Origin of the sequence: Sporosarcina jiandibaonis, from assembly GCF_013184495.1 — a bacterium.
Classification (GTDB): Bacteria; Bacillota; Bacilli; order Bacillales_A; family Planococcaceae; genus Sporosarcina; species Sporosarcina jiandibaonis.
This window is the reverse complement of sequence record NZ_JAAOIY010000001.1, coordinates 805,655-863,325: the sequence shown is the minus strand read 5'-3', so window position 1 is coordinate 863,325 and position 57,671 is coordinate 805,655. Positions and strand designations below refer to the sequence as shown.

The 57,671-nt window shown below is 41.6% G+C and carries 50 protein-coding genes (2 of these 50 running past the window's edge); 48 read left to right on the top strand and 2 right to left on the bottom strand.

Annotation, left to right across the window (positions count from 1 at the left end):
* The 47 genes from G8782_RS04505 to hfq form a co-directional block, all read left to right on the top strand.
* Window positions 1–506, top strand: partial view of a 1-deoxy-D-xylulose-5-phosphate reductoisomerase gene (locus G8782_RS04505; protein WP_172369691.1) — the final stretch only. It extends 643 nt beyond the left edge of the window; 506 of the gene's 1,149 nt are visible here — the last part of the coding sequence; its start codon lies beyond the left edge, outside the window; it ends in the stop codon at window positions 504–506.
* A 41-nt stretch (window positions 507–547) separates the two neighbouring features.
* The gene (rseP, locus tag G8782_RS04500; RefSeq protein ID WP_172369690.1) at window positions 548–1,807 is read left to right on the top strand and encodes an RIP metalloprotease RseP; all 1,260 of its coding nucleotides are present in this window, start codon (window positions 548–550) and stop codon (window positions 1,805–1,807) included.
* Window positions 1,808–1,855: 48 nt separating this feature from the next.
* On the top strand, window positions 1,856–3,562 hold the full coding sequence (locus G8782_RS04495; protein ID WP_172369689.1) for a proline--tRNA ligase: 1,707 nt from the start codon (window positions 1,856–1,858) through the stop codon (window positions 3,560–3,562).
* A gap of 69 nt (window positions 3,563–3,631) precedes the next feature.
* A complete protein-coding gene (locus G8782_RS04490; protein WP_172369688.1) occupies window positions 3,632–7,960 on the top strand; it encodes a PolC-type DNA polymerase III in 4,329 nt (1,442 codons plus the stop codon).
* Between the two features lie 243 nt (window positions 7,961–8,203).
* Window positions 8,204–8,680, top strand: coding sequence for a ribosome maturation factor RimP (gene rimP / locus G8782_RS04485; protein WP_172369687.1), 477 nt, complete (start codon window positions 8,204–8,206; stop codon window positions 8,678–8,680).
* Between the two features lie 22 nt (window positions 8,681–8,702).
* The gene (gene nusA, locus G8782_RS04480; RefSeq protein ID WP_172369686.1) at window positions 8,703–9,851 is read left to right on the top strand and encodes a transcription termination factor NusA; all 1,149 of its coding nucleotides are present in this window, start codon (window positions 8,703–8,705) and stop codon (window positions 9,849–9,851) included.
* Between the two features lie 19 nt (window positions 9,852–9,870).
* Window positions 9,871–10,149, top strand: a complete 279-nt coding sequence (rnpM, locus tag G8782_RS04475) for an RNase P modulator RnpM (protein WP_172369685.1) — start codon at window positions 9,871–9,873, stop codon at window positions 10,147–10,149.
* On the top strand, window positions 10,146–10,466 hold the full coding sequence (locus G8782_RS04470; protein ID WP_172369684.1) for a YlxQ family RNA-binding protein: 321 nt from the start codon (window positions 10,146–10,148) through the stop codon (window positions 10,464–10,466). Before rnpM ends, G8782_RS04470 begins: the two co-directional genes overlap by 4 nt.
* A gap of 4 nt (window positions 10,467–10,470) precedes the next feature.
* Window positions 10,471–12,960 carry a translation initiation factor IF-2 gene (infB, locus tag G8782_RS04465; RefSeq protein ID WP_172369683.1) on the top strand — a complete coding sequence of 830 codons (2,490 nt, stop codon included), beginning with the start codon at window positions 10,471–10,473 and terminating at the stop codon, window positions 12,958–12,960.
* Window positions 12,957–13,235 (top strand): DUF503 domain-containing protein, encoded by a 279-nt coding sequence (locus G8782_RS04460; protein WP_172369682.1) that lies wholly within the window; start codon window positions 12,957–12,959, stop codon window positions 13,233–13,235. Before infB ends, G8782_RS04460 begins: the two co-directional genes overlap by 4 nt.
* 21 nt (window positions 13,236–13,256) lie before the next feature.
* Window positions 13,257–13,607, top strand: a complete 351-nt coding sequence (rbfA, locus tag G8782_RS04455) for a 30S ribosome-binding factor RbfA (RefSeq protein ID WP_172369681.1) — start codon at window positions 13,257–13,259, stop codon at window positions 13,605–13,607.
* Between the two features lie 73 nt (window positions 13,608–13,680).
* Window positions 13,681–14,592 carry a tRNA pseudouridine(55) synthase TruB gene (gene truB, locus G8782_RS04450; protein ID WP_172369680.1) on the top strand — a complete coding sequence of 304 codons (912 nt, stop codon included), beginning with the start codon at window positions 13,681–13,683 and terminating at the stop codon, window positions 14,590–14,592.
* Between the two features lie 16 nt (window positions 14,593–14,608).
* Window positions 14,609–15,553, top strand: a complete 945-nt coding sequence (locus tag G8782_RS04445) for a bifunctional riboflavin kinase/FAD synthetase (RefSeq protein WP_246231542.1) — start codon at window positions 14,609–14,611, stop codon at window positions 15,551–15,553.
* 130 nt (window positions 15,554–15,683) lie between these two features.
* Window positions 15,684–15,953 (top strand): 30S ribosomal protein S15, encoded by a 270-nt coding sequence (gene rpsO, locus G8782_RS04440; RefSeq protein ID WP_172369679.1) that lies wholly within the window; start codon window positions 15,684–15,686, stop codon window positions 15,951–15,953.
* A 144-nt stretch (window positions 15,954–16,097) separates the two neighbouring features.
* Window positions 16,098–18,218 (top strand): polyribonucleotide nucleotidyltransferase, encoded by a 2,121-nt coding sequence (gene pnp / locus G8782_RS04435; protein WP_172369678.1) that lies wholly within the window; start codon window positions 16,098–16,100, stop codon window positions 18,216–18,218.
* A gap of 213 nt (window positions 18,219–18,431) precedes the next feature.
* A complete protein-coding gene (locus G8782_RS04430; protein ID WP_172369677.1) occupies window positions 18,432–19,682 on the top strand; it encodes a M16 family metallopeptidase in 1,251 nt (416 codons plus the stop codon).
* 58 nt (window positions 19,683–19,740) lie between these two features.
* Entirely contained in the window at window positions 19,741–20,013 is a 273-nt protein-coding gene (locus G8782_RS04425) for a YlmC/YmxH family sporulation protein (protein ID WP_172369676.1), read from the top strand.
* A complete protein-coding gene (locus G8782_RS04420; protein WP_172369675.1) occupies window positions 20,006–20,779 on the top strand; it encodes an NAD(P)-dependent oxidoreductase in 774 nt (257 codons plus the stop codon). Before G8782_RS04425 ends, G8782_RS04420 begins: the two co-directional genes overlap by 8 nt.
* A gap of 12 nt (window positions 20,780–20,791) precedes the next feature.
* On the top strand, window positions 20,792–21,382 hold the full coding sequence (locus tag G8782_RS04415; RefSeq protein WP_172369674.1) for a dipicolinate synthase subunit B: 591 nt from the start codon (window positions 20,792–20,794) through the stop codon (window positions 21,380–21,382).
* Window positions 21,383–21,462: 80 nt separating this feature from the next.
* A complete protein-coding gene (locus tag G8782_RS04410; protein WP_172369673.1) occupies window positions 21,463–22,500 on the top strand; it encodes an aspartate-semialdehyde dehydrogenase in 1,038 nt (345 codons plus the stop codon).
* 24 nt (window positions 22,501–22,524) lie between these two features.
* Complete coding sequence (dapA, locus tag G8782_RS04405) at window positions 22,525–23,415, top strand: 4-hydroxy-tetrahydrodipicolinate synthase (protein WP_172369672.1); 891 nt, start codon at window positions 22,525–22,527, stop codon at window positions 23,413–23,415.
* A 109-nt stretch (window positions 23,416–23,524) separates the two neighbouring features.
* Complete coding sequence (locus tag G8782_RS04400) at window positions 23,525–25,192, top strand: ribonuclease J (protein WP_172369671.1); 1,668 nt, start codon at window positions 23,525–23,527, stop codon at window positions 25,190–25,192.
* Window positions 25,193–25,287: 95 nt separating this feature from the next.
* A complete protein-coding gene (locus G8782_RS04395; protein ID WP_172369670.1) occupies window positions 25,288–27,612 on the top strand; it encodes a DNA translocase FtsK in 2,325 nt (774 codons plus the stop codon).
* 167 nt (window positions 27,613–27,779) lie between these two features.
* Complete coding sequence (locus G8782_RS04390; RefSeq protein ID WP_172369669.1) at window positions 27,780–28,502, top strand: GntR family transcriptional regulator; 723 nt, start codon at window positions 27,780–27,782, stop codon at window positions 28,500–28,502.
* A 53-nt stretch (window positions 28,503–28,555) separates the two neighbouring features.
* Window positions 28,556–29,632, top strand: coding sequence for a BMP family lipoprotein (locus tag G8782_RS04385; protein ID WP_172369668.1), 1,077 nt, complete (start codon window positions 28,556–28,558; stop codon window positions 29,630–29,632).
* Between the two features lie 140 nt (window positions 29,633–29,772).
* A complete protein-coding gene (locus G8782_RS04380; protein ID WP_172369667.1) occupies window positions 29,773–31,344 on the top strand; it encodes an ABC transporter ATP-binding protein in 1,572 nt (523 codons plus the stop codon).
* Complete coding sequence (locus G8782_RS04375; protein ID WP_172369666.1) at window positions 31,334–32,377, top strand: ABC transporter permease; 1,044 nt, start codon at window positions 31,334–31,336, stop codon at window positions 32,375–32,377. Before G8782_RS04380 ends, G8782_RS04375 begins: the two co-directional genes overlap by 11 nt.
* 1 nt (window position 32,378) lies before the next feature.
* The gene (locus G8782_RS04370) at window positions 32,379–33,338 is read left to right on the top strand and encodes an ABC transporter permease (protein ID WP_172369665.1); all 960 of its coding nucleotides are present in this window, start codon (window positions 32,379–32,381) and stop codon (window positions 33,336–33,338) included.
* A gap of 152 nt (window positions 33,339–33,490) precedes the next feature.
* Entirely contained in the window at window positions 33,491–34,774 is a 1,284-nt protein-coding gene (yfmF, locus tag G8782_RS04365) for an EF-P 5-aminopentanol modification-associated protein YfmF (RefSeq protein WP_172369664.1), read from the top strand.
* Entirely contained in the window at window positions 34,767–36,068 is a 1,302-nt protein-coding gene (gene yfmH / locus G8782_RS04360; protein WP_172369663.1) for an EF-P 5-aminopentanol modification-associated protein YfmH, read from the top strand. The genes yfmF and yfmH overlap by 8 nt, the downstream gene beginning before the upstream one ends.
* Window positions 36,061–36,798, top strand: a complete 738-nt coding sequence (gene ymfI, locus G8782_RS04355) for an elongation factor P 5-aminopentanone reductase (RefSeq protein ID WP_172369662.1) — start codon at window positions 36,061–36,063, stop codon at window positions 36,796–36,798. Before yfmH ends, ymfI begins: the two co-directional genes overlap by 8 nt.
* A gap of 153 nt (window positions 36,799–36,951) precedes the next feature.
* Window positions 36,952–37,773, top strand: a complete 822-nt coding sequence (locus G8782_RS04350) for a DUF3388 domain-containing protein (RefSeq protein ID WP_172369661.1) — start codon at window positions 36,952–36,954, stop codon at window positions 37,771–37,773.
* A 21-nt stretch (window positions 37,774–37,794) separates the two neighbouring features.
* Window positions 37,795–38,676 (top strand): RodZ domain-containing protein, encoded by an 882-nt coding sequence (locus G8782_RS04345; RefSeq protein WP_172369660.1) that lies wholly within the window; start codon window positions 37,795–37,797, stop codon window positions 38,674–38,676.
* Between the two features lie 49 nt (window positions 38,677–38,725).
* Window positions 38,726–39,304, top strand: coding sequence for a CDP-diacylglycerol--glycerol-3-phosphate 3-phosphatidyltransferase (gene pgsA / locus G8782_RS04340; RefSeq protein ID WP_172369659.1), 579 nt, complete (start codon window positions 38,726–38,728; stop codon window positions 39,302–39,304).
* A 14-nt stretch (window positions 39,305–39,318) separates the two neighbouring features.
* Window positions 39,319–40,557, top strand: coding sequence for a competence/damage-inducible protein A (locus G8782_RS04335; RefSeq protein WP_172369658.1), 1,239 nt, complete (start codon window positions 39,319–39,321; stop codon window positions 40,555–40,557).
* Window positions 40,558–40,750: 193 nt separating this feature from the next.
* Window positions 40,751–41,821: a recombinase RecA gene (gene recA, locus G8782_RS04330; RefSeq protein WP_172369657.1), complete on the top strand. Its 1,071-nt coding sequence runs from the start codon at window positions 40,751–40,753 to the stop codon at window positions 41,819–41,821.
* 828 nt (window positions 41,822–42,649) lie between these two features.
* Window positions 42,650–44,206: a ribonuclease Y gene (gene rny, locus G8782_RS04325; RefSeq protein ID WP_172369656.1), complete on the top strand. Its 1,557-nt coding sequence runs from the start codon at window positions 42,650–42,652 to the stop codon at window positions 44,204–44,206.
* Between the two features lie 77 nt (window positions 44,207–44,283).
* Window positions 44,284–45,081 carry a TIGR00282 family metallophosphoesterase gene (locus G8782_RS04320; RefSeq protein WP_172369655.1) on the top strand — a complete coding sequence of 266 codons (798 nt, stop codon included), beginning with the start codon at window positions 44,284–44,286 and terminating at the stop codon, window positions 45,079–45,081.
* Between the two features lie 86 nt (window positions 45,082–45,167).
* Window positions 45,168–45,455 (top strand): stage V sporulation protein S, encoded by a 288-nt coding sequence (locus G8782_RS04315; protein WP_172369654.1) that lies wholly within the window; start codon window positions 45,168–45,170, stop codon window positions 45,453–45,455.
* 189 nt (window positions 45,456–45,644) lie between these two features.
* On the top strand, window positions 45,645–47,195 hold the full coding sequence (gene miaB, locus G8782_RS04310; RefSeq protein ID WP_172369653.1) for a tRNA (N6-isopentenyl adenosine(37)-C2)-methylthiotransferase MiaB: 1,551 nt from the start codon (window positions 45,645–45,647) through the stop codon (window positions 47,193–47,195).
* Window positions 47,195–47,623 (top strand): YlbF/YmcA family competence regulator, encoded by a 429-nt coding sequence (locus G8782_RS04305; protein ID WP_172369652.1) that lies wholly within the window; start codon window positions 47,195–47,197, stop codon window positions 47,621–47,623. The genes miaB and G8782_RS04305 overlap by 1 nt, the downstream gene beginning before the upstream one ends.
* A gap of 103 nt (window positions 47,624–47,726) precedes the next feature.
* Window positions 47,727–48,293 (top strand): outer spore coat protein CotE, encoded by a 567-nt coding sequence (cotE, locus tag G8782_RS04300; protein ID WP_172370216.1) that lies wholly within the window; start codon window positions 47,727–47,729, stop codon window positions 48,291–48,293.
* Window positions 48,294–48,441: 148 nt separating this feature from the next.
* Window positions 48,442–51,000, top strand: coding sequence for a DNA mismatch repair protein MutS (mutS, locus tag G8782_RS04295; protein ID WP_172369651.1), 2,559 nt, complete (start codon window positions 48,442–48,444; stop codon window positions 50,998–51,000).
* A gap of 5 nt (window positions 51,001–51,005) precedes the next feature.
* Window positions 51,006–52,817, top strand: coding sequence for a DNA mismatch repair endonuclease MutL (gene mutL, locus G8782_RS04290; protein WP_172369650.1), 1,812 nt, complete (start codon window positions 51,006–51,008; stop codon window positions 52,815–52,817).
* Window positions 52,818–52,860: 43 nt separating this feature from the next.
* The gene (locus G8782_RS04285; protein WP_246231541.1) at window positions 52,861–53,775 is read left to right on the top strand and encodes an alpha/beta fold hydrolase; all 915 of its coding nucleotides are present in this window, start codon (window positions 52,861–52,863) and stop codon (window positions 53,773–53,775) included.
* On the top strand, window positions 53,757–54,737 hold the full coding sequence (miaA, locus tag G8782_RS04280) for a tRNA (adenosine(37)-N6)-dimethylallyltransferase MiaA (protein WP_246231540.1): 981 nt from the start codon (window positions 53,757–53,759) through the stop codon (window positions 54,735–54,737). The genes G8782_RS04285 and miaA overlap by 19 nt, the downstream gene beginning before the upstream one ends.
* A 21-nt stretch (window positions 54,738–54,758) precedes the next feature.
* Window positions 54,759–54,983, top strand: a complete 225-nt coding sequence (hfq, locus tag G8782_RS04275) for an RNA chaperone Hfq (protein WP_172369649.1) — start codon at window positions 54,759–54,761, stop codon at window positions 54,981–54,983.
* Window positions 54,984–55,001: 18 nt separating this feature from the next.
* Here hfq and G8782_RS04270 read toward each other — a convergent pair whose 3' ends face one another.
* The gene (locus G8782_RS04270; protein WP_172369648.1) at window positions 55,002–55,631 is read right to left on the bottom strand and encodes a trimeric intracellular cation channel family protein; all 630 of its coding nucleotides are present in this window, start codon (window positions 55,629–55,631) and stop codon (window positions 55,002–55,004) included.
* Between the two features lie 175 nt (window positions 55,632–55,806).
* Between G8782_RS04270 and G8782_RS04265 the strand changes: the two genes are divergently transcribed.
* Window positions 55,807–57,036, top strand: coding sequence for a methionine gamma-lyase family protein (locus tag G8782_RS04265; RefSeq protein ID WP_425505478.1), 1,230 nt, complete (start codon window positions 55,807–55,809; stop codon window positions 57,034–57,036).
* 46 nt (window positions 57,037–57,082) lie between these two features.
* Here the strand turns inward: G8782_RS04265 and lexA are convergent, their stop codons facing one another.
* Window positions 57,083–57,671 carry the 3' portion of a transcriptional repressor LexA gene (lexA, locus tag G8782_RS04260; protein ID WP_172369646.1) on the bottom strand. 32 nt of this gene lie beyond the right edge of the window, so 589 of the gene's 621 nt are visible here — the last part of the coding sequence; the start codon falls outside the window, past its right edge; the stop codon is at window positions 57,083–57,085.

Here is a 57,671-nt window from a genome sequence, read left to right as displayed (position 1 = left end):
AGGGGCTTGAGGTGATTGAAGCACATCATTTATTTGGCGTTCCTTATGAACAAATCGATGTTCTTCTCCATCGAGAAAGCATTATTCATTCTTTAGTTGAATTTGAGGATACAAGTGTAATGGCTCAACTAGGTTCAACTGATATGAGAGTTCCGATTCAATATGCGCTGACCTATCCGGACCGCATCCCGATGAAAAATGCTAAACCGCTTCGTCTCGAGGAAATTGGAAAACTGCATTTTGAGAAATTGGACCATACCCGCTATAAGGCGCTTGCACTTGCTTATGCGGCAGGCAAGGAAGGCGGCACGATGCCAGCAGCAATGAATGCCGCAAATGAAGTTGCTGTGAGTTTGTTCATGCAAGGTAGAATAGGTTTTCTGGAGATCGACAACATCGTCGAGCGCGTAATGGACTCGCATAAAACGATTTCCAAGCCAAATCTTGAAATGATATCTGAAATTGATTCGCATACGCGAAAAATAGTGTATGCTATGTTAGATTAACAACTTAATTCCGGCCAAGGGGCCAGTGAAGGTGGTTTTGTATGGAGACCGTAATTGCTTTTGTAATTGTATTTGGATCTCTCGTTTTTTTCCATGAATTAGGACATTTTTTGTTCGCGAAAAAAGCCGGGATAATGGTTCGTGAATTTGCAATTGGATTTGGACCGAAAATTATCGGCATCACCAAAGGAGAAACAATATATACAATCCGTTTACTTCCATTTGGCGGATATGTTCGCATGGCAGGTGAAGATTTCGATACAGTTGAACTTCAACCGGGATACCGTGTCGGAGTTCACATCGGCGATTCGGGCGAAGTCGAAAAAATCTACTTAAATCATAATGTAGCAAATCCAAATATTCTATTCTTGGAAACTGAGTCATCAGATTTTGATAAAGAGCTATTCATCGAAGGGTACGATGAGGACGGCGAACTTGTTCGTTATAATATATCAAGAACAGCTGTCATAATTGAAAAAGGGCAAAAAACGCTAATTGCTCCATACGACAGGCAGTTTGAATCCAAATCTGTAGGCAGTCGTACGATGACAATATTTGCTGGTCCGCTTTTCAACTTTATCCTAGCTTTTTTCATCTTTGTTGCTATCGGGCTTTTACAAGGGGTTCCTACAATGGAACCAATTATTACGGAAGTCCAAGAAACGGGTTCAGCTTATGATGCCGGGATGAAGAATGGCGATTTGATAAAAAAAGTAAATGACAAAGAAATTACTACTTGGACTGAATTCGCGGAAATTATTCAAGAAAGTCCGGGTAAAACGTTATCGTTTATCGTAGAACGTAACGATTCACTTGTGGAGTTGCAAGTAGTTCCGGACACATTAGAAGAAGCAGGACGCGAATTTGGTCAAATAGGTGTCCTTTACTCAAGCCCTATTGAAAAAAACGCATTGAAAGCAGTATCTTTCGGGGCTGACCAGACATGGTCATGGTTTAAGAAAATCCTTGAGTTGCTCGGAATGCTCGTAACTGGAAAATTTACTATCGATGCATTATCAGGCCCGGTCGGCATATATAAAGCGACTGAGGAAGTTGCAAAATACGGGGTTTATAACTTGATGAACTGGGCAGCGATTTTAAGCATCAACCTTGGAATCATGAATTTACTCCCACTGCCAGCTCTTGATGGCGGGCGTTTACTATTCTTTTTATTCGAAGCAATCCGTGGAAAACCAGTCGACAAACAAAAAGAAGGCATGGTCCATTTTGTAGGGATTATCCTATTGATGCTACTCATGCTCGTCGTTACTTGGAATGATATTCAACGCTTCTTCTTTTAATTAAATAAAAGAAGCCTTGGTTGAAAAACTTACTATGGGGTGAAATGATTGAAACAGTCTTTAACGTTTATTCCTACAATGCGTGAAACACCATCGGATGCAGAAATAAGATCTCACCAACTACTATTGCGTGCTGGTTTTATTCGTCAAACGACAAGTGGAATTTATTCTTATTTACCTTTAGGTAAAAAAGTGTTAGCGAAAATCGAAAAGATTGTTCGCGAAGAAATGGAAGCAATTGATGCAGTAGAGGTTTTAATGCCTGCTATGCAACATGCTGAACTTTGGCAGGAATCCGATAGATGGTACGATTACGGTCCAGAATTATACCGTTTGAAAGACCGTCATAACAGAGAATTTGCACTAGGGGCTACTCATGAAGAGGTTATTACAGCATTGGTCCGGGATGAATTGAAATCGTATAAGCAACTGCCTTTAACGATGTACCAAATTCAAACTAAGTTCAGAGATGAACAACGTCCTCGTTTTGGTCTGCTTCGTGGCAGGGAATTCATTATGAAAGATGCTTATTCTTTCCATTCATCTGAAGAAAGTCTCGATGAAAAATATCAAGATATGAAGCGAGCCTATACAAATATATTTACGAGACTCGGCCTTAACTTCCGTTCAGTAATTGCAGATGCGGGTGCAATTGGCGGAACAGGCACTCATGAATTTATGGCACTTTCCGATATTGGCGAAGATACAATCGCTTATAGTGACTCTTCGCAATACGCGGCAAACATTGAAATGGCGGAAGTGGCAAATGATTATATCAAGTCTGATGAACCGCTAAAAGAAATTGAAAAAATTTCAACTCCGGATAAGCGTACAATTGATGAAGTTGCTTCGTTTTTAGATGTCGAAGTAAGCAAATGTATTAAAACGCTTGTGTTTAATATAGACGGCGATCTAGTCGTTGTTCTCGGGCGCGGGGATCATGAAATTAACGATATTAAATTGAAGAACGCACTTAATGCTACTACAGTTGAATTTGCTTATGAAGGCGATATTTATGAATTGCTATCATGTGAAGTTGGTTCGATTGGACCTGTCAAGCTACCAGTCGGCGTAAAGGTAATTGCAGATAATGCGGTTGAAGCAGTTGTCAATGGCGTAACGGGAGCTAACGAAGATGGTTTCCATTTAGTGAATGTGAATCCAGAACGCGATTTTGCAGTCGATAAATATTTGGATCTTCGTTTTATCGAAGAGGGAGATCCATCGCCTGACGGCGAGGGAACAGTTAAATTCGCTAAAGGCATTGAAGTCGGGCATATATTCAAACTAGGAACGACGTATAGCGAGCCGATGAACGGCACTTACCTTGATGAAAACGGGAGAACCAAGCCGTACATTATGGGTTGCTATGGCATCGGCGTGTCCCGAATTATGGCGGCAGTCGCAGAACAATTTAATGACGAAAGCGGTTTGAAATGGCCTAAGAATCTTGCGCCATTTGATATCCATCTCGTTCCAATCAATTTGAACAATGAAGATCAAAAAGAAGTTGCGAATAACTTATACAAGCTCTTGCAGTCTTATAAGTTCGACGTGTTGTATGACGATCGCTCGGTTCGCGCAGGCGTGAAATTCACCGATTCAGATTTGATCGGTTTGCCAATTCGGATTACCATTGGTAAAAAAGCAGCTGAGGGAATTGTCGAAGTGAAATTCCGTGAATCTGGTGAATCGACAGAATGGCATGTAGAAGAAATTACTGAAAAGCTACAAGAGTTTTTCGGAGATAAATAAAACAGTAGAGGGAAGACCGTTGTCGGTGCTTCCTTCTTTTTTACTGATTAGGTAAGGGGGAAGACACTTATGGGCGAATTACTCGATCAAAAAATGAAATTACAACTTTTGCTAAAACAAATTGATATGACAGAAGATGAGTATGCTCGTCATTTTGAAAATGCATTATTACAACGCGTAAGCATTCACCGAAAATCGAAAGTCTGGCAATTCAATCTCCAATTAGATAATCCACTACCCGTTGATGTGTATACAGTTTTTTCCCAACGAATCAATCAAGCATTTTCTGCAATAGCAAAAATCAGACTTCAAATTACGAGTCATAACGCAATTCCGGACGAGCAATTACTGGCAAGCTATTGGCCATTTGTTATCGATGCGTTACAGGATATGTCGCCTCCAATTCGTGAAAGGCTAACGAGCCAGAAGCCAGCCGTAATGGGCGGAAAAATGACACTTATTTGCGTCAATGATATGGAATTACAAACGATGAGAGGGAAGTACGCGGCACTCATTGCTGATATCTATACAACGTTTGGATTTTCACAACCAATCATCGATTTTCAACTAACGGAAAACACCGATGGAGCGGAAGAAGCACACCAAGCATTCCTAAGAGAACGGCAACTTGAAGAAGAAGAAATGGGAAGAAAAGCGCTTGCCGATTTGCAAAAACGCGAACAAAGTCGTAAGGAAAACGGCGATGCACCACCGTCTGGTCCTTTCCAATTAGGCACGCCAATTAAAAATAATGAACCGATCATGGAAATACGCAATATTCAAGATGAGGAACGCAGCGTCATCATTGAGGGGTATGTATTCGATACCGAGGTTCGAGAACTTCGAAGTGGTAGATCACTTCTTACGATAAAAATTACCGATTATACAGATTCGATTATTGTAAAAATGTTTTCGCGTAATGAAGAAGACGGTTTACTTATGTCCAATTTAAAGAAAGGATCTTGGGTTCGCGCACGCGGTGGAATCCAAAACGATACATTTGTCCGAGATTTAATCATGATGGCTCAGTCAATTATGGAAGTTTCACCGATTATTCGCCTAGATAAAGCACCTGATGAACGTAAGCGAATTGAATTACATGCCCATACGACGATGAGCCAAATGGACGCGGTAGTAACGCCATCTGCACTTGTAGAACAAGCAGCTAGATGGGGGCATCCAGCCGTTGCAATTACGGATCATGCAAACGTCCAGTCCTTTCCAGATGCATACTCTGCAGGAAAAAAACACGGTATAAAAGTGTTATTCGGAATGGAAATCAATCTTGTGAATGACGGGGTTCCAATAGCTTACGGAGAAGCACATCGAAAACTGGAAGATGATACATACGTCGTTTTTGACGTGGAAACGACGGGCTTATCCGCAGTCTACAATACGATTATCGAACTTGCTGGCGTGAAGATAAAGAACGGTGAAGTGATTGATACGTTTGAACGGTTCGCCAATCCGCACCAACCGATATCAGCGTTAATAACAAATCTCACTGGTATCACTGATGAAATGGTGAAGGATGCGCCTGATGTCTCAGAAGTTGTCACCGATTTTACTGACTGGATTGGCGATTCAATCCTCGTTGCCCATAATGCATCATTTGATATGGGCTTCCTATATGAAGCATCTAAAAAAGCTGGTTTGCCAGCTGTTACGTATCCAGTAATCGACACGCTTGAACTTGCTCGTTTGCTCCATCCAGAAATGGGGAATCATCGACTGAATACCCTAGCGAAAAAATATAATATCGAACTAACTCAACATCACCGTGCGATTTACGATGCCGAAGCTACTGGACACCTATTCCTTAGACTGCTAGCAGATGCAGAAGAAAAAGGAATTATTTATTTAGATGACTTCAACAAGCATATCGGCGGAGGAGATACGTACAAACGTGCACGTCCATCGCATTGTACTCTTCTCGCAACTGATAATGAAGGTTTAAAGAACTTATTTAAACTCGTTTCCTATTCGCATATGGATTATTTTTTCCGTGTTCCGCGAATTCCGCGATCGCTGCTTGCTAAACACCGAAAAGGTTTGTTAGTCGGTTCTGGTTGTTCGAACGGGGAAGTTTTTGAAGGTCTTATGCAGAAGTCTCCTGAAGAGGTTGAAGAAATCGCAAAGTTTTACGATTATCTCGAAATTCATCCGAAAGCCGTTTATTCACACTTGATCGATATGGAATTAATACGTGATGAATGGAATATGGAAGACATTATGCGAAAGCTATTGAAACTTGGAAAAGCGGTCAATATACCTGTATGCGCAACGGGAAATGTCCATTATTTAGATGAAAATGATGCGATGTTCCGTAAAGTTCTCATTCGTTCACAGGGCGGGGCAAATCCGTTGAATCGTCATTCATTGCCCGCCGTGCATTTTAGAACGACAGATGAAATGTTAGAAGAATTTGCTTTTCTGGGCGAGCATATCGCGGAAGAAATCGTTATTGACAACCCGCGCAAAATAATGGATAGAATCGGTGATGTAAAACCGATTAAAGATGACCTATATACACCCGAAATTGAAGGCGCGGAAGATGAGGTTAAAGATTTAAGTTATTCAATGGCTCATGAACTTTATGGCGAAGATTTACCGGAGATTGTTGTAGAGCGATTGGAAAAAGAACTGACGTCAATTATCGGAAATGGTTTTTCCGTAGTTTACTTAATCTCTCATAAATTGGTGAAACGTTCACTTGATGACGGTTATTTAGTTGGTTCCCGCGGATCTGTAGGCTCATCTTTCGTTGCTACGATGATGGAAATCACGGAAGTAAATCCGCTGCCGGCTCATTATGTTTGTCCATCCTGCAAGAAAGCAGAATTCTTTACAGACGGTTCTGTCAATTCAGGGTATGATCTTCCTGATAAAAAATGCCCTGATTGCGATGTTCCCTTAAGAAAAGATGGACAAGACATCCCATTTGAAACTTTCCTCGGATTCGAGGGAGATAAAGTTCCGGATATCGACCTTAACTTTAGTGGAGATTACCAAGCGAACGCACACAACTATACTAAAGAACTGTTCGGAGAAGATTACGTATACCGAGCTGGAACGATTGGAACGGTCGCTGAACGTACAGCTTATGGCTATGTGAGAGGCTATATGAATGATAATGGACTCCATTTACGCGGTGCTGAAATTGACCGTCTCGTTATTGGATGTTCAGGCGTAAAACGAAATACCGGTCAGCATCCCGGGGGAATAATTGTTGTTCCGAACACGATGGATATACATGATTTTACACCGATTCAATTTCCAGCGAACGATTTAAATTCCGTTTGGAAAACGACGCACTTTGACTTTCATTCAATTGAAAACAACTTGTTGAAATTGGATATCCTGGGTCATGATGATCCGACGATGATAAAAATGCTCGAAGATTTATCTGGTATAGATCCTCTGTCAATTCCGCCCGATGATGAGGGCGTCATGAAATTGTTTAGCGGTACGGAATCTCTTGGCGTAACGCCTGAACAAATCGGATGTAAAACAGGCACACTTGGCGTCCCTGAATTTGGAACGCGCTTCGTCCGCCAAATGTTAGAAGAAACGAAGCCGTCAACATTTTCTGAGCTAATTCAGATTTCGGGATTATCCCACGGGACAGACGTTTGGCTAGGAAATGCACAAGAATTAATAAAAAATAAGACGTGCGAGTTATCGGATGTGATCGGTTGTCGTGATGATATTATGGTGTATTTAATGCATCAAGGACTCAAACCATCCTTGGCATTTAATATCATGGAGTCCGTGCGACGAGGACGCGGCCTTACACCGGAGTTCGAAGAGGAGATGCGCGCGCAAGGCGTGCCAGCATGGTATATTGACTCCTGTAAAAAGATTAAATATATGTTCCCGAAAGCTCACGCTGCTGCCTATGTATTAATGGCGCTTCGTATTGCATATTTTAAAGTGCATCATCCAATCCTTTATTATTCGGCATATTTTTCGGTAAGAGCCGCTGATTTTGATTTATTGACCATGACAAAAGGATCAGCTTCAATCCGGGCACAGATACAGGAAATTAATGCAAAAGGGTTAGATTCATCGCCTAAAGAGAGGAATTTATTGACGGTGCTTGAAATTACGCTTGAAATGTATGAGCGCGGTTTTTCAATTGCGAAACCTGATTTATATAAATCGGATGCATCAACATTTATCATTGACGGAGATTCTCTAATTCCGCCGTTCAATGCCATTCCATCCCTTGGGACGAACGTTGCGAATACCATAGTCGAAGCGAGAAAAGACGGCGAATTTTTATCAAAAGAGGATCTTCAACAACGAGGGCGCGTTTCAAAAACAGTTATTGATTATATGGATTCACTTGGTTGTCTGGAAGGCTTGCCTGAAGCTAACCAACTATCCTTGTTCTGACCGCATTGTTTGCAACGCTGAATTGCCTATGTTATGATGAATACAACTTTTGTAATAGTCTTGCGAAAAGAGTGGGATTTCCCGCTCTTTTCTGTTGTTCAGTAGTTTTTTACCTTCATTTAGCAATCGCTGAATAAGGTTAAAGCTCTGGATGGATGTCAAAGTTATTGATTAAGGAAGTTTATTTAAAATTTGGATGTAATCATTTCAAGCATTTTTAAATGTGATTATGGGAGTGATAAAATGAGTAATATTACGGAAATAGTCGAAGAGCTCGTTAATCCGATTGTATCTGATTTGGAACTGGAGCTTGTCGATGTAGAATTTGTGAAGGAAGGTCAAGATTGGTTCCTGCGCGTTTATGTTGACACGCCAGAAGGGGACATCGACATTGATCAATGCGCACTCGTAAGTGAACGATTAAGCGAGGAGCTTGACCGTACCGATCCAATTACACAAAACTATTTTCTGGAAGTTTCATCTCCAGGAGCTGAACGACCATTAAATAAGGACGAAGATTTCGAAAATGCAATTGGCCAGTATGTTTACATAAAAACTTACGCGCCAATTGATGGAATGAAAGAATTTGAAGGTTATTTATTGGCTTATGGTCCAGACGGGGCAGAGGTTGAAATACGTATTAAGACTAGAAAAGTAACTGTTTTAATTGATAAAACGAAAATTGCAGTTGCACGTTTGGCAATTGACTTTTCCGCATAACTGACAATAGGAGTGATGAAAAATGAGTAGTGATCTACTCGATGCATTAACAGCTCTTGAACAACAAAAAGGTATTTCAAGAGAGGTATTGCTGGAAGCGATTGAAGCGGCACTTGTAACTGCATATAAACGAAATTTTAACCAGGCTCAAAACGTTCGGGTTGATTTGAATTCCGATATCGGTTCGATGAAAGTATATGCACGAAAAGATGTCGTAGAGGAAGTTGAGGATGATCGTCTTCAAATTTCTTTAGAAGATGCGCATCTGATCAATCCGGCTTATGAAGTCGGGGATGTTTATGAAGAAGAAGTTACCCCGAAAGACTTTGGGCGAATTGCAGCGCAAACAGCAAAACAAGTTGTGACACAACGGGTTCGTGAAGCGGAGCGCGGCATGATATACGACGAGTATGTCGACCGTGAAGATGATATTGTAAATGGTATTGTTGAGCGACTCGATGCGCGTAATATTTATGTCGGTCTAGGAAAAGTGGAAGCAGTATTGCCAATTGGCGAACAAATCCAAGCTGAATCCTATAAACCGCATGACCGCATTAAGGTTTATATTACAAAAGTTGAAAAAACGTCCAGAGGCCCACAGGTCTTTGTTTCTAGAACACATCCGGGATTGCTTCGCAGATTATTCGAACTTGAAGTGCCAGAAATCTATGAAGGCATTGTCGAGATTAAAACAATTGCACGTGAAGCAGGAGACCGTTCAAAAATTTCGGTTTATACAAACCAAGAGGAAGTCGATCCGATTGGTTCGTGTGTTGGATCTAGAGGTGCTCGTGTGCAATCGATTTCTACTGAATTGAATGGCGAGAAAATAGACATAGTAGAATGGTCTGAAGATCCAGTTGTTTTTGTTGCAAATGCTTTAAATCCATCAAAAGTTCTTGATGTGCAAGTGAACGAAGAGGAGCGGTCGACTACAGTAATTGTACCGGACTATCAATTATCGCTCGCTATCGGAAAACGAGGTCAAAATGCAAGACTTGCTGCTAAATTGACAGGATGGAAAATCGATATTAAAAGTGAAGAAAGCGCGCGCGAACTTGGAATTTATCCGCGTAGTGATAAAGTGAGCGAAGTTGACGCATACTTTGAAGAAGAAGATTATGATAATAATGATGAACCAATTGATTTATATAAAGAAGACGAAGACTGAGAAGAAGGGGTGATCACACATGACGAACATGAAAAAAGTACCTTTGCGTAAATGCGCGGCGACTGGCGAGATGTTTCCAAAGAAGGAAATGATTCGAATCGTTCGCCCAAAAGAAGGGGAAGTTTCAGTCGATCTTACTGGTAAAAAATCAGGTCGAGGGACTTATGTGTCAAAATCCGAAGAAGCGGTCGAAGTTGCACGTCGCAATCGTTCAATAGAGAGCCAACTGAAGACGGCTGTGCCAGAAAAAGTGTATGAAGATCTTCTTCATGCAATTCGTCGGGAGTCTTTGAAATGAAAGACAAACAGAAAATATTCCAGTTGCTCGGTCTAGCAACGCGGGCGAGAATGATTGTAACCGGTGAAGAGCTTGCCATACGGGAAGTTCAAAACGGCAATGCACGTCTTGTCATCGTTTCGAATGATGCATCTGCAAATACAGTGAAAAAAATTACGGATAAGTGTACCTTTTTTAACGTTGAGAAGCATGTTTTTGGTAGTCGAGAAGATCTAGGACACGCAATTGGAAAAGAGTCGCGTGTCATACTTGCAATAACGGATGCTGGATTTGCTAAAAAGCTTTCCGAGCTTCTTAACGAATACAACCGGGGGTGAGCGCATGACAAAAGTACGTGTACATGAATACGCGAAACTAGTGAAAAAAACGAGTAAAGAAGTAATTGAAGAACTCGGGAAATTAAATGTGAATGTTACGAATCATATGTCTACGATAGATAAAGATGTTGTTTCAAAGCTTGATAAGTCATTTGGTGGAAATAAAGAAGTAAAAGAAACACCAAAAGCGACCAATTCAAATAATAGTGCTAAACCAAATCAAGGGTCGTCAAAACCAGGCGGACAGAATCGTCCGTCTTCGGGTGGTCAAAGTCGTCCAGCGTCAGGCGGACAAAATCGTCCAGCATCAGGCGGGCAGAATCGTCCAGCATCAGGCGGGCAGAATCGTCCAGCGTCAGGCGGGCAGAATCGTCCAGCGTCAGGCGGACAAAATCGTCCAGCATCAGGCGGGCAGAATCGTCCAGCGTCAGGCGGACAGAATCGTCCAGCATCAGGCGGGCAGAATCGTCCAGCATCAGGCGGACCGAATCGCCCAGCGTCAGGCGGGCAGAATCGTCCAGCGTCAGGCGGACCGAATCGTCCAGCATCAGGTGGACAGAACCGTCCAGCTCCAACAGGCGGGTCAACAGGTCCATCTTCACGTCCAGCGGGAGGTAGAGCACCAGGTCGCCGAGGGGGACGTCCACCTGCACGTGGTATAAACCAAGGAAGAAGAAGATTCCGTCCAGCTCCAGCACCGAAAGTGCAACAGCCGCTTCCTGAAAAGATCACATTTTATGAGTCTCTTTCAGTTGGGGAACTTGCACAGAAGCTAGGTCGCGAACCTTCTGAGATTCTTAAAAAGTTATTAATGCTTGGAGTTATGGCAACAATTAATGAAGAACTCGATAAAGATGCAATTGAGTTAATTTGTACGGATTATGGTGTTGAAGTAGAAGAAGAAATCCGTATTGATGTTACAGACCTTGATATTTATTTCGAAGAGACGGAAGGCTTTGAAGAAGAAGCATCATCTCCAGAAAATATTATCGAGCGAGCGCCAGTTGTTACAATTATGGGTCACGTAGACCATGGTAAAACAACGTTACTTGACTCCATCCGAAATACGAAAGTTACACAAGGTGAAGCAGGCGGTATTACTCAACATATCGGCGCTTACCAAATCGAAAACAACGGTAAAAAAGTGACGTTTTTAGACACGCCTGGTCACGCAGCCTTCACAACTATGCGTGCACGCGGTGCATCAATCACTGATATTACAATTCTTGTTGTAGCAGCTGATGACGGTGTAATGCCGCAAACAGTCGAAGCAATAAATCACGCGCAAGCTGCGGATGTTCCGATAATCGTTGCGGTGAACAAAATCGATAAACCAACTGCGAATCCAGAGCGTGTTATGCAAGAACTTACTGAACACGGACTTGTTTCAGAAGATTGGGGCGGCGATACAATATTCGTTCCAATTTCTGCACTGACAGGTGAAGGAATCGATACTTTGCTTGAAATGGTACTCCTTGTTGCTGAAATTGGGGAACTTAAAGCGGATCCAACAATTCGTGCGCGCGGTTCAGTCATTGAAGCTGAATTAGACCGCGGACGCGGAGCTGTTGCTACGTTGTTAGTACAAGATGGAACGCTTAAAGTCGGTGATCCGATTGTTGTAGGAAACACATATGGACGTGTTCGAGCAATGATTAATGACACAGGCCGCCGAGTTCAATCAGCAGAACCATCTACGCCGGTTGAAATTACCGGACTTAGCGATGTACCACAGGCGGGTGACCGTTTTGTCGTCTTTGAAGATGAGAAAACAGCACGTCAAATTGGTGAAGCAAGAGCCGGGGAAGCAATTCTTGAACAACGCGATGTGAAAACAAGAGTTACATTAGATAACCTATTTGATCAAATGAAACAAGGCGAAATGAAGGAACTAAAACTAATTGTTAAAGCCGACGTTCAAGGAACAGTTGAAGCAATGGCCGCTTCTCTCATGAAAATTGATGTAGAGGGCGTCAATGTGAAAATCATCCATACGGGTGCAGGCGCAATCAACGAATCTGATATCTCACTTGCAGCAGCTTCAAACGCAATCGTGATTGGATTTAACGTTCGTCCGGACGTGAATGCAAGACGTGCGGCAGAAGCTGAGGGTGTCGATATTAGACAACACCGCGTCATTTACCAAGTTATCGAAGAAATTGAATCAGCGATGAAAGGAATGCTAGATCCGGAATTCGAAGAAAAAGTAGTTGGTCAAGCGGAAGTTAGAGAAACTTTCGTCGTATCTAAAATTGGAACGATTGCCGGAAGCTATGTTACCGAAGGTAAGATTGTCCGTGACGCTGGAGTACGCGTAATTCGCGACAGTATCGTTGTTTTTGAAGGCGAACTTGAAGCTTTGAAACGTTTCAAGGACGACGTTAGAGAAGTTGCAAGAGGCTATGAGTGCGGAATTACAATTAAGAACTTTAACGATATTAAAGAAGGCGACATCATCGAAGCCTTCGTGATGGAAGAGATTAAACGGAAATGATTGTCTATGCGGAATGTACGTTTTTCATTCCGATGGCTGCCTCGTTAAAAGATAAGCGTTCTGTTTTAAAGCGAATGACGGATAGGACAAAAAATTCCTATAACGTATCGATTGCAGAAATAGACCATCAAGATCTTTGGCAGCGAACGACTTTAGCGCTTGTAGCAACTGCTTCTTCAAAAGATGCAGCGGAACGGGAAGTAAGAAGGGCTATCCGATTATTGGAATCGAATCCAGAATGGGAAATGACCCAGTTAACAGTAGATTTTTACTGATTACGAATCGGGGTGACTACCATGTCAAAACGTGTAAATCGTGTTGCGGAACAGATGAAGAAAGAACTTGGTGAAATTATTTTGCAAAGAGTAAAGGACCCAAGAATTGGCTTTGTCACCGTGACGGATGTTGAAGTAACGGGTGATTTGCAAAATGCTATAATCTTTATTTCTGTACTTGGAAATGATTCAGAAAAAGAAGCTACTTTACAAGGCCTTGATAAGGCAAAGGGCTTCATTCGCACTGAAATCGGCAAGCGAATCAGACTTCGCGTAACGCCAGAGATTGAATTTGCATTCGATGAATCCATCGCATACGGAAATAGAATCGAAACGCTTCTCACTCAAGTAAATAACGAATCAAAAGAATAACAAAATGGAGGAAGTCGGTGTCCAAATGGACTTTCCGACTTCCTTTAATTTACATAGAAAACGGGGTTTTGACATGAACGGGATTCTCCCACTATGGAAGGAAAAAGGGATGACGTCACATGATTGCGTATATAAATTGCGCAAAATATTAGGGACGAAAAAGGTCGGACATACCGGCACGCTGGATCCGAGTGTAGAAGGCGTCCTCCCTATTTGTATTGGCCAAGCGACGAAAGTGGCAGAATATATAACCGATGCGGGGAAGGAATACGTTGCTGTAATTTCGATTGGCAAAGCGACTGAAACCGAAGACGCGGACGGCGCAATTGTTACAGAAAATAATGAGTTTAAACGGTTTTCTCGATTGGAAATTGAAAATACGCTCAAAAAACTTACTGGCGAAATTGAACAAACACCACCGATGTATTCAGCAGTTAAAGTAAACGGCCATAAGTTATATGAGTACGCTCGAAAAGGCATCGAAGTGGAAAGGCCTAAGCGAATGGTTAAAATTCACGAGTTGGAACTGCTTGATGAGAAATGTGAGTTTGAAGGAACAGATGTGAGTTTTAAAATCCGCATTAATTGCGGAAAGGGAACTTATATCCGAACACTAGCTGTTCAAATCGGCGAATTATTAGGCTATCCCGCACATATGGCATCACTCGTTCGAACAGCATCCGGCACTTATCGAAAATCCGACTGTCACACGCTTAAAGAACTCGAGTTACTAAAAGAGGCTAATCAGCTTGAGACATGCATACGACCATTAGAAGACGCATTAGTTGATTTCCCAATTGTTGAAGTAGACGATGCAGATTATGCTAATATAATACATGGACAAGTGTTGCCTAAAAATCCGATACTCGATAAAGGACATCCGATTGTCTTCATGAAAAACAATAAAGCATTAGCTGTCTATAAAATTCATCCCACAAAGCCTGAATTAATGAAACCAGAAAAAATGTTTCCAAGAAATTGTTGAGAAGGAGGGAACGAATTTGAAAGTTTTTGAATTATGTTATCCTGAAAATATGACGATTGATAGCGATGAAGAATACTCCCTAGCAATCGGTTTTTTCGACGGACTACATAAAGGACACCAAACTGTTATTCATACAGCCATCGAAAAGGCGAAAGAATTGTCAATCCGCTCAGCTGTCATGACGTTTAATCCGCATCCGTCTCATGTATTGGGAGGAGGCAAGAATAAAATTGGCTACATTACCCCATTCGAAGAAAAAAGAAGACTTCTGGAAAATATGGGGGTAGATGCACTATTCGTTGTAAAGTTCGATATGCAGCTTGCTTCACTTAAGCCGAATGAATTTGTCGACTTATTTATTAAGTCCCTCGGCATTAAGCATGTTACAGCTGGATTTGATTATTCATTCGGATCGAAAGGTGCCGGTACGATGGAAGACATGAAAAAACTTTCGGCAGGCGCATATGAAACTACAATCATTGGTAAAGTAACGGACAATGCTGACAAAATTTCCTCAACCCGGATTCGAAAACTTCTATCGGAAGGAAATGTCGAGGATGCATCACTACTTTTAGGTAGAAACTTCCGGACGATTGGTGTCGTTATAGGAGGAGAAAAGAAAGGCCGCCTTTTGGGTTTTCCAACTGCAAACGTCTCTCCATCTGAAGATTCTATACTTCCTGGAAATGGTGTCTATGCAGTACGTTTTATCGTCGACGGCACATCGATGAAAGGCGTCTGCAATGTAGGGGTAAAACCGACTTTCGATAATCCTGAGATAAAAAGCCCGTTGGTTGAAGTCCATATACTCGATTATGATGGTGATTTATACGAGAAAGAAGTTGCCGTTGAATGGGTTAAACATATTCGAGAAGAGAAGAAATTTGAATCGGTTGATGCGTTAATTTCTCAAATTGAAAAAGATAAAAAGACGGCAATTGATATCCTGGATAAGGTTTAAACTTTCTTTACTTTAAAAGATATACATGGTATTATGAATAAGTACATTTAAGTACTAACCATTTCTTGGCATCACGCATCACCAACGTATGCGAGGAAATCGGGGATATTATTAATAGGAGGTGATAAGGATGGCTATTACACAAGAGCGTAAAAACGAATTGATTTCTGAATTCAAAACTCATGAAAATGATACTGGATCTGCAGATATTCAAATCGCTATCCTTACTGAAGAGATCAACAACCTGAACAAACACTTATCAACTCATAAGAAAGACCACCACTCACGTCGTGGACTTATGAAAATGATCGGTCGTCGTCGTAAACTTCTCAAGTACATGCGCGACAACGAAGTTCAGCGCTACCGTGATCTTATCACTAAACTCGGTCTACGCCGATAATAAGATGACTACATGAAAGCGGGCCTTGCCCGCTTTTTCTTTTTGCAATCAAAATTTCGCATCAAAGAGCCTAATTTGGTACACTATAAATATACATACAACGTATGCAATTCTGACTGTTGCTACATGGAGAGGGGTTCAATAATGACAGAACAAAAGAAAGTATATTCGTTTGAATGGGCAGGAAGACAATTAGTTGTTGAAACTGGCCAATATGCAAAGCAAGCAAACGGCGCCGTGCTCGTTCGTTACGGGGATTCAACAATCCTATCAACCGCAACAGCTTCAAAGGAGTCAAGGGGTCTAGATTTTTTCCCATTGACAGTGAATTATGAAGAACGTTTATACGCTGCTGGTAAAATTCCAGGAGGTTTTATTAAACGTGAAGGTCGCCCTTCTGAAAAAGCAGTTTTAACGAGCCGCCTGATCGACCGTCCAATCCGACCATTATTCGCGGATGGTTTCCGTAATGATGTACAAGTCATTTCATTGGTTTTGTCAGTCGACAATGACAGTTCACCTGAAATGGCTGCAATGATTGGATCTTCTTTAGCGTTATCCGTATCGGACATTCCATTCGAGGGACCGATTGCCGGAGTTCAAATCGGGCGTATTGACGGAGAATTCATTGTGAATCCGACATTAGACCAATTAGAAAATAGCGATTTAGATTTGATCGTTGCGGGAACGAAAGACGCGATCAACATGGTTGAAGCAGGCGCATCTGAAGTAGCGGAAGACATTATTTTAGAAGCGATCATGTTTGGCCATAACGAAATCATTAAGCTTGTCGAATTCCAAGAGAAGATAATTGCAGAAGTCGGTAAAGAAAAGATGGAAATTCCATTATTCCAATTAGACGAAGCATTAAAATCTGAAATTCAGTCGAATTATGAAGCGCGACTTACTGATGCAATTCAAACAAAAGAAAAACATGAACGCGAAGATGCGATCAACGCTGTGAAAAATGAAGTGATCGAGTCGTACACTGAAAACGAAGCAGACGAAGACACATTAAAACAAGTTAAAGCTATTTTAGGAAATATGGTTAAAGAAGAAGTGCGCAGACTTATTTCAGATGAAAAAATACGTCCAGATGGCCGTGCACCTGATGAAATTCGCCCGCTTGAATCGCATGTAGGCATTTTGCCGAGAGCACATGGTTCAGGCTTGTTCACGCGCGGTCAGACACAGACATTAAGTATTTGTACATTAGGCGCACTTGGCGAAGTTCAAATTATTGACGGTCTCGGTCTTGAAGAGTCGAAACGTTTTATGCACCATTATAACTTCCCGAATTTCAGTGTTGGAGAAACGGGCCCGATTCGCGGACCTGGTCGTCGAGAAATTGGACATGGCGCTTTAGGGGAACGTGCACTAGAAGCAGTTCTTCCAGATGAAGCGGATTTCCCGTATACAATGCGTTTAGTCGCTGAAGTTCTTGAATCTAATGGTTCATCTTCGCAAGCATCTATTTGCTCGTCTACAATGGCTATGATGGATGCTGGTGTACCATTAAAAGCGCCTGTAGCTGGAATAGCGATGGGTCTTGTGAAGAGAGATGAGAACTATTCAATTCTTTCCGATATTCAAGGAATGGAAGATGCACTAGGAGATATGGACTTTAAAGTAGCAGGAACTGAAAAAGGAATCACTGCTCTACAAATGGATATTAAAATTGAAGGATTATCCCGTCAAATCCTTGAAGAGTCATTGACACAAGCGAAAATTGGTCGTTTGCATATCCTTGAACATATGAATTCAGTAATATCAGGACCTCGTGAAGAATTGTCCGAGTATGCTCCGAAAATAGTCAAAATCCAAATCAATCCAGATAAAATCCGTGATGTCATTGGACCTGGCGGTAAAGTTATTAATAAAATTATTGAAGAAACTGAAGTTAAAATCGATACGGAACAAGACGGTACGATTTACATCTCTTCTTCAAATAGCGAAATGAATGCTAAAGCAAAAGCGATGATTGAAAATATTGTTCGAGAAGCTAAAGTCGGGGAATATTACATGGCGAAAGTTAAACGGATTGAAAAATTCGGTGCTTTCCTAGAACTATTCCCAGGGAAAGACGGCCTTCTCCATATTTCTCACATTGCAGAAGAACGCACTCGCGCGGTTGAAGACGTATTAAAATTAGGTGATGAATTATTTGTTAAAGTCATTGAAATTGATAACCAAGGTCGCGTAAACTTATCAAGAAAAGAAGTTCTTCTTGAAGAGAAAAAAGCTGCGGAAAAAGAGAATAAATAATTAGGTTTCATCGTACAATTAAGGGCCTCTCACCGAGGTCTTTTTTTGTATTTGAAATTTATTGTTAGTTGGTTTAGCGGGCGATTGGTCGTTTTCGGGTGCGTTTTAGTCGTTTGGGAGGGGCCATTAGTCGTTTCCGGGATTACTTTAGTCGTTTAAATCCGATTAATGGTCGTTTGGCTAAATTGACCGAATGAGAAGGAGGATAATTTTTTGATTTCAAAACATATATGCACGAACGGGGTACGAATTATTCATGAGAAAATGCCGTATGTCCGCTCTGTGGCGCTGGGTGTTTGTATAGAAGCGGGATCCAGGGATGAGTTGCTAGAAGAAGAAGGTGTGGCTCATTTTATTGAGCATATGTTATTTAAAGGAACACCGACACGGTCAGCGCGTACAATCGCGGAGCAATTCGATCGTATGGGGGGAGATGTGAATGCATTTACTTCTAAAGATATGACATGTTTTTATGCCACTGTGCTCGGTGATCGCGCGGAAACGGCTATTTCAATTTTGGAAGATATGATTTTTCATTCGATTTTTGACGAAACCGAAATGGAGAAAGAAAAGTCGGTTGTTCTAGAAGAAATAGCAACTGTTGAGGATACGCCAGATGACGATGTGCACGAACGGCTTTGGAGTGCAATGTATCCCGCGCATCCGATTGGAAAGCCGATACTGGGCAGTAAAGACACGATTGAGAAGTTTACTAAAGAAATGATTATGAACTTTATGAATCGAAATTATAAACCCGAGCGAATTGTTATATCGGTTGCGGGCAATTACGATGATCGTTTAATTAATACGATTGAAGAGCTTTTCGGTTCGTTTCAATCGACGAATGAAAAACAACAGGATACTAGTGCAGAGACGCCATTCTTTTATCCGGGTGTAACGATAAAAGAGAAGGATGTCGAACAATCCCATCTTTGTATTGGATTCCCGGCGTTGGCGTTAGATGATAGTCGGATGTATGACTTGATTATTTTAGACAGCATTATTGGATCCGCCATGTCATCTCGCCTCTTTCAAGAAGTTCGTGAAGAACGCGGTCTGGCTTACTCCATTTATTCGTATTACACAGCATATGAAAATGCAGGTTCATTCATCATCTACGGTGGAACATCACCCGAAAAGATGAATGAGTTGTACGAAACAATTGATGGAATCATTAAATCAGTATTGGATGGGGGTGTAACCGAAAAGGAAATCGAACAGGCAAAAGAGCATGTTATCGGCAGTTTTTTATTAAGTTTGGAAAGTACAGAGTCGCGCATGTCCCGAAATGGAAGAAATGAAATTGTTTTTCAAAGCCATAAAGGTATTGATGATGTAGTTTCAAAAATTCAAGCTGTTGATAAAGAAGATATTATGGAAGTGGCAAAAGAGATTTTATCGAAAGAACGTGCCATTTCGATCATAGCTCCGAAAGAAACAATTGACCGTATTGCATTCAATTAACAATCTTTCAGATTTTCGTTCATATACTGAATGGAGATAATAGAAAGGGGAATGAATGATGCTACTTTCAGAACTTGCCGGGAAAGAGTTAATTCAAGTCGATGAGGGTATACGTTACGGTTTATTGGCTGATACAGATCTCATTTTCAACGGGAAAACAGGAGATATTATTGGACTTGAAGTGAAGAGGAAATTCAGTCGTTTTTCATTTAAGAACCGACCTGAAGAAACGGATGAGTTTATACCATGGTCGGAAATTGTCTTAATCGGAGAACACCGTATTCTTTTTAGAAAAACAGGTCCGATTGATGAGGCCTATTTGAATGAGTAAAGAAAAATGGTTATTCATCGGAAGCGATAAACGGCTATCAGTATGTTGCAAGTTGATGGAGAAGAAAGGGTATATTTCCCGCTCGATTCCTACTGATACGTATACAGACGATTTAGAATCGACGCTCATTGAATTTCAACCAAATCATATTGTTTTCCCTATATTAGAAATGGAAGGCTCTATCCCGCTTAGACTACTAGGAGAAGGGACAAAGCTATACACAGGTGTTGTTTCGGAAGAATGGAAAACGCGTTATCAAGATGCTGATTTTTCGATTGAATCTTATTTACGAGATGAGTTATTTATATGGGAAAATGCTTGGTTAACAGCCGAGGCCTTCATTAATGTTTTTTATAATGAAATGAGTCGAACGATTTCAGGTAAACGTTTCTACGTCGCGGGTTACGGAAGAGTCGGAAAAATGGTGGCAGCCGCACTCAGCGCACTCGGCGGCAATGTGACGGTGATTGCTCGGTCAGAAGCACAGTTGGGAGATGCGAAAATGCGGGGATATAATGCCGAACAATTTTCCAATACTCTAAAGATGAGTGAAGGCTATCTCGTTAATACAATTCCAGCCCAATGGTTAACGAAGCAATTTGAAATGCCGGATTTCATTTTCGATCTTGCGTCAGCGCCCGGGTGCCTAAAGGATTCATCGGTGAATGAATACTATAGATTACTCCCTGGTTTGCCAGGGAAGTATTTTCCTTTCGATGCAGCAATTTCATTAAGTGGTGCACTCGAGAGGATTCACCGAAGATGAAAGGGGAAGTAAATGTTACAAGGAAAGCGGATAGGTCTTGGGATAACGGCTTCGCATTGCACGTATGAAGAGATTATTCCAGTTATTGACTCGCTGATTGACGCTGGTGCTACAGTTATACCTGTTATTACACATTCAGTTCTCACTGCCGCAACCAGGTTCGGCACAGGAGAGGAGTGGATTGCCAGGATTGAAACGGCGACAGGGGAAAAGGTTATTTCAACAATTGTTGGCGCCGAGCCATTTGGACCATCAACACCTGTTGATTGCATGATTATTGCACCGATGACAGGCAATTCTCTAAGTCGATTTGCCAATGCATCAACCGATTCACCAGTACTAATGGCCGCTAAAGCAACTTTACGTAACGGCAGCCCGGTTCTTATAGGTATTTCAACGAATGATGCTTTAGGATTAAATGGTGTCAACCTTATGAAACTCCTCAATATGAAAAATGTTTTTTTTATCCCTTTTGGACAGGACGATCCGATCAAAAAACCAAACTCCTTAATCTCCGACTTTTCCTTGATGGTTCCAGCAGCCGCAGCAGCGCTAAAAAACGAACAAATCCAACCTTTATTAATAATTCATGAAGAAAAATGAAGGTTCCGACACAATAAACCAAATCTTATGCTATAATCTTTCCATTACAACTGCTTTGATGCTGAAAGGGAGATTTGATTATGAGTACAGTTAATGTTGCTATCGTTGGCGCCACAGGTGCCGTTGGGACAAAAATTCTAGAAAAACTACTTGAACGTAATTTTCCTTCGAGTTCAATTAAACTGCTTGCTTCAAAAAGGTCGGCTGGAAATGTAATTGAAGTGGACGGCAAACAGTTTGCGGTTGAAGAAACTGTTCCCGAATCTTTTGATGATGTTGATATTGCATTTTTTAGTGCAGGCGGCGCTATTTCAAAAATGTTTGCCGAAGAAGCGGTAAAACGAGGCGCGGTCGTTATTGATAATACAAGTGCATTTCGAATGACGGAAACAATTCCACTTGTTGTGCCGGAAGTGAATGCAGATGTGCTACAAGAGCATAATGGAATTATCGCAAATCCGAATTGCTCAACAATCCAAATGGTGACAGCACTTGAACCGATTCGAGAAAAGTTCGGACTTAACCGAATTATCGTTTCAACTTATCAAGCAGTTTCCGGTGCTGGAGCAGAAGCGATTGACGAATTGGAAATCCAAAGCAATCAGTTTAACAATCGACAAGAAATTGATGCTAAACTTCTACCGACTGGGGCTGGAGAAAAATTTTATCCAATTTCGTTTAATGCGATTCCTCAAATCGATGCCTTCGATTCTTCAGGCTATACGTTTGAGGAACTTAAAATGATTAATGAAACAAAAAAAATCTTTAATATGAATGAGCTGCATGTATCAGCGACATGTGTTCGAATCCCGGTGGTATCGGGTCATTCTGAATCAGTTTATTTTGAAGTTGATAAAGAAGGCGTTTCTGTTGATGATATTCGTTCCGAACTAGTCAATGCGCCCGGAATTGTAGTTCAAGATGATGCGAAAACTCAACACTATCCAATGCCTTTATTTTCAGAAGGCAAGGACGATGTGTTCGTTGGGCGTCTACGCAAAGACCCAGATCATCCAGCAGGTTTTCATATGTGGGTTGTGACGGATAATCTTATTAAAGGCGCTGCATTGAATTCAGTGCAAATTGCAGAATCACTCTTGGCAACGGAGAAGAAATGAATACAATGAAAGAGGGATTTTAGTATGGAGCTTGGACGAATATCTACGGCGATGGTTACCCCGTTTTCATCAACGGGCGCCATCGATTTTGAAAAGACAGCGGCGTTGATTGAACATCTTATCGCTAACGGGACAGATTCCTTAGTCGTATGCGGAACAACAGGTGAATCGCCTGCGTTAACGGCTAAAGAAAAAGAAGAACTCCTTTCATTTACAATTGAAACGGTTAATAAGCGAATTCCAGTTATCGCTGGAACAGGTTCTAATGCAACTGCCGAGTCAATTGAAAGCACGATTACGGCAGAGCGGGTTGGCGTGGATGGCATTATGCTTGTTACCCCGTATTACAATAAGCCGGACCAGCAGGGATTGTACGCTCACTTTTCAACAATAGCCGAGAAAACAAGTCTTCCAATACTTTTGTACAATATCCCGGGACGTTCCGTTATTAATATGACTCCCGAAACGACAATTGCTTTATCGAAAGTGAAAAACATTCGTGCAGTAAAAGAAGCAAGCGGGGACCTTGAACAAATGGCGACAATAATTGCAGAAGCCGACCCTGAATTTAAGGTCTATAGTGGAGATGACAGTCTTACATTACCGCTTCTTGCGATTGGCGGGCATGGGGTTGTTTCAGTAGCGTCGCATGTGGTCGGGAATGAAATGCAAAAAATGATCACCGCATTTAATGAAGGACGTACAAAAGAAGCAGCTCGCATGCATAGAGCGCTGCTCCCATTGTTTAAAGAATTATTTACTTCGCCAAATCCGGTTCCAGTGAAATATGCATTGCAAAAAAACAATATTGACACTGGTGGCGTAAGGTTACCATTAATCGGGTATAACGAAGAAAATAAGGCCTTTGATAAAGTATGGGAAAAGTTCAAAAACAATGAACATATTTTTGTTTGATAAAAAGCCGGTCTAGGAAACCGGCTTTTTTTGTTTGTACAAGAACGTTTCGTCCCGTATAATGAATCATAGTCGATATGGACGGGAAGTAGAAATAGGAGGAACAAAATTGACAAAAATTAAAAATGAAATAATCCGAATCATTCCCCTTGGAGGGGTAGGAGAAGTTGGGAAAGCGATGTATGTCGTGGAAATCGATGAAGAACTATTTATCGTAGATTCAGGACTTATGTTCCCAGAACGAGAAATGCTTGGTATCGATATCGTCATACCTGATCTTACATACGTTGAGGAAAACAAACAACGCGTGAAAGGAATATTCCTGACGCATGGACATGAAGACGCGATTGGTTCTCTTGCGTATTTATTGCAAGTAGTACAAGCGCCGGTATACGGGTCGAAACTGACTTTAGCGTTAGCTAAAGAACATTTGAAAGAAATGCCTGCACCAGCATCCGTTCGCTTTTTTGAAGTAACTAACAAAAGCAGAATGAACTTTAATCGCACGCATGTTACATTCTTCAATACGACTCATAGTATTCCCGATTCATTGGGAATCGTATTTAACACAAGTGAGGGTGCTATTGTTCACACTGGCGAGTTTAAGTTTGACCAATCCGCAAAAGGAAATTATCGTCCCGACATCGGAAAAATGGCAACTCTTGGAGAAAATGGCGTCTTTATATTAATGTCTGATTCGTCCGAGGCAGAACGACCAGGATACACAACTAGCGAATCTGTAATTGAAAAACAATTATCGCAAACGTTTCATGCTTCTGAAGGCCGTATTTTAGTCGCTTTATATGCTTCTAACTTTATCCGAATTCAACAAGTATTGGACACAGCATTTGAAACAGGTAAAAAAGTAGCCGTAGTCGGAAAGAGTCTTGAAAGTTATTTTGAGGTTGGCGTTAATCTTGGTTATTTAACGACTGAAGACGGTGTTGTTATTCCTGTAAATGATATCGAAAAATATGAAGACGATAAAGTCGTCATTATCGTCACTGGTAATAAAGGCGAACCATTGGATGCATTGGAGAAAATCGTCAGGAAGCACCATAATGATGTTCGAATTAAAGAAACAGATACCGTTCTAATCACATTTACGCCATCACCTGGAATGGAAGTATCCATGTACGAAACGATGAATGAATTAGCCAAAAACGGTGCGACAGTACTGACGTCAAGCAAAAAAGTTCACGTTTCCGGACATGGTAGCCAAGAAGATTTAAAACTCATGTTAAACTTGATGCAACCAAAATATTTCATCCCTATCCAAGGAGAATATCGCATGCTGATGGCGCACTCGAAACTTGCGCAAGAGGTCGGTATGCAGAAGACAAGCATATTTATAGCTGATAAAGGCGATATTGTAGAATATAAAAGCGGTAAAATGCGTATGAGCGGACGCGTGCAAGCCGGTAACGTATTAATTGACGGTATCGGTGTCGGCGACGTTGGAAATATTGTCCTCAGAGACCGTAAACTATTATCGCAAGATGGTATCTTTACAGTTGTCGTGACTCTGAACCGTAAAGATAAGCGGATAGCAGCTGGTCCTGAAATCGTTTCGCGCGGATTCGTATACGTGCGCGAATCAGAGGAACTTCTTGAAGAAGCAACTAAACTAGTCACAAAAATAGTTGAGAAACATGTGACTAAAAAATCATTTGAATGGACAGGGATAAAGCAAGAGATACGCGACACGCTTAGCTCGTTCCTATTCCAGCAAACGAAAAGACGTCCAATGATCATACCAATTATTATGGAATATTAATCGAGCTAAATTAGATCCTACCGCTCCGAAGGGTTTCCTTGCCGTCTGACCGGCGGGAAATCCTTTTTTTCAAGAAAGGAGGAGACGGGAGAAAAATGTCTAGAAAACGAAAAGGAAAACGAAGCGCGAATCATCGAAAAAAGAAACAACCAGGTCTGAATCCATTATTGTACGAGGTTATTGGTCTATTGATGATTGGTTTAGCCGTTATTATCATGTTTGAATTTGGACCAGCGGGAAGAGGTCTATCTTCCGCGACAAGATTTTTATTTGGGAATTTGCATTTTGCCATTCCATTCCTGTTAATTGTACAAGCGCTTATATTTATGATTATGCGAAGAGTGGGTGGATGGAAAAATAGGATAATGGGAGGTAGCTTGTTTGTACTTGCAAGCTTACTGTTATTTAGCCATGTCCATTTATTTAAAGAACTCAATGAAAGCCGAGTGCTAATGTCGGATTCGGCATTAAAAGAAACGTGGAATGTACTGATTATTAATGACGGAATAGCAGATAGAACCGGCGCGTTAGGCGGCGGAATGCTCGGGGCTTTTCTTTTTGCGATGTTTTATTCTTTATTTGATTCTGCAGGGGCAACCGTCGCCGGCGTGTTATTAATGCTAATTGGACTCGTATTATTGACTGGAAAAGCATTAGTGCCAGTTATTGCAGAAAAATTCCCGAAAATGGTTGAGTCGATTAAAAAAACTTTCTCAGAAAAAGCTTCTCGTGACAAGAAAGAAAAGAAAACGAAAAAAGTAGAGCCTAAGAAAACAAGAACTCGTCGGACAGAAGTAAATGAAGAGACTGTAATCGCCGACCCGATCATGGAGGATATTCCTTCACAACCGATAATTTCTACTTTTACTGAACAGATAGACAAGCGAGCTAGAGATGAGGAAGCTGCTGTTCTTGAAAAAGAGGCAGTTGAGGATTCAAACGATGGCGATGTCAGTAAATTAGGCGCAATAATCGGGGAGGAAGAAAACGAATCTTATATATTACCGCCAACTACATTACTAACAGAAACCCCGTATAATGATCAATCCGGCGAATATGATTCGATTCAAGAAAATGCGCAAAAACTGGAAGATACTTTTTTAAGTTTTGGTGTGAAAGCGCGCGTTGTACAAGTCCATCTAGGGCCAGCAGTCACAAAGTATGAAGTGCTTCCAGCTACGGGTGTTAAAGTCAGCCGCATCGTTAGTTTGACGGATGATTTAGCACTAGCACTTGCAGCGAGTGACATTCGGATCGAAGCGCCGATCCCAGGGAAATCTGCTATTGGCATTGAAGTGCCGAATAGTGATGTTGCAGTCGTGAGCCTTCGAGAAGTCATTGAAGCAAAAGAAAATAATACGCCCGAATCGAAATTAATGATTTCACTTGGTCGCGATGTTACAGGACAAGCTATTCTAGCCGAATTAAACAAAATGCCGCATATGTTAATCGCCGGCGCGACCGGTAGTGGTAAAAGTGTTTGCATAAACGGGATTATTATAAGCATTCTTATGCGTACAAAACCGCATGAAGTGAAAATGATGATGATTGATCCGAAAATGGTTGAGCTTAATGTATACAATGGGGTACCGCATTTATTGGCGCCAGTCGTAACCGACCCAAGAAAAGCGGCGCAGGCATTGCAAAAAGTAGTTTCTGAAATGGAACGTCGCTATGAACTCTTCTCACATACCGGAACGCGAAATGTCGAAGGATATAATAATCATATTGACGAGTGGAATTTAGAAAACGACGAAAAGCATCCGCATATGCCTTATATTGTAGTAATTGTCGACGAGCTTGCGGATTTAATGATGGTTGCGTCAAGCGATGTAGAAGATTCCATAACGCGTCTTGCACAAATGGCACGTGCGGCTGGAATTCACTTAATCATTGCAACCCAGCGTCCTAGTGTTGATGTTATCACAGGTGTTATTAAAGCGAATATTCCTTCGCGAATCGCATTTGCGGTGTCTTCTGCAATCGACTCCAGAACGATATTAGATAGTGGCGGAGCGGAGAAGTTGTTGGGGAGAGGGGATATGCTGTTCCTGCCGGCAGGAGCGTCTAAACCTGTTCGAATCCAAGGAGCTTTTGTTTCTGACCGTGAAGTTGAGGCTGTTGTTGACTTTGTCATTGAACAACAAAAAGCCCAATATCAAGAAGAGATGATTCCAACTGAAATCGTTGACGTGGCTCCGCACGAAGAGACGGATGAGTTGTATGACGATGCAGTTCAACTTGTTACAGAATTGCAAACGGCATCAGTTTCGATGTTGCAACGTCGGTTCAGAGTGGGTTATTCGAGAGCTGCACGCATTGTAGATCAGATGGAAATGCGAGGCGTCGTCGGACCGCCGGATGGCAGCAGGCCGCGTCAAGTTCTCATTAGTAAAGATGAAGCCGATATACATTCGTGAATTGAACGTGGAATTTGTTATCAATTTGTTACTAAAGTTTGGAAACGCAATGTTTATTTGGAATCTATGTTTATTTTGTGGGACGAAAGTGATATAGTGAAATTGATTAGTAGTGATATTCAAATAGGAAAGAAAAGTCTGACCTTATAGAGGACGGTGATACATTGATGACTATTGCAAGGCAACAACACTACTTGCGAGTAATTGAGACTATGAAAGAAATGATTGAATCGGGAATTTATAATGAAAATGATCGTCTTCCTTCCGATCTTGAACTTGCTCAAAAATTTGATGTCACTCGGGCAACTCTTCGAAAAGCATTAACGGCTTTAGAAGATGAACGCGTGCTAATCCGCCGGCATGGGCTTGGTTTATTTATAAATCCAAAACCAATCTTTACATCAGGTATTGAACAGTTGGAAAGTGTATCCGCTATGATAGAGAATGCAGGAATGGAACCAGGGACGATTTTTATGGATGTTTCAAATACAGATCCTACAGATGATTGTATCTCACAATTCGATTTTGATGAAGATGAGAAACTTGTAACGATAAAACGAGTTAGAACAGCAGATGGCGACCCAGTCGTTTATTGTATTGACAATTTATTGTCCAAATATTTACCGAATGAAACAGAAGAACTTTTTAGCGTTTCTATTTTCGATGCAATCGAGCAAGCCGGTGATGTCCGAATCGATCAAGCCATAGCGCATATCGAACCGGTCGGTTATGACGAAGAAGCCTCCTCGATTTTACGCTGCGGCGTAGATGTGCCACTTCTAGTTTTAAAACAACGACATTACACTGAAGACGGGGAAATGGTTCTATATTCGAAAAACTATTTTCGCGCAGATAAATTCAGTTTTCATGTCGTACGAAAACGGGTATAAGACGTATATACGTCGTTACTAATATTAAAAAGAAATAATAGGAGGGTCTAACATTGAGAAAAAGCAAACTAGGTCTTGCACTAGCGATGATGCTTGTTATCGGTGGCTTGCTTGGCGCATGCGGAACTGATAAAGGTAAAGAGAAAGACGAAGGCGCTACTGGTTCAAGCGAAGTGAATGAAAACGCGGTATCGGTTGCAATGGTTACGGATACAGGCGGCGTTGACGACAAATCTTTCAACCAATCCGCTTGGAAAGGAATCGAAGAATACGGTAAGAAAAACGGTCTTGAAAAAGGCGATGGCGGTTATGACTATCTACAATCCAATGACGCTTCAGAATATGCATCAAACTTGAATAGACTTGTTCGTCGCGATTTTGATGTTGTATATGGTATCGGATTCCTGCTGAAAGATGCAATTGAAACAATTGCAAAGGAAAATCCAGATGCAATGTTCGGACTTGTCGATGAAGAATCAGACGTGGAAAACGTTGCAAGCATCATGTTTAAAGAACAAGAAGGCGCATTCCTTGCAGGTGCTGCGGCTGCACTTATGACAAAATCCGATAAAATTGGATTTGTTGGCGGAATGGAAATCCCCGTTATAGAACGTTTCCATGCAGGATTTGTAGCAGGAGTTGCAGCTGTTAACCCTGATATTAAAGTAGACGTGCAATACACGGGTAACTTTGACAAAGCTGAAGATGGAAAAGCAGCAGCAAACCGTATGTATACTTCTGGTGTAGATATTATTTTCCATGCTGCTGGCGGAACAGGTAATGGTGTGTTCTCAGAAGCGAAAGAGCGTAAAGCTGCAAACCCGGATGAGTATATTTGGGTAATCGGCGTTGACTCAGACCAATACGATGAAGGCCAAGTGGGCGACCATAACATCACACTTACTTCAATGCTTAAACGAGTTGACCTGTCGGTTATGAGCGTAGCGGAACTTGCTGAAAAAGATGAATTCCCAGGCGGCGAAATAACGCGCTATGGTATTGCTGAGGGAATGATTGAACTTGCCGATTCGCGCGGTGCAATTCCACAAGACATTCTTGACAAAATTGACGAATTATCAAAAAAGATCGTTGATGGAGAAATTGAAGTGCCAGAAGATCCAAAACAATAATTTTAGTGCAGTAGGAGGCCGGGTTTTTCCGGCCTTCCTAATTTTATCGCATTTAAATTAATACAAGAAAGGTTTCCTCCAGAAAATGGAATCTTTTCTTGTATTAATTTTGCAAGTTACTTATCAAGGGAGTGAATCCATTGGAATACGTCATTGAAATGCTGGATATAAGAAAAGAATTCGGTAATTTCGTTGCGAACGATAATATTACACTTCAGCTAAAAAAAGGGGAAATCCATGCACTTTTAGGTGAAAATGGCGCAGGTAAATCAACGTTGATGAACGTGCTATTTGGTCTTTATCAACCTGAAGGCGGAGAAATCCGGGTGCGCGGTGAAAAAGTTGCGATTTCCAATCCGAATATTGCCAATAATCTTGGTATTGGAATGGTGCACCAACACTTTATGCTAGTTGAAAATTTAACGGTTACAGAAAATATAATCTTAGGCAACGAACCAAAAAAAATGGGAATCATCAATATCCAAGATGCAGCAAAAAAAGTAGCGGAAATCTCCAAGTTATATGGGTTGAATGTAGACCCTTATGCGAAAATCGCAGATATTTCTGTTGGAATGCAACAACGCGTTGAAATTTTGAAAACGCTTTATCGAGGTGCTGAAATCCTTATATTTGATGAACCGACTGCCTCGCTTACACCACAGGAAATTGATGAGCTGTTTATCATTATGAAAAAGCTTATTGAAGAAAATAAGTCGATTATCTTAATCACGCACAAGCTTCAAGAGATTATGGATGTCACTGACCGTGTCACTGTTATTCGTAAAGGGCAGGGAATCGGCACAGTTATTACAAGTGAAACGAATCCCGAAGAACTCGCTACGTTAATGGTTGGGCGACAAGTCATTTTCAAAACGGAAAAAGGTCCGGCATTTCCAGCTGATGAAGTTTTACATATTGAAAATCTTGTAGTTGAGGATTACCGCGGGGTATCAAAAGTTAAAGGCTTAAATCTATCTGTTCGAAAAGGTGAAATTGTCGGGATTGCGGGAATCGATGGAAACGGTCAAAGCGAACTTATCGAGGCGATTACTGGCTTGAGAAAAGTTAAAGAAGGAAAAATATCTATTAACGGTAAAGATATAACAGGTAAACGTCCGCGGGAAATTACTGAAATAGGACTTGGTCATATTCCGCAGGATCGCCATAAGCATGGTTTAGTATTGGAGTTCTCTGTCGGTTATAACGCCGCCTTGCAATCATACTACCATGAACCCTATTCGAAAAAAGGCATTATGAATTACAAAGTTGTTTCTGAAAAAGCTAAAAAAATAATTGATACTTATGATGTGAGAACCCAAGGCGAGCATGAACCTGCACGCGCTCTCTCCGGTGGAAATCAGCAAAAACTCATTATTGGCCGCGAAGTAGAACGTGATCCGGACTTGCTAATTGCCGCACTGCCAACACGGGGACTTGATGTTGGAGCGATTGAATTTATCCATAAGAGATTAATAGAGCAACGAGATAACGGGAAGGCTGTTTTGTTAATTTCTTTTGAGCTTGATGAAGTTATGAATGTATCCGATAGAATAGCAGTTATCTATGATGGTCAAATTGTTGATACGGTGAATCCATCAGAGACAACTGAACAAGAGTTAGGGCTCTTAATGGCTGGACACCAGAAAAGTGAAATGATTGTTGTTGGTGATGAAGTTGTGCTGAAAGAAGGTGAGGATCCAAATGTCGAATAGAGTTATCAATCTATTAGTACCTGTCATATCCATAATATTGGGTCTGATTGTCGGAGCGATTGTGATGATATTCAGTGGATATGATCCAGTTACTGCGTATATCGCCTTGTGGAATGGTATTTTTGGAGATGCATATGCAATCGGTGAAACGATTAGACAAATAAGTCCTTATATTTTAGCAGGACTCGCGGTTGCATTCGCATTCCGGGCAGGCTTATTTAATATAGGAGTAGAGGGACAACTTATCGTTGGTTGGTTTGCGGCCGCTTATGTTGGATCAGCGTTTGATTTGCCGAAAATTATTCATTTGCCGTTTGCTTTAATTGCAGCCGCGCTAGCTGGAGCATTATGGGGATTAGTTCCTGGTATTTTGAAAGCTGCTTTGCGAGTTCATGAGGTTATCGTAACAATTATGATGAACTATATTGCACTTCATGTAGTCAATGCATTGATTAAAACGGTTTCGGGAAGTTATAAGACTGAAAAAATTCATGAAACTGCATCACTTCGATCAGAATTTTTATCCAACATAACGGACTATTCAACACTTCACTACGGCATATTAGTAGCACTCGCAATGGTTGGCGTCATGTGGTTTCTATTGGATAAAACTAAAACAGGCTACGAGTTGAAATCAGTCGGTTTCAACGAACATGCCTCGCAATATGCGGGCATGAACGTAAATCGAAACATTGTTCTTTCAATGGTGATTTCAGGAGCTTTTGCTGGTCTTGCTGGTTCCATGGAAGCGCTTGGCACATTTGGATATTTGGCTAATCTGGGCGGCTTTACCGGGATCGGATTTGATGGTATCGCGGTTGCATTACTAGGAGCAAATACACCGCTAGGAGTCATTTTCGGAGCATCATTATTCGGCTCATTGAAATACGGTGCAGGGAATATGCCAAATGAGGCTGGAGTTCCAACAGAGATTGTTTCCATAATTATTGCGCTTATTATTTTCTTCGTTGCTTCAGGATATATCATCCGAGTGATCCTTAATCGCGTGAATAAGAAAAAGGGGGCAAAGTGAAATGGGTTTTCTTGATATTCTTTATTTTATCGTACCAATCACGATTTCATACGCGGCGCCTCTAATTTTTACTGCGATTGGCGGCGTTTTCTCAGAACGTTCAGGTGTTGTCAACATTGGTCTTGAAGGACTGATGGTTATGGGGGCTTTTATCGGGATTTTGTTTAACTTGACGTTTGCAGGTACCTTTGGCGCTTGGACCCCGTGGCTAGCCTTACTTGCCGCGATGATTGTATCGGCGATCTTTTCAATCATGCATGCGGTCGCTTCGATTACTTTCCGAGCGGATCAGGTTGTATCGGGTGTTGCGATTAATATGTTAGGAATCGCAGTCGCTTTATTCACAGTGAAATTAATTTTCGGAAAAGGGCAGACTGACTTTATTCAACGCAGTATTCCGCGTTTCAATGTTCCGTTTTTAGAAGATATTCCATTTATCGGCCCTATGTTTTTCAAGGGAATCTATGGTTCTTCTATATTAGCTGTTCTGGTAGCATTGTTAGCTTGGTTTGTTATATATAAAATGCCTTTCGGGCTCCGCTTGCGTTCTGTTGGGGAGCATCCATTGGCTGCAGATACGATGGGGATTAACGTGACTAAAATTCGTTATATTGCAGTCATTATTTCCGGAGGGCTTGCTGGTATCGGCGGAGCGATTTATTCGCAAACGATGACGAATGACTTTGGACATGCAACGATTAACGGGCAAGGCTTCATGGCATTAGCCGCGATGATTTTTGGTAAATGGCATCCAATCGGGGCAATGGGCGCAGCATTATTTTTCGGGTTTGCACAAGCACTCGCGATAAGTGCGCCTTCAATAGAGTTTTTGAAAAATGTTCCAACGGTTTACCTGCATATCTTGCCGTATGTTCTCACAATTTTAGCGCTTGCCGGTTTTATAGGTAGAGCAACTGCTCCAAAAGCAAGCGGGCAACCGTATATTAAAGGGCAACGATAAGAAATCTGAAGCTACCTTGAAAGTCGTAAAAGACTTTAGGTAGCTTTTCAATTTTTTTGAACATTATACATCCTAGTATTTGCATGAAGTGTGCTTTGGAATGTATAGTGATGTGAGTATGACTCATATTAACAAAAAACAGAGGTGTTAGGATGTTTACTAAAAATCGATTAGAACAAGGTGTGACATTATATACCCGCAAGTCGAATCAATTCAAAACGGTAAACTTTTCCGTGAAGTGGAAGAATAATTTGGATGTAAAGACTGCAGCAACACGCGCCGTGCTTGCAAAAGTTCTAGAAGATTCTAATGGCATGTTCCGAACGCAAACCGAACTTCGCAATAAATTGGACGAGTTATATGGAACCATTATGTACACGAGTGTCGCAAAACGTGGCGATACGCATATTCTGTCATTGAACGTTGAATGCGTGAATGATGAGTACCTATCAGATGGCGGCGTCCTTGATGAAGCGATTGAATTACTTGGAACAGTTATTTTCAATCCGAATCTTGAAGGCGATAACTTCAAACCGGAAATTGTCGAGCGGGAGAAAAAATCTGTCCGGGAAAGAATACGCTCGCAATATGATAATAAGACTAGTTATGCACAACAGCGATTGCTTGAAATCCTGCGACCGAATAGCCCGATTTCAACTAGCTCAGATGGAACAGAGGAAGCAGTAGCAGCAATAACGCCTGAGACTTTACTAGCAGCTTACAAATCAATGATTGAGGAAGACACGGTTGATATTTATGTTGCAGGCGATATCGACGAGACGGAAATTGCCGAAAAGTTAAAAGCGGTTCTATCGTTTGGCGCTCGTCCAGCTCGTAAAATAGAAACGTTTAAAACGACTGAAAAGGTTAATCGGACCGAACCTGAACATGTCAGGGAAAAGCAAGACATGAAACAAGGTAAACTCCATCTGGGCTTTAGCACGCCTATTACGATTCATCACCCTGATTACACGAAAATGCAAATGATGAATGGCGTGTTTGGCGGTTTTGCTCACAGTAAATTATTTATGAATGTTCGTGAAAAAGAAAGTATGGCCTATTACGCGTCTAGTTCTTATGCATCCCATTATGGACTTGTTTCTGTCATGGCAGGGATCGACGCCGAACTAGAAGATAAGGCTGTATCGCTTATTAAGGAGCAAGTTTTAGCACTGCAAAATGGAGAGGTAACGGATCTCGAATTAGATCAAACAAAAGCATTACTTACCAACAGTATTACAAGTACATTCGATTCAGCAAGAGGGCAAATTGAAGTCTACGATCAATTTAAGGAACTTGATGAAGATTTCACTGCAGATTATCTCATTTCAAAATGGGATGCCGTTACAAAAGAAGATGTGAAGAAGATGGCAATGGACCTTCAATTGGAAGTCGTTTATTTGTTGTCGGGTAAGGAGGGTGATTCAAATGAATAAAGTGCATTTCGATAATTTGCAGGAAACCTTATATAATGAGAAGTTGGAAAATGGTCTTGATGTTTATATTTTGCCGAAAAGGGGATTTTCAAAGACATACGTAACTTTTACAACAAAATACGGTTCTATTGACCGGACATTTATCCCGCTTGGTAAAAATGAAGAAGTGACTGTTCCTGATGGGATTGCTCATTTTCTTGAACATAAACTATTTGAAAAAGAAGATGGCGACGTGTTTCAAGAATTTAGCGTTCTTGGCGGATCGGCGAATGCATTTACCTCATTTACGAGAACTTCTTATCTTTTTTCTGCAACAGATAAATTATATGAGAATACAGAAGTGCTCCTGGATTTCGTGCAAGACCCTTATTTCACGAAAGAGACGGTTGAGAAGGAAAAAGGGATTATCGGGCAAGAAATTACAATGTATGACGATCAACCCGACTGGCGTTTATACTTTGGCATGATTGAAAATATGTACCATGAACATCCAGTTAAAATTGATATTGCAGGAACTATTGAAACAATTGACGAAATCACTGCCGAACATTTATATGAATGTTACGAAACATTTTACCACCCATCTAACATGGTGTTTTTTGTTGTAGGTGCTGTGGATCCAGAAGAAATGATGAAATTCATAAAGGAAAACCAAAATAAGAAATCATTTTCCCCAGCCGAAGAAATCAAACGAAGCTTTCCGGAAGAGCCCGATTCCGTTGTCCAACCAGAACGAACACTCTCTATGGATGTAACAAAACCGAAACTAAGTTTTGGCATGAAGTGCACAAAGACGGATGTTTCAGGTGAGGAGATGTTAATTCGTGAACTTGCTTCAGAACTGGTGATGGATGTTTTATTCGGAAGATCATCCGATTTTTATGCGAATGCTTATAAGGATGATTTAATCGACGAATCCTATTCTTACAGCTTTATGATGGAAAACGGATTTGGCTTTTCGATGATTTCATCTGATTCCGAAAATCCCGAGGACCTAGAAAAAGCCATTCGAGCAACGCTGCGAGAAGCAACAACGAATTGGCCGATTACAGATGAAGATCTTGATCGTCAGAGAAAACGCAAAATTGGTCAATTTATGCGTTCTTTAAATTCAATTGAATTTATTGCAAACCAATTCACTCGATATTTATTTAATGATATGAAGTTGTTTGATGTCGTTCCGGTGCTTGAAAAATTGACGCTTGAAGATTTGAAAAATGCTTTCTCGACATTCAATGATGAAAGTGGTTTTACGGTTTATAAAGTCCTTCCAGCAGAAAAAGAAAATGCATAAAAAACAACGCTATGCGGTAATCCTCGGTGCATCCGGCGAGATTGGACGAGCAATTTGCGGTAATCTCGCAGCTCTTGGATGGTCGCTTTACCTTCATTTTAATGAAAGCGAATTGGAAACCGAAAATCTTCGAATGACATTAAGCAAGCAGTTCCCTAAGCAATCCTTTAAAGCCGTTCAATCTGATTTTTCCAGAAATGATGCTGCAAAGGTATTGGCGGAACAACTTTCAGAAGTACATGCCGTTGTGGTGGCGAATGGTCAGCCAATGTACAAACTGCTTTCTGAAACAACAACAGCGGATATGGATGCACTTTGGAAAGTTCATGTGCAAAATCCGGCTCATTTCATCGGCTTAGTATCATCGAAGCTCCGTCTTTGCAACCCCTCTTATGTTGTTTTCATCGGTTCAATTTGGGGAAACACTGGGGCGGCTGGAGAAGTGATGTATTCAGCGGTAAAAGGCGCCCAGCACGCGTTCGTCAAAGCGTATGCAAAAGAAGCAGCTTATTCTGGTTTCCGTGTCAACGCGGTTGCGCCAGGTTGGATTGAAACGCGCATGAATGATTCGATACCTGAAGATGAGCGGCAAATGATTGTCGATGAAATTCCGCTTATGAAAGTCGGGACACCAAAAAATGTTGCAGATACTGTAGAATTTCTTCTGAGCGGAAAAGCAGATTATATGACAGGCGAAATAATAAAAGTAAATGGCGGCTGGTACATTTAACTAAATAATGGGATGCATTTATTCGCGAAATTCAACTCGTTTCGTGTAATATCTACATCCTTTTACTTTTTTCCTTTTCTTACTGTCTATAATCCGGTATCATAGAACTATGTACGTTTTCAGGCGTCCTTATAACCGGAAGGGGTGTGTCGAATGGGAAAATGGTATCTCGAATATGAAATTCAAGTGAACCGCCCAGGACTGCTCGGGGATATTTCTTCATTACTAGGCATGTTGAGAGTCAATATCGTAACAATCAACAGTGTGGATGGCGGACATGAAAGAGAAGATGGCGGCATGCACAGAGGGCTTTTATTGACAACTGAAGATGACGCTCAAATTCAACGCTTTGAACAAATCGCTTCAACCATGGATACTATTAAAATCAAGAAAATTCGCGAACCAAAACTGAGTGATATTCTTGCGGTTCGACATGGCCGTTATATACTACGAGATTCTGAAGATCGGAAAACTTTCAGGTTTCTGCGAAGCGAGCTTGGAATTCTTGTTGACTTTATGGCTGAGCTATTTAAGGAAGAAGGCCATAAATTAATCGGAATTCGGGGCATGCCGCGTGTCGGTAAAACAGAATCGGTTGTTGCGGCGAGTGTTTGTGCCAATAAGAAATGGATCTTTCTTTCTTCCACAATGATCAAGCAAACAGTTCGGAACACGCTTGCAGGAGATGAATTTTCGAAAGATAATATTTTTATTTTAGATGGAATTGTCTCGCGCAAAGCATCGGACGAACGACATTTGCAGCTTGTTCGAGAAATGATGCGCATACCATCAATAAAAGTAGTCGAACATCCAGATATCTTTGTACAGCATTCTGAGTACAAAATTGAAGATTTTGACTATATTATTGAATTGCGAACTGAACATGATCAAGAAATTACATACGAAATGATGGAGAAAAACCATATGATGTCCAATAGGGGGGCAATGGGTGGTTTTGACGTCTTTAACCTTTGATAAGATAGGTAGGTGTTTGTGGTGACCGGACTAGGTGACCGTCTCAGAGAGGCGAGAATTGCGAAAGGCTACTCATTAGATGATTTACAATCAATAACAAAGATACAGAAACGGTATTTATCGGGCATCGAGAATGAAGAATTTGGATCGATGCCAGGGTCATTCTATGTCCGAGCTTTTATTAAGCAATATGCGGAAGCAGTCGGGCTAGATGCGGATGAGATGCTTCTTTTGTATCGTGACAGCTCAGGAAAACTGGAGTTAAAAGAAGAGGAACAGCAACATGCTCCTCAAACTTTATCGCGTCGAAGCAATTTAAGGAGCTCTCGACTCAATGAAGTATTGCCAAAAGTTATTGTGGCATTATTCATTATTGTAATCATTGCTGTCGTATACTTTTTAAATAAGAATAACATTGCCAATAAAACTCCAGATGTTGGAACAGAAGACTCATTAATCATTGATAAAGATAAACCAGAAGATGAAAATAAAAATGATGCAGATTCTACAGGTGATGGCAAGGATGTTGAAGAAGAACCTGAAGAGAGCGAAGAACCTGAGGACTCTGCTGTCGAACAAGAATTAACACATGAAAGTGACGCTGGAGTAGATTCATTCTACAGGCTTTCCAAGGCGGAAGAATTCAAACTTGAAATTAAAACGAGCGGTGATTCATGGATTGGCGTATTGGACCGTTCAAGAACAGAACGCATGCCACAACCACGGGGCGCTCACACTTTAGCTGCGGGTGACTCAGTGGAAATAGATGTTTCAGATACTGACTGGGTGAGAATTCGCGTTGGTCGTCCTGCCTCGACGGAAATTCTTGTAAACGGCGAGTTGCTTGAATACGCGAATGACCGTACACCACAAAATATTATTATAGAATATAAGAAAGAATAATAGTCATCTAGCCAGATGACTATTTTCTTTGAAAGGAAAGGTGTTCCATTTGAATTTACCAAATAAAATCACAGTATCACGTATTTTACTAATTCCTGTTTTTATGCTTTTCATGCTCGCCGACTTTAATTTTGGCACAGTTAATCTGCTCAAAACGGATATTCAAACAAGTCATGTAATCGGCGGCCTGATTTTTATTTTTGCTTCAATTACAGATTGGCTTGACGGTTACATTGCCCGGAAATATAACCTCATTACAAATATGGGTAAATTTCTTGACCCGCTTGCTGACAAATTGCTCGTTTCAGCGGCATTTATTATTCTAGTCGAGCTTGGCACAGCGCCGTCCTGGATTGTCATTGTCATCATTAGCCGTGAATTTGCGGTTACAGGTCTCCGTTTAATCCTTGCGGGCGGCGGTGAAGTTGTAGCGGCAAATCAACTCGGAAAGATTAAAACTGTGACACAGATTGTCGCGATTATTTCTCTTCTATTCAATAACATCTATTTCGAATCAATTGGAGTGCCTTTTGGAACGATCATGTTATACATTGCATTATTCTTCACTGTTTTGTCGGGCGTTGACTATTTTTATAAAAATAGACGCGTGTTACTCGAATCCATGTAAGGGGAGATTTGCTGATGAAAGTTGAAATTATTGCTGTCGGCTCTGAATTATTACTCGGCCAAATAACGAATACGAACGCAAGCTTCATATCTTCCCGCCTCGCAGAAATAGGGATAGACGTCCATTTTCACACAGTAGTCGGAGATAATCCGAAGCGGTTGGAAGAAGCGATTACGATTGGGGAAGAACGCGCGGATGTTCTTATTTTTTCGGGTGGACTTGGACCGACTAAAGACGATATGACCAAGGAGACAATTGCAAAACATGCCGGCTTAACACTCATAAGCGATGATGAAGCGCTAAAACAAATTGAACAATATTTTGAACGAAGCAAGCGCATCATGACTGAAAACAATAAAAAACAAGCTTTGGTCTTTGAAGGTTCAGAAGTGCTGCCAAACCGCACAGGGATGGCGCCGGGAATGGCTGTCGAAAAAGAGGGTATTCAATACATACTTCTACCAGGTCCGCCTCATGAGATGCAGCCGATGTTTGTTGATGAAGCAATTCCATATTTACTTAAGATCAGTGGCAAAAAAGAAGTCATTACATCGCGTGTCCTGAAATTTTATGGCATCGGCGAAGCGGAACTTGAACATCGCATTCAACCAATATTAGAACAACAGTCCAATCCAACAGTAGCTCCTTTAGCGACAGCTGAAGCAGTCACGCTACGAATTACTGCAAAAGCGAAAACAATTGATGAAGCCAATCAATTGATCAATCCGATCGAAGAAGAAATTCGTTCAATTGTAGGTGAATTCATCTATGGAATCGACGATGATACATTATCTTCAAAAGCTGTAGAGCTTCTAAAGCAAAAAGGATACACATTATCAGCAGCAGAAAGTTTAACTGCAGGTTTATTCCTTGCAGAACTTGCAGATGAACCTGGAATTAGCGGCACGCTTTCCGGCGGAGTTATCGTTTATGATGAAGACGCGAAAGTTAACCAACTTGGCGTCGATCAGAATTTGCTTGACGAGTACGGAGTGGTTAGCAAAGAGTGTGCTGAATCGCTCGCATTTCATGTGCAACAGAAATTTGATACACATGTCGGGGTCGGCATAACAGGCGCGGCCGGGCCGACTCCCCATGACGGAACACCGGTGGGAACGGTGTGGATTGGTATCGCTTTACCAAATGGGAAACCTGCAACATACAAGCTGATGTTATCAGGAACAAGAAATAGCAACCGTCTGCGCTCAGCTCGTTTTGCACTCTATTACTTGATTAAAGAGCTTTCGAAATAGTAAACTTGAAAATTTTATTTTGATAGCTATTTTCATATGAAAATTGAAAAATCGCGCCTGTTTAGCATGAATTATTTCATTTTAATAAAAGACGCTCGAATAAACGTTCGCTTTTTTGTTGTGTATTTTTCCTAAAAGATGTATAGTAAGAACAGATAGAAAAACAGGAAATCATTTTAGGGAGGAAATATATTTGAAAAATCGTAAAGCGGCTTTAGATATGGCATTAAAACAAATTGAAAAACAATTTGGTAAAGGATCTGTCATGAAACTCGGAGAAAAAACAGATCGTAAAATTGCTACGACTTCAAGTGGATCACTTGCACTCGACATCGCATTAGGAGTAGGCGGATACCCGCGCGGTCGTGTAGTAGAAATTTATGGACCGGAGAGTTCGGGTAAAACGACCGTTTCACTTCATGCGATTGCCGCTGCACAAGCAGAAGGCGGAACGGCTGCATTTATTGATGCGGAGCACGCGCTCGACCCTGAATATGCAAAACGTCTTGGTGTTAATATAGATGAATTATTATTATCACAACCGGATACAGGCGAACAAGCACTTGAAATTTGTGAGGCGCTTGTTCGTAGTGGCGCAGTTGACATCATTGTTGTTGACTCTGTTGCTGCGCTCGTTCCTAAAGCGGAGATTGAAGGAGAAATGGGCGACTCGCATGTTGGTTTGCAAGCACGCCTAATGTCTCAAGCGCTTCGGAAATTATCCGGTGCGATCAATAAGTCGAGAACGAATGCAATTTTCATTAACCAAATCCGTGAAAAAGTCGGCGTCATGTTTGGTAGCCCAGAAGTGACTCCGGGCGGACGTGCACTGAAGTTCTATGCATCAGTCCGAATCGACGTTCGTCGCGGCGAAGCAATTAAACAAGGTACTGAAATTGTCGGAAACAAGACGCGTATCAGAGTCGTGAAAAACAAAGTTGCACCGCCATTCCGCCTTGCAGAAGTGGATATCATGTACGGGTTGGGAATTTCACAAGAAGGTGAAATTATAGACCTCGGTACTGAAGTAGAAGTAGTCCAGCGTAGTGGATCATGGTATTCATACGAAGGAGAGCGTCTAGGACAAGGCCGCGAAAATGCAAAGCAGTTCCTGGTTGAAAATCCAGATATTAAAAAAGCGATCGATACAAAAATCCGCGAGTATTATAAACTTGGCGGAGAAGCCGAAATCGTTGACGGACACGATGTCGATGACGAGGCTGAAGCTGAAGAACTAGAATTATTACTGGAAGAAGAAAAATAATAATCAATTTCCAACGGTTCACTCTATATGGGTGAACTGTTTTTTTGTGTTCAAACTAGAGGGGGCGGTTGTGCCGTATCGCGAGCCTGTATCGTGTTTTTGCGGCCACCTAATTCACTTATCAATTCTTGATGTGCTCGTATCACGCCGCGTTGTGCTCGAATCAGTTGTCGTTATTCTCGCACTGGATTAATCTTTCGCGTAGTTTTTTATTCCCGTATCGCGCCGTGTTGCTCCCGTTGCGGGTGACGTTATTCCCGTTGCTGCTAGGTTTGTTCCCGTAACGGGTTTCGCGGCGTTTTTATTCCCGTATCGCGCTGTGTTGCTCCCGTTGCGGGTGACGTTATTCCCGTTGTTCCCAGGTTTGTTCCCGTAACGAGTTTCGCGTAGTTTTTATTCCCGTATCGCGCCGTGTTGCTCTCGTTGCGGGTGACGTTATTCCCGTTGCTCTGAGTTTGTTCCCGTAACGGGTTTCGCGGCGTTTTTTTCTGGTACCGAGCTGAGTGGCTCTCGCTGCTTTCGTGCTGTTATTCTCGCGCCGTGTTTCGGAGGTCAATTTATTCCCGCACCAGATCCCACACACCAAAGAACCATTTTCCGCACCACTTCGCAACAAAGCCTGTGTATTCCCAATATTTTCTTCCTGAACGTACTAAATTCTAAATTAATCGTCATGACGGTACTTGTGTATCCTTGACATGCGATTTTTACAAAGATACAATTAGAACTGTATACCTTTTACCCCAAAAGATTATTTAGGCAGTATGTTGTACGTTGATATACGAGCCGACTGAAAATGAAAAGAATAGCAATTAGGAGGTGACCAGGATGGTAGAAATAATCATCTCCGCTTTGCTCGGTTTCTTCGTCGGTGCTCTTGTTATCTATTTTGTTAATAGGCAAGTGAACAAATCAAAAGTGACAGGTGCCAAATACTCGGCAGAAACAATTGTCGAGGAGGCCAAGCGTGAAGCGGAGGCTATGAAAAGAGAGGCACTACTGGAAGCGAAAGATGAAACTCACAAACTGAGAATTGAAGCGGAAGCTGAAATCCGCGAACGACGGTCGGAATTGCAAAAACAAGAAAATCGTCATTTGCAGCGGGAGGAACATCTCGACCGTAAAGATAATGCTCTCAACAAAAGAGAAGCGGGTCTGGAGCGCAAAGAAGAGGCGCTTACAGGAAGACAACAGCATATTGAACAGATGGAACGCAAGGCGGAAGAACTAGTGACCGTTCAACAAACGGAACTAGAAAGAATATCATCACTAACGCGAGAAGAAGCAAAACAAGTGATTCTATCAGAAGTAGAAAAAGAACTCGCAACAGATATCGCCGTTATGACAAAAGAGTCAGAGCTGCAAGCAAAAGAAGAATCAGACAAAAAAGCACGTGAAATACTTTCTATCGCATTACAACGTTTCGCAGCAGATCATGTTACCGAAACGACAGTATCCGTAGTAAACTTGCCGAATGATGAAATGAAAGGCCGAATCATTGGTCGTGAAGGACGTAACATCCGGACGCTTGAAACACTTACAGGAATTGATCTTATAATTGATGATACACCGGAAGCGGTCGTCTTATCAGGATTTGACCCAGTTCGTCGAGAAACTGCTCGCCTCGCACTTGAAAAACTTGTGCAGGATGGACGAATCCACCCAGCGCGTATTGAAGAAATGGTTGACAAGTCAAGACGCGAAGTGGATGAACTCATTCGTGAAACGGGAGAGCAGACAACCTTTGATATCGGTGTTCATAATCTTCATCCAGATTTAATAAAGATTCTTGGAAGACTGCGCTTCAGAACTAGCTATGGACAAAATGTTCTAAAGCATTCTACAGAAGTTGCATACCTAACGGGGCTCTTAGCGGCAGAACTTGGAGAAGACGTTACACTTGCAAGACGTGCGGGACTCCTTCATGATATTGGAAAAGCGATTGACCATGAAGTTGAAGGTAGTCATGTCGAAATCGGCGTGGAGCTCGCAACGAAATACAAAGAACATCCGGTCGTCATTAACAGTATCGCATCCCATCACGGAGATACGGAAGCGACATCGGTTATCGCAGTACTCGTCGCGGCAGCAGATGCTTTGTCTGCAGCGAGACCGGGTGCACGCAGTGAAACATTAGAAAACTACATTCGACGTTTGCAAAAACTCGAAGAAATATCGGAATCATACGAAGGCGTAGAAAAATCATTTGCCATTCAAGCAGGTCGCGAAGTGCGGATTATCGTTCGTCCAGATCAGATTGATGACATTACAGCGCATCGTCTCGCTAGGGATATTCGAAAACGAATTGAAGAAGAACTTGATTATCCGGGTCATATAAAGGTAACGGTCATTCGTGAAACGCGCGCGGTTGACTACGCAAAATGATGATAAAAGGCTTCCGGGAATTACAGTCCCGAAGCCTTTTTTCATTTTAACCACCCAAAAAGAAAGAGGTTTTTTTAATGAAGATCGTATTTATTGGTGATATTGTCGGATCGCTTGGGCGAGATATGGTGTACCGCTATTTACCGAGACTAAAACGCAAATACAATCCAGATGTCGTCATTGCGAACGGAGAAAATGCAGCAGCTGGCCGAGGAATCACAAAGGCGATTTTTGATGATATGCTGCGCGCTGGCGTCGACGTTGTAACGATGGGAAACCATACTTGGGATCAAAAAGAAATTTATGATTTCATTGATGAGACTGATTATTTAATTCGCCCGGCTAATTTTTCGGATGAAGCACCGGGTCGCGGAATGACGACGATTTCACGAAACGGCGTTTCGTTATCCGTGATTAATTTGCACGGAAGAACATTTTTGCCGCCCCATGGAGATCCGTTTGCAAAAGCTGATGAACTACTGGACGAAGCACATGAAATTTCACCGCTTGTTTTTGTCGATTTCCATGCAGAAGCTACGAGCGAGAAAATCGCGATGGGGTGGCATCTCGATGGGCGTGCATCAGCCGTCGTAGGAACGCACACGCATGTCCAGACAGCGGATGAACGGATTCTTCCTAAAGGAACCGCCTATTTGACAGATGCGGGCATGACAGGACCGTACGATGAAATTCTCGGCATGAAAAAAGAAGATGTCATCTACCGTTTTCAAACAAATATGCCGGTGCGATTCGAAGTGCCGAAAAATGGACGCGTTCAATTAAACGGTTTATACGTTGAACTGGATGATAAAACGGGGAAAGCGATTCATGTTGAACGCATCATGATTAACGATGATAAACCATTCGAAAGCTAAGTTGAGTCTAAACGAATCCTTTTTCTCATAGTATGGGCTATGGACGTATCCGTTCCATAGACATCGGAAAATAAGGAGGAATAATGGTGAACCCATTGAAAGTCTCATCTCGCTCGAATCCAAATTCAGTTGCTGGTGCGCTCGTTGCAGTCATCCGAGAACAAGGGTATGCGGAAATGCAAGCTGTAGGAGCGGGTGCACTCAATCAAGCAGTGAAAGCAATTGCGATTGCACGGGGGTTTGTCGCGCCAAGTGGATCTGATCTTACCTGTGCGCCAGCATTCACCGATATCATGATTAATGGTGAGGGACGGACGGCATTGAAGTTGCTCGTGGAAAAGCGAGCGCGTGGGGCAACACAAAACGATATGTAATGAAAAACTACGGGGATAATTAAATCTCCGTAGTTTTTTTAATTGGAAATAGACAATGTAAAACTGTGACAAACAATCGACAAAATGCCAACAATTAATCCTCTCCTTGTACACTCGGCTCCAATTTAAGTATAATAAGGTACGTATGAAATCGTTCCCGAGAAACTGTCGGAAAGGGGATTCAAATTTATGAATGAAGAACAGCGCATAAGTGCCGGGCAGATTAAGTCGGGCTTAGTAAATAAAGAAGAAAAGAATGAAAAAGATTATAGTCAATATTTCCAATCAGTCTATAAGCCGCCTAACTTGAAAAAAGCGAGAAGACGCGGCGGGGAAGAAGTCGTGTATTTTGATGACTTTGAAATAGAAGAACGCTTTCAAAATATGGGCAATGGCAGAAAGTTTTATATCCGGACATACGGCTGCCAAATGAACGAACACGACACAGAAGTAATGGCGGGTATATTTACAGCCCTCGGTTATGAAGCGACCGAAACAGTCGAAGATGCGAACATTATTTTGTTAAACACATGTGCCATTCGTGAAAACGCTGAAAACAAAGTGTTCGGGGAGCTCGGTCATTTAAAGCCGCTTAAACAACGCAATCCAGATATCTTAATCGGTGTTTGCGGTTGCATGTCGCAGGAAGAATCCGTCGTCAATAAAATACTGCAAACCTATGACCAAGTCGACATGATTTTCGGCACGCACAATATTCATAGATTGCCAAACATTTTACATGAAGCGTATATGTCAAAAGAAATGGTTATCGAAGTGTGGTCTAAAGAAGGCGATATTATTGAAAACCTTCCAAAGGTTCGTCACGGCGAGATTAAAGCATGGGTGAACATTATGTATGGTTGCGATAAGTTTTGTACATATTGCATCGTGCCGTATACAAGAGGAAAAGAGCGCAGTCGGAGACCCGGGGATATCATTCAAGAGATTCGACAACTCGCCGCCCAAGGGTATAAAGAAATTACACTCCTTGGACAAAACGTGAATGCTTATGGAAAAGATTTTGAAGATCTGGATTATCGTTTCGGCGATTTGATGGATGATTTACGTAAAATCGATATTCCGCGCGTCCGCTTTACGACAAGTCACCCAAGAGATTTCGATGATCATTTAATCGAAGTGCTGGCAAAAGGCGGAAACCTCGTCGAACATATCCATCTGCCGGTTCAATCGGGTTCTACATCGATCTTGAAAATCATGGGTAGAATTTATTCGCGAGAAGAATTTCTAGAACTCGCCCGTAAAATAAAAACCGCAATGCCTGATGTGTCATTAACGACAGATATAATCGTCGGATTCCCAAATGAGACCGACGAACAATTTGAGGAAACAATGACATTATACGAAGAAGTCGGTTTTGAAACAGCGTATACGTATATTTATTCTCCACGTGATGGCACGCCTGCTGAGAAAATGGCGGATAATATCCCGATGGAAGTGAAGAAAGATAGACTTCAACGATTAAACAAACTTGTTAACGAATATTCTTTGAAAGCCATGAAGCAATTTGAAGGTCAAATTGTGGAAGTTCTCGTAGAAGGCGAAAGTAAACGAAATGACGAAGTTCTTTCCGGTTACACTAGAAAGAACAAACTAGTTAACTTCAGAGCGCCAAAGGATGTAATCGGAAAACTTGTCCATGTAAAAATAACCGATGCGAAAACATGGTCGCTCGACGGCGAATTTATCGGCGTTGCAGAAAAGAAAGAGGTCGTATTATAATGGAAAAAAAATATACTAAAGATGAAATTATCGCTAAAGCGAATGAAATTGCATTGATGATTGCCAACACGGAGGAAGTAGACTTTTTCAAACGCGCAGAAGCTCAAATCAATGAAAATCAGAAAATACGTGAAAGTATTGCAAGCTTAAAGTCATTGCAAAAGCAAGCTGTCAACTTCCAACAGTACGGAAAAGAAAGAGCGTTGGAAATTATCGAAGGCAAAATTGATAAAATTCAAGAAGATATCGATACGGTTCCAATCGTTCAAGAGTTCAAACAATCACAAGGTGAAGTAAATGATTTACTGCAACTTGTCTCGACAACAATTGCAAACGGCGTGACAAATGAAGTGATCAAGTCAACTGACGGAGATTTGCTTCGCGGCGAAACTGGTTCATACGTTAAAAACACAACTTACAACAATTAGTATTAAATAATATAGATCGGCGGGATTAATTTCCTGTCGATTTTTTCACTCTCTAGGCTCCTGTCGCATAAGATAAACTGAAGCGAATGGAGGAGGAAGAGAACTGAAGAATTTACGACAAATCGTGACGAAGGCGATCGTTGCAAAAGGAAAGGAAAGGACCGATTCAAAAGAAATTCTATGTCCGCCAAACAAGCCGACTAGCATACTTGGCTGCTGGGTTATCAATCACACTCATCAAGCAAAAAAAGCAGGTAAATACGTTGAAGTCTCTGGCAAGTTCGATATAAATGTTTGGTATTCCCATAATAATCATTCGAAAACTTCGGTGTTCACGGAAACAATTCCGTATAAAGACCGTATTCGATTACATTATCGGGATGAACCGACATCTAGAGTTGAAGAGGTAATCGTCGATGTCATACAACACCCAAATTGTACAGAAGCAATTATTTCCGAGTGTGGAGAAAAATTTGTTATTTGCGTTGAACGTGAATTGGTCGCGGAAGTCGTGGGCGAAACTAAAGTTTGCGTAACCGTCCATCCGCACACTTTTGAAGAGGAATGGCCAAACCGAGATGAATCGTCATCCTCTAGCCATAGACATGGACACGGTCATGGTCATGGCGAACAAGAACATAAAAAAGGAAAAGATTCATCACCGTTCTAAATCATGTTTTCTACTAATGAAAGCATCGTATCGGTTCAATTGCGCCAAGGCGAATTAATCGAGTCGGGAATAATATCCCGGCTTTTTTTCGTATTACATTAAACTTTGATATAATGAATAAAACATAAAGTAATAGTGAGGGTACATAATGACAGCTTACACACCGATGATTCAGCAATATTTAAAAATAAAATCAGAACATGAAGATGCTTTCTTGTTCTTTAGATTAGGCGACTTTTATGAATTATTCTTTACCGATGCGACGGAAGCCGCTCAGATACTCGAAATTACATTAACAAGCCGGGACGCGACGAGAGGCGACCGTATTCCGATGTGCGGCGTGCCGTATCATTCGGCAGAAGGGTATATTGAAACGCTTGTCCGAAAAGGATACAAAGTGGCGATTTGCGAACAAACAGAGGATCCACGCGAAGCAAAAGGAATTGTTCGACGAGAAGTCGTTCGAATTGTAACACCGGGAACGATGACAGAAGGTAAAAGCATAGATACAAATACAAATCATTTTATTGGTTCAGCAGCTATCATTGCCAATGGGAAATATGCTCTTGCTTATTTAGATTTATCGACCGGGGAAGGGAAAGTTCAATACGTCGAAGGTGATGAACGCACGTTAATCTCTGAAATTGATGCTCTTGGCATGAAAGAAGTGGTGGTTGCTGAAGGACTGCATATCGCATTAAGCGACAGTATGGCAAAAAGAAATATCACATTATCAATAGAATACAGCAAGGACGCCCTCAACAGGCAAGATAATATTCCGGAAGATGTAGCGGAAGCTTGCGATAACCTTATCTCGTATGTGAAACGGACGCAAAAATCGTCGCTTGAACATATCCGGCCTTTTGATTTTATTGAAAAACATGCAAAACTATCCATCGATGCGAATTCAATGCGAAATTTAGAACTCGTTCAATCTATCCGAAACGGGACGAAAGAGGGCACGCTTTATTGGCTGCTCGATGAAACTGTGACCGCGATGGGCGCGCGTAAGCTGAAAATGTGGATTCACCAACCGCTTGCTGATCAAGTGAAAATCGAAAATCGACTCGACACGGTGACCGAATTAGTAGAGGATTTCTTTTTAAGTGATGAACTGAAAACAAACTTGCGCGAAGTATATGATCTTGAAAGATTAGCAGGCCGAATATCAATGGGTTCTGCAAACGGTCGAGATCTTGCCCAACTCCGAAATTCTTTGCGACAAGTTCCCGACTTAAAAGTTGCACTCGCCAATTCGGGCAAAAAGCATCTTACGCAATTCGCGAAAAAAATTGATGTTTGCCAAGAAGCCAGAGACATACTGGAAAAGTCAATCGCGGAACATCCGCCGATTTCTGTAAAAGAAGGCGGCGTCATCAAAGATGGTTATGATGAAAAACTCGATACATACAGAGATGCCGCCAGAAACGGAAAAGAGTGGTTAGCAGAACTCGAACAAGAAGAGCGCGAACGAACAGGCATAAAAAACTTGAAGATCGGTTATAATCGTGTTTTTGGATATTATATTGAAATTACGAAATCGAATATCCATTTGGCAGATAATGATCGATATGAACGCAAACAGACACTTGCAAATGCGGAGCGCTATATAACGCCTGAATTGAAAGAGAAAGAAGATTTAATCTTAAATGCCGAAGCAGATGGATTAGAACTAGAATATGATTTATTCAGTTCAGTCCGGGAGTCGATGAAGACGCATATTAGACAAGTTCAACGCTTAGCTTCCATATTGAGTGAGCTTGACGTTCTGTTATCATTTGCGACAGTCGCAGAAAAACAAAATTACGTGAAGCCGACTTTCCATGCAAGTAAAGGACTGCAAATAAAAAATGGCCGTCACCCAGTTGTTGAAAAAATGATGGACCATTCGCTCTATGTTCCAAATAATTGCGTGTTGCCTGAAGATGCGAATATGCTTCTCATCACAGGACCGAATATGTCGGGAAAAAGCACCTATATGCGTCAAGTTGCACTCACTGTCGTGATGGCGCAAATCGGTTGTTACGTTCCTTGTGATAGCGCGGTGCTCCCGGTTACAGACCAGATTTTTACACGTATCGGTGCTGCTGATGATCTGGCATCCGGCCAAAGTACATTCATGATGGAAATGATGGAATCCCAACATGCCATTGCCAATGCAACTGAGAATAGTCTTCTGCTCTTCGATGAAATCGGGAGAGGTACGTCGACGTATGATGGAATGTCTTTAGCTCAGGCCATGATGGAATATATTCATGATGAAATTGGAGCGAATACATTATTCTCGACCCACTATCACGAATTGACGATGCTAGACACAAAACTTTCAAGACTGGAAAACGTACATGTCGCAGCGATGGAACAAGACGGCAAAGTAGTTTTCCTCCATAAGGTCATGAAAGGAGCCGCAGATAAAAGTTACGGCATTTATGTTGCGGATCTTGCGGGTTTGCCAACACCTTTATTAGCCCGTGCAAAAGAGCTGTTGCAAACATTTGAAAATAAAGAAAAAATACCGGCCGGTTTAAATGAACCCCAACAAATGGCGTTTTTCGACATCGGCGAAGTTGAACAGAATGCAATGTCTGATGAGGAAAAAGAGGTCCTGGAAAGTTTAGAAGAAACTGATTTACTTAACATGACACCACTAAACGCCTTGCAGTATGTCTTTGAACTGAAAGAGAAACTCCGCTCAGCGAAAGGGTGAATGACGTGAATATAATAAAAGTAATGGACGATGCATTATCGAATAAAATTGCGGCGGGGGAAGTAGTTGAAAGACCCGCATCAATCGTAAAAGAACTCGTCGAAAATTCGATAGACGCGGGGAGCACTGTCATAGAAGTTGCATTGGAAGAGGCGGGACTAACAAAAATCAGGGTAACCGATAACGGCAAAGGCATGTCAAACCAAGATGCAGTCCGAGCTTTTGAACGCCACGCAACGAGCAAAATCGATAATGAACATGACCTTTTTCGCATTCGCACGCTTGGTTTTCGCGGGGAAGCATTAGCCAGTATCGCTTCCGTATCGAAAATTGAATTATGGACATCGGACGGAGAAAGTACTGGAACGGAAGTCTTTATCGACGGCGGAAAACTTGTGAAACATGACAATGCAGCTTACCGAAAAGGAACGGACATCACTGTTTCGCAATTATTTTTCAATACGCCAGCTCGCCTTAAATATATGAAAACAATACAAACGGAACTTGGCCATACAATTGGATTAGTGAATCGATTGGCGCTAAGCCATCCCCATATCGCTTTCAAATTAACACATTACAGTCAATCACTATTACAAACTTCTGGAAGCGGCAATCAGTTGCGCGTCCTAGCAGATATTTACGGAATCTCCGCAGCTCGAAAAATGGTTCCATTTAAGGGAGAGAACGCAGATTACGCGGTGCATGGATATGTTTCATTGCCTGAAATGACGCGTGCATCGCGAAATTATATGACGACCATTGTAAACGGGCGTTGGATTCAAAGTCATGCGATTAACCGTGCAGTGCTTGATGCTTTTCATACATTTTTACCTATCGGGAGATTTCCGATTGCGGTTATTAATGTCGAAGGGGATCCATTTCTAACAGATGTGAACGTCCATCCGTCGAAACAACAAATCCGTATGAGTAAAGAAGGCGAACTGCTTACACTTATTAAAGAATCAATTCAAAATGCGATTCAGAAAAATGTACTTGTGCCCGGAGTCACGAAGAAAGAAACGGTTCCCAAAAAACCTTCTGAACAAGTCAAGTTTTGGGAAAGGCCTCCGCGTCAGGAACCGCCTGCCGAGAAGGTCAGAATGCCCGTACAACAGCCGATGAACGAGCCGTCCCCTTTATATGAAAAAGACGAACAAACCGGTCAGGAATCCGATTGGGCTGTTAACGAGCCCCTTCCTGCGGAGGAAGTGACCGAAACAAAAGTCGAACCGGCGTTTCCGACATTATTTCCCGTCGGACAAGTGCATGGAACGTATATTATTGCTCAGAATGAAGACGGATTTTTTATGATTGATCAGCATGCGGCACAAGAACGTATTAAATATGAATATTTTAGGGATAAATTAAAAGAAGCAGAAAATAAAGAACGGCAGCTTCTTTTAGTTCCACTTACTTTTCATTATTCTGTTGATGAAAAAACAAGAATTGAAGAAGGTAGAAGACTCCTTGAAGATGTAGGAATATACTTGGAAGAATTTGGGCAAACTTCATACATTGTTCGTGAATTTCCAACCTGGTTCCCAGCCGGTGAAGAAACAAAAATCATTGAAGAAATCATTGAACAAGTATTGAACTCAAGAAGAATCGATATCGGAAAGTTGCGCGAGGAAGCAGCGATTATGATGAGTTGTAAACGGTCAATCAAGGCGAATCATCATTTAACGATGGCAGATATGGAAAGGTTATTGAATGATTTATCAGAAGCAGAAAATCCATTTACTTGTCCGCATGGGCGACCTGTCCTCATTCATTTTACGACGTATGAAATCGAAAAAATGTTTAAAAGAGTCATGTAGAGAGAGAGATCATTACAGTAAGTCAAAGGGGCGGTGTTGAAAATTGCAGGAACTAACACTTGAAATGTCGGATGGGTTCAAGCTTTACGCTTTTATTAAAGAACCAACCGCCAGGCCGATTGGGCATATTCATCTCCTTCACGGGATGGCAGAACATATTGGCCGCTATGAATTTGCGATTAACTTTTTCTGTGAGCAAGGTTTTATTGTTTCCGGACATGATCACCGTGGGCATGGACGCACCGCATTATTGAACGGCATGAAAGGATACTTTGCAGAAAATGATGGTTTTAATCGGGTTGTCCAAGATGCGCATGAAGCGATCTCACATATTAGAACCATGCACATCACTTCAAAATTTATCCTATTAGGACATAGTATGGGTTCATTTATCGTGCGCCGCTATATTCAACTGCACGGGGATGGCGTCGATCTTGCTATCTTATCCGGAACTGGGGATGATTCAGGTATTGCCAGATATGGCGGGCTAGCATGTGCACATCTCGCGGGAAAAAGAAAAGGTTATACAGAACGGAATCACCTGTTAGATTCGCTTGTTTTCGGTTCATTCAATAAAAAAATTGATGATCCGCAAACAAAATTCGACTGGCTGTCAAAAAATGAAGAACATGTATCTGAATACTTGCTTGATGAAAAATGCGGCTTTATTCCAACCACCCAATTTTTTATCGACTTATTTAACGGACTCGGGTTAATCCATCGGAAGAAAGAAATCGCAAACATACCGAAGACATTGCCAATTTTGCTTTTTTCCGGGGTTGACGATCCAGTAGGAAATTACGGGAAAGCGGTATGGAAAGTAGCGCGGCAGTATGATGATGCGAACATTGAAGATGTTACTGTGTTGTTATTTGAAGAAGGGCGGCACGAGTTGTTGAACGATCCATCTCAAGTTCATGTTCTAGAGGCGGTGCTGGAATGGATGCAAAAACGATGACTGCAAATTTAGATGTGCTCGCGATTGTCGGTCCGACGGCATCTGGGAAAACCGCGCTCAGTGTTACGTTGGCCAAGTTATTAGATGCTGAAATTATTAACGGCGATTCAATGCAGGTGTACAAAGGACTCGATATTGGAACTGCGAAAATCACAACCGCTGAAATGGAAGGCGTTCCTCATCACTTATTCGACATTATCGACGCAGATGAAAATTTTTCTGTTGCACAATACCAAGCCGCAGTCCGTGAACAGGTATCTGAAATTCAAAACCGTGGAAAGTTGCCGATTATCGTAGGAGGCACGGGACTCTATGTACAATCGGTATTATATGATTTTCGGTTTACTGATGAGGCATCAGATATGGAAGTTCGAAATCGATTGGAAAAAGAACTCGATGAAATCGGTCCCGAACTTCTATATCAACGTCTTGAACAACTAGATCCAATCGATGCGAAAAAAATTCACCCAAACAATCACCGCCGAATCATTCGCGCGCTTGAAATTATTGAAGTGACGGGAAAGACCAAAGGCGAACACGAACAAAATGTCGGGAGAAATGCGATGTATAATCATTTGCTAATTGGATTGGAAATGGAGCGTGAACTGCTATACGACCGGATTGACAGAAGAGTTGACCAGATGATGGAAAAAGGATTTTTGCAGGAAGCAGAAGCATTATGGAACGCGGGAATCCGTAATATGCAATCGGTACAAGCCATCGGTTATAAGGAACTTCATCAGTATATTGAAGGAAAGATCCCATTGGATGTCGCGATTGAATTAATTAAGAAAAACTCTCGGAATTATGCGAAACGGCAAATGACTTATTTCAAAAATAAATTAGCGATCAATTGGGTTGACGGGGCAAAGAGAACAGACGAACAAGTGAAAGAAATTATTAATGTTTTAAAGGGTTTTAGTCCAGGTAAAGAGAATGTAGGTAGTAGAGAAAAGTTATGACAACACAGGAGGGGCAATTTTATGAAACAAGGTAAAATGCAGGACGTTTTTTTAAATTCATTGCGCAAGAATAATATTTCCGTAACGGTTTTTTTAATGAATGGCTTCCAATTGAAAGGACTTATCAAATCGTACGATAATTATACAGTCCTGCTTGAAACCGAAGGAAAGCAGCAACTCATTTATAAACACGCAATCTCAACTTATGTACCGGCAAAAATGATTACAATGGACCTAGAAGAATGAAAAAAACGGAACAGGCACTCATAGCCTGGTTCCGTTTTTTTCTTGTACTGTTGTGATTTTGCGTAGTGGCAGGCTCCAGTGGAAGATTAATGATAATATTCGAAGTCCTGTAATGATGACTAGCAAAATATAAAGCGCTATGTCTCCTTTAAAGATGCCGAGTCCGATTAATAAACCGGCGCCTGCTGCCCAAACAGCGTAGATTTCTCTTTTAAAGACAAGTGGCCGTCTTCCGGCTAGTAAATCGCGAATAATTCCGCCTCCGGAACCCGTCAGAACGGCTGCCACAATGATCGCACTAAGCGGGAGTTCCAATGAAACAGCAAACATGGCACCCTGTATCGCAAAGGCCGATAAACCAACCGCATCAAAATAAGTACCCCACCGTTCCCAATGGATAATCAAGTTATTTGGAAATAAAAAAATAATTGTAATCGACGCAATCGCCACTTGGAATAGAAAACCTTGTTCCCATAATGCAGACGAGGGAAGCCCGATTAACAAGTTCCGTAGCGCTCCACCGCCAAAAGCCGTAACAACACCGAGTATATAAACTCCTAATAAATCATATTCTTCTTCCATCGCAATTATTGCTCCGGATATCGCAAAGGCAAATGTGCCAATAAAACTGAATACATCCCATGCCATCGGACTTCCTCCATTTCAGGTAGTTTCAAATTAGACTATCAGATTTTAGATGAATTACAACTATTGAAATTATGTGAACATTGACCGCGTGCTGCAAACTGATAAAATTAAACTATCAACATAAAGAAGAAAGAGGCAAAAATTAATGTTAGCAAATGAAGAAACAAATCTGGACATGCAGGCAGAAATAATTGAACAAAAACTTGCCCCTTATTTTAAGCAGGTTGAAAAAGTGGCGTTTACCAATCAGAAAAAAGTTCTTGCTGCATTCAAAAATAATCGAGTCAGTGATTTTCATCTAACCGGCTCGACAGGATATGGCTATGATGATGAAGGACGCGATGTATTAGAAAGAGTTTATGCGGATACATTCGGGGCGGAAAGCTGCCTGGTTCGAAACCAAATCATTTCAGGGACCCATGCCATTTCGATTAGTTTGTTTGGTGTACTCCGTCCCGGTGACGAATTGTTGTACATAACAGGAAAACCATATGATACTCTCGACTCGATTGTAACAGGTAACGGCAAAGACACGGGCTCGCTTCATGACTTTGGCATATCGTATAAACATATCGATTTACTGGAAGATGGTCGCGTGGATTTTGAAGAAGTGAAAAAAAATATCCATGAAAAAACAAAAGTGATAGGAATTCAACGATCTAAAGGTTATTCGGATAGACCATCGTTCATGATTGAGGAAATTGCTGAAATGGTTCAGAACGTAAAGGCGATTAACCCGAATCTTATTGTTTTTGTTGATAATTGCTACGGAGAATTTGTTGAAGAAAAAGAACCTACTGAGGTAGGTGCCGATTTAATGGCAGGCTCGCTTATTAAAAATCCAGGCGGAGGTCTCGTAAGAACGGGCGGGTATATTGCGGGCGTGAAAGAACTCGTCGAACAATGTGCTTACAGAATGACGTCTCCGGGGCTAGGAGCTGAAGCCGGCGCATCGCTTGATACGTTGCGTGAAATGTATCAAGGTTTCTTCCTGGCACCTCATATCGTTAGCCAAGCGGTGAAAGGCGCCCTCTTTACAGCAGCCCTTCTAGACAGTTATGGTCTCGTGACAACACCGCACTACTCGGATAGAAGAACGGACCTAATTCAGTCTGTATCATTTCGAAATGCCGAGCAAATGATTGAGTTCTGCAAAACAATTCAAGAAAATTCGCCTATCGATGCCCATTATGCACCGGAACCGTCATATATGCCCGGGTATGCGGACGACGTTATTATGGCTGCCGGCACTTTCATTCAAGGCTCCAGTATCGAGTTAACAGCAGATGGACCGATCAGGCCGCCTTACACGGCATACGTGCAAGGCGGATTAACATATGAACATGTAAAAGCGGCGGTACTATCCTCAATGGATAAACTATTAACGAATAAATTAATTGATTGATACAAAAAAAGGAGCTGTTTTCATGACAGCTCCTTTTGCATGTGTATTACTGGATATTTCGGTATACGCCGACGACTTTTCCGAGTACGGATACGTTGTCGACAATAATTGGATCCATTGAAGAGTTTTCAGGTTGTAATCTGAAATAATTTTTCTCTTTAAAGAATCGCTTCACAGTGGCTTCCTCATCTTCGGTCATCGCTACGATAATTTCGCCGTTTTGTGCTGAGCTCGTTTGTTTAACGACGACATAGTCGCCGTTTAAAATTCCAGCTTCTATCATACTCTCACCGACAATTTCCAACATGAAAATGTTATCGTCAGGTGTTCCGAATGTTTCTGGTAACGGAAAATACTCTTCGATATTCTCAATTGCAGTAATTGGCAGTCCGGCCGTGACTTTCCCTACTAGAGGGACATTTAGGACCCCCGGTTTGAATGTTTCAAGCCCCTCAGGATCCAAGACTTCTATGGCACGTGGTTTAGTTGGATCTCTCCGAATATATCCTTTACTCTCCAATCGCGCTAAATGTCCATGAACCGTCGAGCTGGATGCTAGTCCTACAGCCGTTCCAATTTCACGAACGGACGGCGGATATCCTTTCTGACTCACTTCAGACTTGATAAAATCCATA

What these genes read in the sequence shown, in the direction of transcription:
- G8782_RS04270 (WP_172369648.1), bottom strand. Translation starts at nt 55,631, where the DNA reads ATGGCATGGGATGTATTCAGTTTTATTGGCACATTTGCCTTTGCGATA.
- miaB (WP_172369653.1), top strand. Translation starts at nt 45,645, where the DNA reads ATGAATGAAGAACAGCGCATAAGTGCCGGGCAGATTAAGTCGGGCTTA.
- G8782_RS04375 (WP_172369666.1), top strand. Translation starts at nt 31,334, where the DNA reads ATGTCGAATAGAGTTATCAATCTATTAGTACCTGTCATATCCATAATA.
- yfmF (WP_172369664.1), top strand. Translation starts at nt 33,491, where the DNA reads ATGTTTACTAAAAATCGATTAGAACAAGGTGTGACATTATATACCCGC.
- G8782_RS04390 (WP_172369669.1), top strand. Translation starts at nt 27,780, where the DNA reads ATGACTATTGCAAGGCAACAACACTACTTGCGAGTAATTGAGACTATG.
- G8782_RS04490 (WP_172369688.1), top strand. Translation starts at nt 3,632, where the DNA reads ATGGGCGAATTACTCGATCAAAAAATGAAATTACAACTTTTGCTAAAA.
- G8782_RS04370 (WP_172369665.1), top strand. Translation starts at nt 32,379, where the DNA reads ATGGGTTTTCTTGATATTCTTTATTTTATCGTACCAATCACGATTTCA.
- yfmH (WP_172369663.1), top strand. Translation starts at nt 34,767, where the DNA reads ATGAATAAAGTGCATTTCGATAATTTGCAGGAAACCTTATATAATGAG.
- mutS (WP_172369651.1), top strand. Translation starts at nt 48,442, where the DNA reads ATGACAGCTTACACACCGATGATTCAGCAATATTTAAAAATAAAATCA.
- nusA (WP_172369686.1), top strand. Translation starts at nt 8,703, where the DNA reads ATGAGTAGTGATCTACTCGATGCATTAACAGCTCTTGAACAACAAAAA.
- dapA (WP_172369672.1), top strand. Translation starts at nt 22,525, where the DNA reads ATGGAGCTTGGACGAATATCTACGGCGATGGTTACCCCGTTTTCATCA.
- G8782_RS04395 (WP_172369670.1), top strand. Translation starts at nt 25,288, where the DNA reads ATGTCTAGAAAACGAAAAGGAAAACGAAGCGCGAATCATCGAAAAAAG.
- hfq (WP_172369649.1), top strand. Translation starts at nt 54,759, where the DNA reads ATGAAACAAGGTAAAATGCAGGACGTTTTTTTAAATTCATTGCGCAAG.
- truB (WP_172369680.1), top strand. Translation starts at nt 13,681, where the DNA reads ATGAACGGGATTCTCCCACTATGGAAGGAAAAAGGGATGACGTCACAT.
- G8782_RS04415 (WP_172369674.1), top strand. Translation starts at nt 20,792, where the DNA reads ATGTTACAAGGAAAGCGGATAGGTCTTGGGATAACGGCTTCGCATTGC.
- G8782_RS04470 (WP_172369684.1), top strand. Translation starts at nt 10,146, where the DNA reads ATGAAAGACAAACAGAAAATATTCCAGTTGCTCGGTCTAGCAACGCGG.
- infB (WP_172369683.1), top strand. Translation starts at nt 10,471, where the DNA reads ATGACAAAAGTACGTGTACATGAATACGCGAAACTAGTGAAAAAAACG.
- ymfI (WP_172369662.1), top strand. Translation starts at nt 36,061, where the DNA reads ATGCATAAAAAACAACGCTATGCGGTAATCCTCGGTGCATCCGGCGAG.
- G8782_RS04305 (WP_172369652.1), top strand. Translation starts at nt 47,195, where the DNA reads ATGGAAAAAAAATATACTAAAGATGAAATTATCGCTAAAGCGAATGAA.
- miaA (WP_246231540.1), top strand. Translation starts at nt 53,757, where the DNA reads ATGGATGCAAAAACGATGACTGCAAATTTAGATGTGCTCGCGATTGTC.
- G8782_RS04425 (WP_172369676.1), top strand. Translation starts at nt 19,741, where the DNA reads ATGCTACTTTCAGAACTTGCCGGGAAAGAGTTAATTCAAGTCGATGAG.
- G8782_RS04410 (WP_172369673.1), top strand. Translation starts at nt 21,463, where the DNA reads ATGAGTACAGTTAATGTTGCTATCGTTGGCGCCACAGGTGCCGTTGGG.
- rny (WP_172369656.1), top strand. Translation starts at nt 42,650, where the DNA reads ATGGTAGAAATAATCATCTCCGCTTTGCTCGGTTTCTTCGTCGGTGCT.
- rbfA (WP_172369681.1), top strand. Translation starts at nt 13,257, where the DNA reads ATGTCAAAACGTGTAAATCGTGTTGCGGAACAGATGAAGAAAGAACTT.
- rnpM (WP_172369685.1), top strand. Translation starts at nt 9,871, where the DNA reads ATGACGAACATGAAAAAAGTACCTTTGCGTAAATGCGCGGCGACTGGC.
- rseP (WP_172369690.1), top strand. Translation starts at nt 548, where the DNA reads ATGGAGACCGTAATTGCTTTTGTAATTGTATTTGGATCTCTCGTTTTT.
- G8782_RS04335 (WP_172369658.1), top strand. Translation starts at nt 39,319, where the DNA reads ATGAAAGTTGAAATTATTGCTGTCGGCTCTGAATTATTACTCGGCCAA.
- pnp (WP_172369678.1), top strand. Translation starts at nt 16,098, where the DNA reads ATGACAGAACAAAAGAAAGTATATTCGTTTGAATGGGCAGGAAGACAA.
- G8782_RS04320 (WP_172369655.1), top strand. Translation starts at nt 44,284, where the DNA reads ATGAAGATCGTATTTATTGGTGATATTGTCGGATCGCTTGGGCGAGAT.
- rimP (WP_172369687.1), top strand. Translation starts at nt 8,204, where the DNA reads ATGAGTAATATTACGGAAATAGTCGAAGAGCTCGTTAATCCGATTGTA.
- G8782_RS04265 (WP_425505478.1), top strand. Translation starts at nt 55,807, where the DNA reads ATGCAGGCAGAAATAATTGAACAAAAACTTGCCCCTTATTTTAAGCAG.
- G8782_RS04460 (WP_172369682.1), top strand. Translation starts at nt 12,957, where the DNA reads ATGATTGTCTATGCGGAATGTACGTTTTTCATTCCGATGGCTGCCTCG.
- G8782_RS04350 (WP_172369661.1), top strand. Translation starts at nt 36,952, where the DNA reads ATGGGAAAATGGTATCTCGAATATGAAATTCAAGTGAACCGCCCAGGA.
- G8782_RS04420 (WP_172369675.1), top strand. Translation starts at nt 20,006, where the DNA reads ATGAGTAAAGAAAAATGGTTATTCATCGGAAGCGATAAACGGCTATCA.
- rpsO (WP_172369679.1), top strand. Translation starts at nt 15,684, where the DNA reads ATGGCTATTACACAAGAGCGTAAAAACGAATTGATTTCTGAATTCAAA.